Source organism: Pseudomonas sp. ICMP 10191, from assembly GCF_001467335.1.
Classification (GTDB): Bacteria; Pseudomonadota; Gammaproteobacteria; order Pseudomonadales; family Pseudomonadaceae; genus Aquipseudomonas; species Aquipseudomonas cerasi.
The window spans coordinates 1-57,671 of record NZ_LKGW01000113.1 but is presented as its reverse complement, the minus strand read 5'-3'; the positions used below and the strand labels follow the sequence as shown (position 1 = coordinate 57,671).

Genomic DNA, 57,671 nt, shown 5'->3' with positions numbered 1-57,671 from the left:
ATAGCAAGCAAGAGACGCTATCCGCTGATCGTGAGGATGATCCTCGTACGCCCAAATATCCGCGTCGCAAGCGATACGGATGGCGGGTGTTCTGGGTCGTGGTGGTGTTGGCCGGGGTTGCATTGGGCGTTGCGGTGGCCGTGGAGAGCAGAACCTCCAGGCTTCAGGCGCGCGAATTCAGCCGCTTTGCCGCGAGCCTGGGTTACTCGATGCAGCCCGGACCTAGTCATGACGTGGTGTATCCCGGTGACGGGCCGTTCGACCGGCGCCTGGGCTATTCATCCATGGATGAATTCCTGTCGCGCCTGCTCAAACGCGACTACGTGATCACGCGCCAGACCCGCTTTTCCCCGGAACTGTTGCGTTACGTCCGGCATGGATTTTTCGTGCCTTACGAGGAAAAGACCCAGGCCGGGCTGTCGATCACCGATTGCCGAAACGAGCCGCTGTACGAATTCAGATACCCACAGCAGTTTTACCCGACCTTTGCCGCCATTCCGTCATTGCTGGTGAACAGCCTGCTGTTCATCGAAAACCGCGACCTGCTCGATCCGCAGCAGCCCATGGCCAACCCTGCGGTGGACTGGCCACGTTTTGTCAAAGCCGCCTGGTCGCAACTGGCGAAGATGTTTGCCCTCCCCGGCCAGTCGGCTGGGGGCAGCACGCTGGCCACTCAGCTGGAAAAATACCGTCACTCCCCAGACGGGCTGACGCTGTCGGGTTCTGAAAAGCTGCGGCAGATGATTTCCGCCAGCGTTCGCGCCTATCAGCCGGGGACCGAGACACTCGCCGTGCGCCAGCGGGTGGTGCGTGACTACCTGAACAGCGTGCCGCTGTCTGCGGTGCCAGGGCATGGCGAAGTGCATGGTCTGGCTGAAGGACTGCGGGTGTGGTTCGGCGCAGACTTCGGCAAAACCAACGAGATACTGGCTTCTAATCCCGGCGATAAACAGGCACTGGCCGACAAGGCGCTGGCGCTGCGTGAAGTGCTCTCACTGGTAATCGCCCAGCGTCGTCCGTCGCACTATCTGGCCAAGGGCCGCCAGGAATTGGCAGAGCTGACCGACAGCCACATTCGGTTGCTGGCCCAGGCTAACGTCATCGACCGACCGCTGGCCGATGCCGCGCTGGCAGCCCAGGTCATCTACCGCGACTGGGCGCAGCAACCGACCCTGCAGCCCATCGAAACCAACAAGGGCATCAGTGTCGCGCGCACTCGCCTGTCGAATCTGCTCAATCGCCCGCTCTACGATCTGGACCGTCTTGACCTGTCCGCCACCAGCACCCTGCATGGCGAATTGCAGCGCAGCGTCAGCCAGTACCTGCGCGACCTGGCCAACCCTGAATTTGCCGCAAGGATCGGGTTGATGGGCGAGCGCCTGTTGACTCCGGCCAGCACAACACAGGTGCGCTACAGCTTCACGCTGTTTGAACGCGGCGTGGACGGCTCGCGGGTCAGGGTCCAGACCGACAGCACTGATCAGCCGTTCGATATCAACGAAGGCAGCAAGCTGGAGCTGGGCTCGACGGCGAAGATGCGCGTGCTGACGACGTATCTGGAGATCATCGCCGAACTGCATGGGCGCTATGCGGGCCTGAACCCTGCGCAATTGCGCAAAGTCCCTGTCGAGGAACCGGATCGGCTGACCCGCTGGGCGGTGGATTATCTGCTGCTGAACAAGGACCATGACCTGGCGAAGATGCTCTCGGCCGCACTCGACCGCACCTATTCGGCAAGCCCCGCAGAAGCGTTCTTCACCGGTGGCGGCATGCACCGTTTCAATAATTTCCGGCGCGAAGACAACGAGCGGATTCCAACCCTGCGCGAATCGCTGCGTGAGTCGATCAACCTGCCGTTCATCCGCCTGATGCGCGATGTCGTTCGCTACAGCACCTATCAGGCGCCCAACAACAGCGCCGAGCTGCTCAAGGATGATGACAACCCGCGCCGCCAGGAATACCTGGCGCAGTTTGCCGACCGCGAAGGCACGGTATTCCTGCTGCGCTTCTGGAAACGCTACAAGGAAAAGACCACGCAGGAGCGACTCGACACCTTCCTCGACGGCATTCACCCGACGGCGATCCGTCTGGCTGCGGTGCACCGTTATCTGCTGCCGGGCGCTGATCAGGGCACATTCAACGCGTTCATCCGCGCCCACCTGGACGAGCCCAGGGCGAGCTCGAAACTCACCGACAAACGTCTTGCCGAGCTGTACAAGAGTTACGGACCGGGCACTTATGATCTGCCCGATCAAGGCTACATCGCCCGCGTCCATCCGCTGGAACTGTGGCTGGTAGGCTACCTGCTCAAACACCCGGACGCGCAGTTCAAGGACGCAGTGGCCGCCAGTCGTTTCGAGCGTCAGGAAGTCTATGGCTGGCTGTTCAAGAGTCGCCACAAAGGCGCTCGCGACAGCCGTGTGCGGACCATGATGGAGGTCGAAGCGTTTCTGGACATCGAGCAACGCTGGCAGCGCGTGGGTTATCCGTTCGACCATCTGGTGCCTTCGCTGGCGACGGCTATCGGCAGTTCGGGAGACCGTCCGGCGGCGCTTGCCGAGCTGATCGGCATCATCCAGAACGATGGTATCCGCCTGCCTGCGGTGCGCATCGACAGTCTGCACTTTGCTGCCGATACGCCTTACGACACCCAACTGAGCATCAACCCGGAACTGGGCAAGCGTGTGTTGCCATCGGAGGTCGCAGCGGCAATGCGCGAGGCCTTGTCGCAAGTGGTGGATGGCGGCACGGCCAAACGCGTGCAAGGCACGTTCAAGATGCAGGACGGCAGTGTGCTGGCGATGGGTGGCAAGACCGGCACCGGCGACAACAGGATCGAAAGCGTCGGTGCGGGCGGGCGTATTCTCAGCTCAAGGGCAATCAACCGCACGGCGACTTTTGTGTTTTATATCGGCGACAACCACTTTGGCGCGCTGACGGCGTTTGTGCCGGGACGTGCTGCCGAGGGCTTTCGCTTCACCTCGGCGTTGCCGGTGCAGGTGCTCAAAGGCATGGCACCGATCCTGACGCCGTACCTGGAGAACCACGGACAGGCGATGTGCAACGCCCCGCTTGCCGATCCGCCCAAGGGTGTCTGACCGGCAATGACCGCTCGTCTGCCAGCTCTGTGATTACAATAAGATATATCTTAAGGTATATCTAACTTGTAACCAGAGAGCAAAAACATGCGTGAAGATAAACACCCTCCCCACCACCGTCCGCCGCATCTTCGTGAACCAGGTGAAGATCGCGACGGCTTTGAAAAACGCCCGGGCCGTGAACGCGGTGGACGTGGCCCTCGGGTTTTCGCCCCTGGCGATCTGAAATTACTGCTGTTGGCGTTGATCGCCGAACAGCCCGCCCACGGCTATGACCTGATCCGCAAGATCGAAGGTCTGTTCGAAGGTGCGTACTGCCCCAGCCCCGGCGTTATCTACCCCACCCTGACGTTTCTTGAAGAAAGCGAAATGGTGGTCGGCGATGCCCAGGCCGGCAAGAAGCTCTACACCATCACCGATGCGGGTCGCCAATCCCTGGAAGATCAGGCCGTGGCGCTGGAAGGTGTGCGCATGCGCATCGATGTCAGCAAGCGCTCACTGCGCGGCCACGATCGTCCGCCGGAAATCCACGAAGCGGTGCACAACCTGCGCCACGCGCTGCAGATGCACCATGGCCGCTGGAGCCCGGAAGAGATTTTGCGCGTCAGCGAACTGCTCAACAGCACGGCCAAGGCTGTCGTCGATGGGCCTCAACCTGCCTCGGAGGAGTCGGCATGAATTCGCCCCAGTCAATCCATCGCGTCATGCATGAAATCAAGCGTCGCAAGCTGCAGGTGGTGCGGGTCACGGAACTGACACCCCTGATGCGCCGCATTACCTTGCAGGGGCCGGAGTTGGCGGGTTTCATCAGCCTGGGCACCGACGACCACGTCAAACTGTTCTTCCCGCAAACGGCTGAAGAGCAGGCCGCGCTGGAAAACCTGAACCCTGCCGGCGACAAGGACACGCCGCGCCCGCCGATGCGCGATTACACACCGCGTCGCTACGACGAAGAAACCGGGGAACTGGATATCGATTTCGTTCTGCATGGCGAAGGCCCGGCGGCCACCTGGGCCGCGCAGGCAGCGCCCGGGCAATTCCTGCACATCGCCGGGCCAAAGGGGTCGATGGTGGTGCCGGACATGTTCGACAGCTACCTGCTGATCGGCGACGAAACAGCCATTCCGGCCATCGCCCGACGCCTTGAATCGCTGCCCGCCAACCGCGCGGCGCTGGTGGTGGTCGAAGTCGCCAACCCGCAGGAACAGCAGGTGTTCGACAGTGCCGCACAGGTCGACGTGATCTGGATCGTACGCGGCGAACAGAGTCTGCTGGACGTCACGCGTCGTCTGGAGATGCCCGAGGGCAAGCTGTACGCCTGGGTCGCGACCGAATCCGCGCTGTCACGCAAGTTACGTCGTGTGCTGCTCGACGAGTTCGGCCTGGAAGAGGACTTCGTCAAGGCCGCCGGTTACTGGAAGCTGGACAGCACTGAAGAATGAGCAGGACCGGGCGACTCACCGGGTACGACGAGACGCCCGTTTATCAACTGCCAGCAGCACCAATGCGATCAGCACGAAACCGAGCAGCACGCCCAGCGCGTTGATGAATGCCGCCGGGAAACCGAGCGTGCCGACATCGATGAACGGGTACAGGTAATCACCGAACATGTGGCCACGCAGCAGGACATAGGCGAAGTAGACGATCGGATAGATCGCCCAGAGCACTACATGGCTCAGACGCAGCGTGCCCTTGGGCACGTACAGCCACCAATAGAGCACGAACGCCAGCGGCATTATGTCGTGCAGCAGTTCGTCGGCCACCCACTGCCAGCCTTCCGGGTGCCACAAGTGGCGCAGCAGAATGTTGTAGGCGATGCCCACCAGCGCAATACTCACCGCAATGCCACCACACACCACCGGATGCCGGAAAAACCGGTGGCCTGCCGACTGCCGTGTCGTCAGCGCGCAACTCAGGGCGACCGCTACCAGCGTATTGGTCAGTACGGTGAAAAAACTTGAAAAGCGCACCAGCCCACCCAGCAGACTGGCGTGATCGGCATAACGGCCAATCAGGATCAGGTAAAGCTGAATCACCAATCCCGACCAGCCGAGACAAGCGGCCACAATGGCGTAATAGCGCTGTCCCTGCGCAGGTTGTGGATGTTCACTGAGCATCAATCGGTATCCTTGCGTGCCGGCGTCCCTGCCGGACTGTCTGGCGGGCCTGTTACCAGCCCTTGCTGCGATGCAATTTCACATACAGCGCTTCGACCTTTTCCCGCGCCCAGGGTGTCTTGCGCAGGAAGGTCAGGCTGGACTTGATGCTCGGATCGCTCTTGAAGCAGCGAATATCGATGCGTTCGGCGAGGCCGGACCATTCGTAATGTTCGACCAGCGCCCTGAGGATCTGCTCCAGCGTGACGCCGTGCAACGGGTCGGAATTGGGTGTTGTCATGATGAGCCTTGCAACGAAATAAGAAGAGACGAACCTGAACGGATCTCTGGAGTACGCAGGTGCTTCCCGAAAGTCTGCCATTGTAAGCGCCGCGCTTTCATAAAACACCGTCGACCTGCAGCACTGTTGCCGGCGTTGCAATGATCCATGTCAGGTTTTTCGCTTTTAGAAAAATCGTTAGCGCCCTATCATTGCCGGGTTAAGGATTGAAGATTCCCCCTTCTGCAGATGTTCCTTCGGACAAAAAGCCTATGCACGAATTCGGGCGGTAATGGTCTACGACTCAACGACCGCGCCAGCCGAACGTGCAGCCGCGCTCTGCCTGACGGTTTAATTCCACCGTCGGCGATTCGTCTCAACAAGCAGCTTCAAGGAATGGCGCCAGGGCAGGCGATGCTTAAAAACAAGATTTCAATTACTTACTTCTCGCGGAGATTCGCATTATGAGCACTGACGGTGCTTCAAATAGAAATCGCCTGTTGCCGACCCTGCTCGGGCTGGTGATCCTGTTGATGGGGCTGGCCTTGCTGGTCGGTGGTGCCCGACTGCTGCAACTGGATGGCTCGTTGTATTACCTGTTGGCCGGTATCGGCTTCGCCGTGACCGGCGTGTTGCTGATCACCGGACGTGCGGCTGCGCTGGGCCTTTATGCACTGCTGCTGTTCGCGAGCACTGTATGGTCGTTGTGGGAAGTCGGCCTCGATTGGTGGCAACTGGTGCCACGCCTGGCGCTGTGGTTCGCACTGGGTATCGTATTGCTGCTGCCATGGTTCCGCAGACCGTTGCTGCGCAACGGTCCGTCACGCATGGGCACCGGTGCATTGAGCATCGCTGTGGTGCTGGCCGGCCTGACCGCGCTGGCGAGCCAGTTCACCAACCCGGGCCGTATCGAAGGCCAGCTGGACCGCGAGACGGCTGGCACGACCAACACCGCCCCAGCCATGCCTGACGGCGACTGGCAGTCCTACGGCCGCACCGCCTTCGGTGACCGTTACTCGCCGCTGGCGCAGATCACGCCGGAAAACGTCAACAAGCTGGAGCCGGCCTGGACCTATCGCACGGGTGACATTCCGGGGCCGAACGATCCGGGGGAAACGACTGCCGAGAACACCCCACTCAAGGTCAACGGCATGCTTTATGTGTGCACGCCGCACAGCCAGGTGATCGCGCTTGACCCGGATTCGGGCAAGGAAATCTGGCGCTTCGATCCGAAGCTCAGCACTCAGAACGCTGCCAACTTCAAGGGCTGGGCGCACATGACCTGCCGTGGCGTCACCTATCATGACGACGCTGCCTACGCCGCCAGCGCCCCGGCGCAAAGCCCGACGGTCCCGGCTGCTGACGGCACGGCCACTGCCAGTGCTGCCTGCCCGCGCAGAATCTTCCTGCCGACTGCCGACACCCGTCTGATCGCGCTGAACGCCGATACTGGCAAGATGTGTGAAGACTTCGGCAACAAGGGTTCGGTTGACCTGACCGCCAACATGGGCACCTTCGCTCCGGGCGGCTACTACTCCACGTCGCCACCCGCGGTCACCAAGGACCTGGTGATTATCGGTGGCCACGTCACTGACAACGTCTCCATGGACGAGCCGTCCGGCGTGATCCGCGCCTATGACGTGCACACCGGCCGTCTGGTGTGGAACTGGGACAGCGGCAATCCGGAAGAAACTGCACCGATTGCCGAAGGCAAGATCTACACCCGCAACTCGCCGAACATGTGGTCCATGTTCAGCGTCGATGAAAAGCTCGGCATGATCTACCTGCCGATGGGTAACCAGACCCCTGACCAGTGGGGCGGCGACCGTACGCCAGAGTCCGAGAAGTACAGCGCGGGCCTGGTTGCACTGGACATCGCGACCGGCCGCGTGCGCTGGGACTACCAGTTCACTCACCATGACCTGTGGGACATGGACGTGGGCGGTCAGCCGACGCTGCTGGACATGAAAACCGCTGACGGCGTCAAACCCGCAGTGCTGGCGTCGACCAAGCAGGGCAGCATCTACGTGCTGGATCGCAGCACCGGCAAACCGATCGTGCCGATCAATGAAGTGCCGGTCCCGCAAGGCGCTGTCGCGGGCGATCACACCTCGCCGACCCAGCCCAAGTCCGACCTGAACTTCATGCCGCCGCCGCTCAAGGAGCGCGACATGTGGGGCGTGACGCCGTTTGACCAGATGATGTGCCGGATCGACTTCAAGTCGCTGCGCTACGATGGTCCGTTCACGCCACCGTCTTTGCAGGGTTCGATCGTTTATCCGGGTAACTTCGGCGTGTTCGACTGGGGCGGTATTTCCGTCGACCCGGTGCGTCAGATCGCCTTCGTCAATCCTAACTACATGGCTTTCCGTTCGAAGCTGGTACCGTCTGCCGAAGTTGAAGGCGGCCCGGGCCGCAAGAGCGAAACCGAAGGCGTACAGCCGAACAAGGGCGCGCCTTATGGTGTGATCCTGGAAGCACTGCTGTCGCCGATGGGCCTGCCTTGCCAGGCACCCGCGTGGGGTTATGTGGCGGCGGTCGACCTGACCAACCACAAGACCATCTGGATGCACAAGAACGGTACCGTGCGCGACAGCTCGCCGATCCCGCTCCCGCTGACCATGGGCGTTCCAAGCCTGGGTGGTACGTTCACCACCGCCAGCGGCCTGGCGTTCATGAGCGCTACGCTTGACCAGTACCTGCGTGCTTATGACGTGCGTAACGGCAAGCAGTTGTGGGAAGCCCGCCTGCCCGCAGGTGCGCAAACCACCCCGATGACCTACACCGGCAAGGACGGTCAGCAATACGTGCTGGTCGTTGCGGGCGGTCACGGCTCACTGGGCACCAAACAGGGTGACTACGTGATGGCGTTCAAACTGCCGAAGTGATGCGTTGCTGAGGTCAATGAACGGCGGCTACCGAGAGGTAGCCGNACTGAAGCCGGATCCCGGTTGATCCAGCTACCGGGCAGGGTTGCGGCAGACGACTATCGCTCCTCACGCTCCAGCGTGGGAATGCCGTTCTGGACGCTCTGCGTCCTCTCTCCAGTGCGACTGACTAGCGTGCCTTGGCGCTGCTTTTGTCACTGGCGCGCAGGATGTCGCTCCAGCGGCGGACCAGGTAGTTGTGCTCGTTCATGACCGAATTCCACACGGCAATATGGCCCATGCGTTCTTCGTAGGAGCCGCCGTCGCGGACTTCTCCGGCGTCGATGAGCGGCAAGCCGTCGCTGCCGAGCAGTTGTTCGCGCGCAGGCAGGCCGGCGTACCAGTAATCCCATTCGGCAGCGCTGAGGTGATCGCGGCTGCGTGCCGGATTGCCGATGTAGTAGCCCTGCCGCGCCATCACTGCGCCGGGCCAGCCCGACAACCACCAGTTGAGATACGCGTAGGCCGCATCCAGCACCGGCCCCTTGGCGTGGCGTGACAGGGAAAGCCCGCCAAACCAGCCGCGATAACCTTCTTTGGGCACCGCCACACGGTATTTGACCCCCGCACGGTGCAGCCTGACCAGGGTCGGTGACCAGAGGCTCTGAATGTCGATGTTCGGGCTGAGCATCAGTTCGGCGGCTTCTTCGTCGCCTGACCAGAACGCACCAAAATGCCCTTGCTGCTGTTTGCGCACCAGCACATCAGCGAGCCGATCGATTTCTTCGATGCTCATGTTGCCGATGTCCTTGAAGCTCGCCAGCCCCGCCCCCTGCACCGCCAGCGCGGCATCCAATGCGCCGATGGCCGCGTCACTCTGCAAGGCGATGCGCCCGCCCCACACCGGGTCGAGCAGCCAGCCCCAGCTTTCGTCCGCAGAGCTCAAGCCCTCCGGCAAGCGCTCGGGGCGATAGGCGAAGCTGTCGGCGTTGTGGGTCAGCGGCAACATGCTGATGCGCTCGGTCACCGCGCTGCCAAGACTGCCGTCGTGCTGCACGAACAAACGCTCGCTGGGCACACTGCCGCTGCCTGGCTGGTCGGTAGGCCGCAGACGGCCCTGCTTGGGCAAGTCGTTGATTTCGTGCCACAGCGCGATGCGCCGCGTGTCGATGGGTTGAATCGCCCGGGCTGGCCAGACGAAATCAACGTTATGAAACCACTGATCGTAGAGGTCGTAGCTGTCTGGCTGCATGACCGCGATACGTTGCGCGGTTTGCACGTCATGAATCTGGTAGATCAGTTTGATCCCCAGTTCCTGCTCGGCCCGCTCACGCAAAGACTCCAGCAGGGTCACGGAGGTGCCCAGCACGCGCAAGGTGATGGTCATGCTGCCGACTCGTTGAGCGGTGGCGCGAAACTGCCAGAGAAGACGTCGAACGAACGACGCAGCAGATCGGGATCGAGACCGCGCAGGATGAACACCAGCCGCGAGGTGCGATCCTCGCCCGGCCAGGCGGCAAGATGCACCGGCGCATGCAGGCAATGCTGCACACCATGAATCACGATGGGAGCCTGATTGTCGTTCACGTTGAGCAGCCCTTTGACGCGGAGGATTCGTTCACCGTGGCATCTTAACAGCATCGACAGCCACACCCCGAAGCCGACCCAGTCCAGAGGGCGCTCGAACGTCAGGCAACAGACCTGCGCATCACCATGCCGCGCGGAAGTCGACAGCACCCGATGCAGTTGCCAGCGGGTCACTTCAGCGGCCGGTTCGTCGCTGCGCATGCCCTCGCCCAGCAGCAACTGATCGCCGCTGTGGACCTCCGCCGTATCAAGCAATGGCGCAGAAAAATTCAGCGCTTGCAGATGCTCGCGCAGGCTATCCAGTACCGACTCATCGACCAGATCGGTTTTGCTCAACAGCAGACGATCCGCCGCCGCGACCTGCGCCAGCCATTCCGGATGCAGACGCTCTTGCAGCGTCGCGTGACAAGCGTCCACCAGCGTGACAATCAGACCGATGTGAAAACGCCCGCGCAATTGCGGGTCGTTGCTCAGCGTGGTGAGAATCGGGGCCGGATCGGCCAGGCCGGTGGTCTCCAGAATCACCCGGCGAAATGCAGGAATTTCACCTCGATTACGCCGCTCCAGCAGACCGAGCAGCGCGTCTTTCAATTCACCGCGGACGGTGCAGCAGACACAGCCGCTGGGCAACAGCACGGTATCCGGTGCGACCTCTTCAACCAGCAGATGATCGATACCCACATCGCCGAATTCGTTGATCAGCAGCGCGGTGTCACCCATGTTTTCATCGGCCAGCAGGCGTTTGAGCAACGTGGTCTTGCCGCTGCCGAGGAAGCCGGTAATCACGTTCAGGGCAATACTCATGATGACCTCTGCAGATGATCGAGCAGACGTGAATCAAGCGGGTCCAGCGGCCGGCCGATCAGCAACTCGGCTTTCTGCCAGAGCTGTTCCAGCCCGGTCGCCAGTTCCTGCTTGCCTGTGGCCCCGAGCAGGAGATAGGAAACGCCTTGAAAATCTTCGACCTTCAGGCGAAACGGCGCGACCACCTTGTTGATTGCAGCAATACGCCGCAAGCGCTCACGCCGCCGGGGCAGTTCTGCAGCCAGCGGATCGCTCCAGTGCACGTCTTCACCCAATAGCCCGCACAATCCACACATCAGGTGTTCTCCAGCTGTTTGCTCATGGCATGACGTCGCCGGAATTGGGGCCCAGGGTCTGACCGACGAACAGATTGCCACCTGGCTCGCTGGCCAGCAGCACCGCCACCGGGGCGACCTCCTCGGCCAGACCGAAGCGGCCCAATGGCAACTCGGCGGCCTTGGCGGTTTTCCAGGCGCTGCTGATCCCGGCGACCAGTGGGGTTTCGATAGGGCCGGGTGCAATGGCGTTGACCAGCACGTTGTCCTTGGCGACTTCCAGCGCCAGGGATTTGCTGAAACCGATCACCCCGGCCTTGGCGGCGGCGTAATGGGTCAGTTCGGCACCGCCCTTGATGCCCAGTTGCGAAGCAACATTGATGATGCGCCCCCAGCGCTGGGCAATCATGTGCGGCAATGCACGCTGACTGGCCACAAAGACGCTGGTCAGGTCGATGCGCAGCATGTCGTTCCACATATCGAGGGTCAGGTCGACGCAACGCGCCTGGGTCAGCATGCCCGCGTTGTTGACCAGAATGTCGATACCTCCGAACTGCTCGACACAGGCATCGACGCTGGCTTGCGCGCCGTCGGTGCTGCCGACATCGGCCACGCACTCCTGAACCTGAGCGCCCAGCTGACGGCACTCTGCAGCGATCTTCGCCAGGCTGTGGGCGTCTCGATCGCCCAGCACCAGACGCGCGCCTTCAGCCGCATAGGCGCGAGCGATGGCTGCGCCGATGCCACTGCCTGCTCCGGTGATCACTGCCCGCTTTTGTTTGAGTTGCTGCATGGGTCGGGTTCCTCGGTTGGTTTGGGGATCACTGCGTATTGCTCGCGAACGCTCAGTCACTGACACGCCATTCCCAGCGTCTGTACTGAACGCTTCGCGAGCAGGCTCGCTGCCGATCCGAATCGCTCTACTCGGGCCAGCGCACGGTCAGGCCACCGTCGATCACGATGCTTTGCCCGGTCAGGTAACTGGCTTCATCGCTGCACAGAAAACGCACCAGCGCAGCGACTTCATCCGCTCTACCGACACGGCCCAGCGGGATGGCTTTGGCCGCCTGCGCCAGACCTTCCGGCCCCAGCGAGTTCTTGCTGTCCAGCGATTGCGGCGTCTCGATCAAGCCGGGAATCACCGCGTTGCAACGGATGCCCTTCGGGGCGAGCTCCACCGCCAGTGACCGGCACAGCCCTGGCACGCCGGCCTTGGCCGCTGCGTAATGGGCATGGTCCTGCCAGCCATACACACCACCGGCAATCGAGGAAATCGCCACCAGCGCCCCGCCCTCACCCATGTGCCGGACGGCGGCGCGGAAGGTACGCATCACGCCGGTCAGGTCCACGTCGAGCATCTCGTTCCAGCGCTCGTCGGTCATTTCCAGCAACGGCGCGCGGCGCAACAGCCCGGCATTGGCGACCGCGTAGTCGATGCGGCCAAACGCCTTGACTGCCTGCGCGGCCAGATCATCGACCGATTCGGTGAAGGTCACATCCAGCGGCAGCATCAGGCATTCGCCGCCCGCCTCCGCCACCAGCCTGCGGGTTTCGTCCGGATCATGCGCGTCAGCCGGATAGAACCCGCCTGCCACCGCCACACCCTGGCGGGCAAACGCCACTGCCAGCGCCTGACCGATGCCGCTGGCGGCACCGGTTATCACAGCAACTTTACGCGTCATGTGCTGCTCCTCATTTCACCGTTTCAGGTCGCACGTGTTTAGCGGCGAACATCAGCGCACCCGACAGGAAGCAAGGCACTGCGCCGAAGTACAACGCCGAGGTCTGCCAGTCGCCGCCTGCGCTCAATACCGATGTGGCGCCGAAGCCTGCGACCACAGCACCGAGCGGGCCCATGGCATGGATGATTGCGCCACCCGTGGCACGAATGCTGGTCGGGAAGCTTTCGCTGATGAAGAACAAGGCCGCCGAGTACGGGCCGATCAGGAAGAACAGCCCCAGGCTGTACAAGCCGACCACCGTCACCATGTTGCTTGGCCCGTAAAGCATGCCGGCAAACGCCAGGCCGCCGAGCATCCAGCCAAGGCCGATGACATTGCGGCGACCGATCCGGTCACCCATCCAGCCGTGACACAGGTAGCCGCAATAGCCCACCAGGTTGGACAGCACCAGAATGATCAGCGAGTTCTCGAACGAGATGTGGTGGACGCTGACGATCACCGTCGTACCCAGCACACTGAATACCTGAATGGCCGCCCAGTTGAGCAGGATCGCAGCACCGATCACCAGGGTCGCGCGGCGCGAAGAACCGCGAAAGGCCGCGCCGATACCGGCCTTGCTGTGCTCTTCGTAATCCACCCCGTAGGTCTGCGCCACGGCCTGCGCCTGACTGAGGTCGCCCTTCTTGCGCAATTGGGTGATGCGTTGATGGATCTGAAACTGCGGGCTTTCCTTGAGCTTGCGCGCCAGGATAGCGATGACGATGGCCGGAATAGCCGCAAACACGAAGCAACCCTGCCAGCCGATGACCGGCAGCAGCACCGCCGTCAGACCAGCCGCGATCAGCGCACCGACCGGCCAGCCGCCCTGCACCAGGCTGTAGATGAAGCCACGGCGCTTGGTGAGTCGCGGGTCGTCGGATGCGGCGTAGATCTCACTCAGATAGGTCGCGTTGACCGTTTCCTCTGCATAACCCAGACCGCCCAGCGAACGAATGAGGATCAGGGGCGACTTGCCCCATGCTCCGCCGATGGCCGTGAGCGCCGAGCAGATCGCCGAGCCACTCACGGTGAAAATGATACCCACGCGCCGTCCCAGGCGATCTACCAGCGGGCCGATGGCCAGAGCCACCACCGCGGTGCCGACCGCGACCCAGGTCGCGATTTCGGCCTGTTCGACCTCACTCCAGCTGAAATGCCGACCGATTTCCGGTAACAGCGTGCCAAACAAAATGAAGTCATATACCGCAAACACCCACGCGAAAAACGCAATCCATGTGGCGAACCGTACTTGCTCCGGAGTCAGTTGCTCAGGTTTCCAGCCGGTCAGGTCGAGCTTATTGTAAATGGACATGAGTGACGCCTCGGACAGGGCAATGAATCAGCGGGTACGGGGATTGCGACGCACGAAATCGTCGGCAATCTCGTCGAAAGTGACGAACTTGACGCCAGCATGGCTCTGAATGTGCTCGATCAAGCGCTCCAGCATCAGCAGCACTTGCGGGCGACCAGACACGTCCGGGTGAATGGTCATGGTGAATACAGCGTGTTCGTGTTCGCGATAGACCCAGTCGAACTGGTCGCGCCACATTTCTTCCAGGTGCCGAGGGTTGACGAAACCGTGGCTGTTCGGTGCCTTCTTGATGAACATCATTGGCGGCAGATCGTCGAGGTACCAGTTGGCCGGAATTTCCACCAGATCGGTTTCTTCGCCACGTACCAGCGGCTTCATCCAGGTATCCGGATGCTGGCTGTAATCGATTTTGGTCCACTTGTCGCCCACCCGAACGTAGTAAGGGTGGAAGTCGTTGTGCATCAGGCTGTGGTCGTACTTGATGCCTTTCTTGAGCAGCAGCTCGTTGGTGACGTTGCTGAACTCCCACCATGGCGCGACATAGCCGGTCGGGCGTTTGCCGGTCATTTGCGTGATCAGGTCGATGGACTTGTCGAGGACGATCTCCTCTTGCTCCGGGGTCATCGCAATCGGGTTTTCATGGCTGTAACCATGCACACCGATTTCATGCCCGGCATCCGCCACGGCTTTCATCTCCTCGGGGAAGGTCTCCATGGAGTGCCCCGGAATGAACCAGGTGGTGCGCAGACCGTAACGCTCGAACAGCTTGAGCAGACGCGGAGCGCCGACTTCACCGGCGAACAGGCCGCGGGAAATGTCGTCCGGCGAATCCTCGCCGCCATAGGAGCCCAGCCAGCCAGCAACGGCATCCACATCCACACCAAACGCACACAGAATTTCTTTGGCCATCGTTGTTCTCCCACGGGTTAATCAGATCGGCTTCGCGCTGTACGGCACGCGGGCCGGTTTGCACTGCAAAACGTATTCAAGGGGCTGCGATCAATGACTCCACCGTCAGCGCCGCACGCAGCAGCCGTGCGTCTTCGCCTGCCGGTGCGCTGAGCAACAGCCCGGTGGGCAAGCCCGAGGCATCGCGGCCGCTGGGCAGTGACACGCCGGGCATGTTCAGCAGGCTGCCGGGCATGGTCAGGCGCAGCGTGGCGAGGTTGGTTTGAACGAACAGGTCGTCGTCCTTCAGCAGCGGTGCGAGCGGCGGCGCCACATGGGCCACGGTCGGAGTAATCAGCAGCGCGCCGTCCAGTTCGAGGGTCAACTGCTCCTGCAGCCGCTCGCGCGCAGCGTACAGATTGACCAGCAGGCTGGCCGGCATGGAACGGGCTGCCTCCAGGCGCTTGCGAACCCTGGGATCAAGCTGGCTGGCGGCGTCGCTGTCGAGCAACGCCTGATGCAGCGCGAACGCCTCGGCTGCACCAAGCCAGCCGTGTTGCTGGGTTAACAGCAACGTGGCCTGAAATGCCTGGCAAGGCTTGACCTCGATCAGCGCACCGCTTGCACGCAAGGCTTCAACAGCACGCAACAGGTTGTCGCGAACGGCCGGCGTGACGCGTTCGTCTTCCAGCACCGCCTGATCGAGCAGGAAACGTTGACCGGCCAGGCTGCGTGGTATCAACGATGAAGGTTTGCTGCGCGCACAGAGCAGATCGTCGATCACCAGAGCGTCGCGCACACTGCGGGTCAGTGGCCCGACGCTGTCCAGCGTCAGCGCCAGCGGGAAAACACCGTCGCGGCTATAGCGGCGGCTGGTGCTGCGAAACCCCACCAGACCGTTGAGCGCTGCCGGCACACGAATAGAACCGGCGGTATCGGTGCCCATGGCGATCGGTACGGTTCCGTTGGCGACGGCGACTGCCGAACCCGAAGACGAACCGCCAGGAATGCGTGGCGAGCCGTCGCTGTTGGGGTTGATCGGCGTACCGAAATGCGGGTTCAGGCCCAGCCCTGAATAAGCGAATTCACTGAGATTGGTCTTGCCCAGGCTGACCATCCCGGACCGTGCCAGCAGCCCGACACTCGGCGCATCCAGCAGCGCGGGGGACAGGTTGTTGCGCACCGCGGCGCCGGCGGTTGTGACGCTGCCTGCCACGTCGAAAAGATCCTTCCAGGCGATGGGCACGCCGTCGAAGGGGCTCAATGGCTGCCCTTGCTGCCAGCGGGCCGCAGACGCTTCGGCTTCCCTGCGTGCCCGTTCGATACTCATGGAAATGAACACATGATCGGCGCGTGCCGCCTGTTGCAGGGCCTTGTCCAGAGCCTGCACAGGGTCACTGCGCCCCTGGGCAAAATCCTCGGCCAGTGCGCAGGCATCACCGGTAACGCTGTGACTCCCGGTATCGGTCATGGACATCACACCTTTAAAAATGTACTTATTAATAAAATGTACATTTAACAAAGGCAGGTTCCATGCCAATCTGCATGTCGCGACGTCCTGACCCGATCGAGCTGACGACCCTTTCACGCTGGAAACGCCGTACTAGAAACCTTTTTGCAAAGGCATCAATCAGTTGCGATAAGGCGTCGTAGGCGAACAGGATCGTCATAAAGAAATAATGTATCTTTTACAAAAGATACATTTCAGTGCAAAAAAGTAACGGTGGCCCCATGAGCGAGCATAAGGACGTGTGCCAAGGTGACAACAGCGCTTCTGTGCGAGAATCGTCCGTCAACCGCCAGAAGTGTATGAAACCGATGTCAGAAGAGGACCCGCGCACCGCGTCGCGCTACGCCATGATCCGCGAGGTGTTGCGTAACGCCATCGTCTCGGGCGCGGCCGCCAATGGACTGGTGCTGCTTGAAGCACCGCTGGCAGAACTGTTCGGCACCAGCCGGGTGCCGGTGCGCAAGGCGCTCAACCTGCTGCATGAAGAAGGCTTGATCAGCCGCTTCGACGGCCGGGGTTATCTGGTCAATCCTGACGCGCAGGAAGTCGAGCCGCTGCGTCTGAGCCTGAGCCACAAGCAGTTCGGGCTGGACAGCAGCGAAGAACTGGTCGATACCCGCCCGCTCGGCGAACGTATTCACGATGAGATCGGTGCGGCACTGTCGGCCTGTATCGCCTTTGGTCACTACCGGCTGGATGAACAAAGCGCCGCGCAGCATTACGGAGTGAGCCGCGCAGTGGTTCGTGAGGCGCTGATGCGCCTGCGGGATCGCGGCCTGGTGGAAAAAGAGCCTTACTCGCAATGGCTGGCGGGGCCGTTGACGGCCCGGGAAATCACCGAAGACTACGAATTGCGCGCCTGCCTCGAGCCCGAAGCCTTGCGCCAGACGGCGCCGCAGCTGAGCCGCGAAACCCTGGAGGCAATGCTGGCCAGGGTCATCGAGGCGCAAAACGCCGAACAGTGCAGCCTTGAGGAGATCGAGCGCCTTGAGGACGACCTGCATCAGCAATGCCTGGGCGGTCTGCAAAACCGCAAGATCGCCATGCTGATCAGCCAGGCGCAGAGCCCGATGATCATCAACCGGATTTTCTACCGCCTGCTGAGCATTGGCGCCGATGAAGCGATGCTCGCCGAACACCGGCTGATCATTGAATTGCTGCTGCACGGCGCCTTCGACGCCGCCGCACTGAACCTCAAGGAACACCTGTTACGCGCCCGCCAGCGCATGCTGCAACGTCTGAAAGTGTTGTCGGTATTGCCGGAGCAGGAAGTGCCGGGGTATCTGACGCGGTTGAGTTGAGATGGGGCAAAGTTGGAGTTAACGCGACAGAGACTATCGTCACCACGCTCCAGCGTGGCAACGCAGTTCTGGACGCTCTGTGTCCGATCCTGAACACGCGGCGCGGCGTCGATTTGTGACGCGGAGCGTCACGAACGGCATGCCAACGCGGAGCATTGGCACGATAGTGTTCTCGCGCAAGTGCCCTCCCTGAAGATTATCGTTCCGCACGCTCCAGCGTGGCAACGCTGTTCTGGACGCTCTGCGTCCGATCTTGGACGGGGAGCATTGGCACGATAGTCAGTGTGTGTTTCAGGGCTACCCATCACTTGCCGATCACTTCGCCGCGCATCGGTGCCAGGCGGGCGATGAGGCGGTTTTGTACGGGGACCGGGACCTTTTCGGTGTCCATCGCGGCGATCAGGTCTTCGACCAGCGCGTTGAAATCGCTGGGCGTCAGGTGCTGGCCCTTGTGCGCCTCGGCCATGCTGTCGCCGGTATAGCGACACGGGCCGCCGGACTCGACGCAGAGTTGCTCGACCAGTTTGTCGCGCAGACGCACGATGTCGACTTTCTTGAAATGCTCGACGATCCGCTCATCCCTGGCCACGTTTATCAGCATACCTTCGACGATGCGCTGGATACCGGCACGTTGGCCAAGGTCCTGGTAGAGGCTGTCATCCTTGGGTGGCTGTTGCTGCTGCGCGCAACCGGCCAGTAGCGTCAGCATCATGGCTATCAGCAAACGCCTCATCAGAAACTCCCCTGCACAGACAGATAGGTGCCGTTCTGGTTGTCCAGCGTGGCGATTTCGCCCAAACGGGCGTAAGCCAGGACCACGGACACGTGCTTGTTGGGGAAATAGCCGAGAAACACATCGGCCCAGTCACTTTCGCCCGCAAACGACAGGTTGTCTGGCTTCTCGCGATATTCGACACCGAGTGCCCAGCGCGGATTGAACAGCACGGCTACCGAGCTCTCCTTGAGCAGGCTGCGGCTGTCGCGCCGATCGCCGCCGAATCCCAACAGTCCGGTTTCGTTGGCGCGGCTGTAACGCACGCCGCCGTTGACCACAACGTTGTAGCCGAACGCCGCGCCCATGAACAAGCGGCTGGCCGTCAGGTAGCCTTCGACATCCGAGTCACGTCGGGCGCCGACCAGGCTGGGAATCAGGAAATCGTTCTGATGCTTGTACTGCACCCCCAGAGAAACCTGCGGCAGGCTTTCGTAGATCAGGTCGCCGAAGAGCCGCACCTTGACGCCGAACACGTCCTGACTGAGGTTATCGTCCGGCAGGCTGAGCCTGTGCTGCAGGTTGCTGATATCGAAACGCTGATGCGCGTAGGAAAACTCCACGCGGTTGCCATAGGCGACCGCCAGGCCTGCCACATCAAGGTTGTAGTCCGGCAGATCCACATGCGTGGCGAAGGCGGTAGCGCCCCACTCGCCTTGCTCGCTGTAGCCGGTAATCACCGCCCACGGGGTTATGCCGCCGCCGGCGCTGCCTTCAATGCTGGTAGCGCCACCCGTGGCGATCAACCGGCCGTTGTCGCCCAGGGCGGGCGTCGAAGCAACCCCCGCCATACCCACCAGCAAAGACCCCAACAGCAGCGATGTTTTGTGCAACATGGATTAATTCACCATAAGACCGGGTGAGGCCTGATACGTGGCAATCCATGCCTCGAACGCCGACGCGGTCAGCGGTCGACTGATCAGGTAACCCTGGGCCGTATCGCAGTGCCAACGCCGGAGCAGGTCTAGGCTGTGTTGATACTCGACACCTTCTGCCACCACCTTCAGTCCGAGGTTGTGGCTCATTTCAATGGTCGACCGCACGATTACTGCGTCTTCACTGGTTTCATCCAGATTGCGCACGAAAGACTGGTCGATTTTCAGCTCCTGCACGGGCAGACGTTTCAAGTGAGCCAATGACGAGTAGCCAGTACCGAAATCGTCGACTGACAGACTGATGCCGCAATCACGCAGGCGATGCAGGACGATCAGTGCTTTTTCCGGTTCGCTCATGACTGCGCTTTCGGTGATCTCGAATACCAGTTGTTCGGCAGGCAGAGCGTATTGCTTGAGCAATTTCATGACATAACCGACCAGATCATCACCCAGCAGGTCATCAGCGGAAATGTTCACCGACACCTGCAGGACCAGACCGCGCTGACGCCATTCGGCCAGTTGGCGAATCGCCTCTTCGATCACCCAGTTGGTCAGCAGGTAAATGCTCCCGGTACGCTCGGCGAGGACGATGAATTCGGCGGGCGAGACATTGCCGAACTGCGGATGAGCCCAGCGCAACAGCGCTTCGGCCTGACGCACATAGCCCTGACGGATATCCAGCTTGGGCTGGTAATGCAGCGTGAATTCGCCATTTTGCGCGGCCTTGCGCAGGTCACGAATCAGCGTGATCTGCCGCTGGTGGGCCAGATCACGTCCATCCTGATAAATCTGCAAGCGACCGGGAATGAACGCGGCGTCCTTGCGTGCAATTGCCGCACGGTTGAGCAATTCCTGGGCGGAATCACCGTGTTCCGGATACACCGTGATGCCAATGCAGCACTCAAGCTCCAGCTCGTGATTGTCGATACGCTGCGGCTCACTGAGCAGACGCTGTAGGGCGTCTGCCATGCCCACTGCACCCGCGCTGGACGTGTTGTCCAGCAACAGCAGAAACTCGTTGGTCCCCAGACGTGCCACGGTATCGCCGGCACGCAGATTACCTTGCAGGCGCTGGCCCACATGGCGCAACAACTGCTCCACGCCTTCAACGCTCACGCTTTCGCCGATCGTGGCGAGGTTTTCGATACTCAGAGACAACAGAGCCAACGCACGTTCTGCAGCAATCGAGCTACCCAGACGCTCCATCACCAGCGCCCGGTTGGGCAGCCCGGTCAGATTGTCGTGCAGCGCGTTGTGCGCCAATTGCCCCTCGCGCACCGCGATGCCCTGCTGCATGGTGTTGATCGCTTCGGCGAGCATGCCCAGCTCATCGCTGCGAACCAGGGTGACCGGCGTTTTATAGTCGCCATCACCAATACGTTTGGCCGCCGTGGCCAGGGCCTGTACCGGTAGCGACACGCTTCGCGCCAGTGCCAGTGTGCCGATCAGCGACGCCACCAAAGCGGCCATGGAAATCCAGAAGATCTTCTCATTCAGCGGCGCGAATGCCTGATAGGCCTTGTCCAGAGGGCTCTGTAATAGCGCGATAACCTGCCCGTCGCCGCCAATACTGGTGTTGGCGAGCATCAGGGTCTGGCTGAGAAAGTTAAGGTTCGATTGCTCGGTAAGCAGCATCTGGCCTTCCGAGGAGCTGCGCATCAGCTCAATCAGGCCCGCGTGCAGGGCCTCTGGCTGGGTACTGATCAGTTCGCCGTTCTTACCGTCTTCTACGGTGAGAAAAGACACTTCCAGACCGCTGAGCGAACGCAGTTCTTCGGCAATGCCGCTGTCGATGGTAAAGCCCATGACCACGCGGCCGATCGGCAATGGCGCGAGAACGGTGCTCTCCACCAGCAAATGAGGGTCTCCGCCGCCGGGCACAATGAGCACTGACTGACCGGCACGTTTGGCATTGCGCAGGGCTTGGTCATAGACAAACCTGGAACCTTCGGGGACTTTCGGCACGGTACTGGCAATCACTACGCCATCCATGCCCAGCAGAAACATGTCACTGGCATTGATGCGTTTGCCATGGTTGAGCAACACCGAGCGAATGGTCGAGGCGTCGGAACTGGCCACCGCGTCACGAAAGCCGAAATCGGCTGCCACCAGTTGCACGGTGTCACGCAGACGTTTGCCGCGCAGATCGATCAGACGCTCGAAGACGCGGCTACCCACCTCCAGCTGCGCCTGGGCCTGAGTGCGCACCGCCTCGCCTGTTGCAACCTTGACGGCGAGATAGACCGCACTCACGACAATCAGCAACAGGACAATCAGAACCCCGGCAATGCGCGCCTGAAAGCTGGCTCTAAATTTCATTCATGTGCGGCCTTGTGAAAGGCGTCACCGAAACCGCCGGGTGCGGGCTTGCCGGGTTTGTCATCGGCTTCCGCTTCGACCGCGAGGTTGAAACGCTGAGTGAGGCCTGCTGCCGGCAACTCAAGCTCGCCGCCCGACACAGGCTGCATGTCCGCGATACGCGGATGCCAGAGGGTCGCGGCATAATGCCCGGCCGGAAGCTGATCCAGCTTGAGCTGGCCGTTGCTGTCGGTCACGCCGAACCATGAATCGTCGGTGACGTAGATGTAACCGACCATCCAGTCATGGATGTTACAGCCCAGTACGACCACGCCAGGCTTGTCGAACAACAGCGGATCCGAGGGTGTGCCCTCGTAAAGCCGCAACTCGAAGCGCTTGGCCGGAGAAAAGGAGTAGACCTGATGGCGGATGTTGTCGCTGTTGGGGAACTTGACCTGAGTGCCGGCGTGGATGGCCAGTACATGTGGCGCAAACTCCTGATCACGCTGGTCCATTGACGCCTTCAACACAACAGGTGAAGGATCGGGCGGCCCTTTGAGCGTTACCACCGCATCTGCAAGGGGCTTGCCTTCCTTGTCCGTTACCTGGGCGGTAAAGCTGGAAGCCGATGCGTTTGCAGCCGATGCTATCCACAGTCCTGCCACTAATGCAGAAATAAATACGTTGGTCATGCCTGATTCAACCCATACCGGCAGTGCCGTAAATGAAGTAAGCCCGTCCTTGTCAGCCCTGACAGGCCCGCTAATAAATAACGGTTTTCCAACCGCTTTACAGACTATCGACCAAGACTATTGAAACCTGAGAGCCGCTGCCCCATCTAAGAACCATGTTCAACTTCTCAGGTGCCCCATGAGCGACCAGCAGACAGACTCGCCAGACTTGCCCAATGACGCAGACGAGCACGACGTGTCTCTGAGTTCCGACAGCACCTCGCTGGCCTTGCCCGGCCAGAACCTGCCCGACAAGGTTTACATCATCCCGATCCACAACCGTCCGTTCTTCCCGGCGCAGGTCCTGCCTGTCATCGTCAATGAAGAGCCGTGGGCCGAAACGCTGGAGCTGGTCAGCAAGTCCGAGCATCATTCGCTGGCGCTGTTCTTCATGGACACCCCGCAGGAAGATCCGCGCCACTTCAAGACCGACGCACTCCCCGAGTATGGCACTCTGGTCAAGGTTCACCACGCCAGTCGCGAAAATGGTCGTTTACAGTTCGTCGCGCAGGGGTTGAGCCGTGTGCGTATCCGTACCTGGCTCAAACACCACCGCCCACCGTACCTGGTAGAAGTCGAATACCCGCAGCAGCCCAATGAGCCGACCGATGAAGTGAAGGCCTACGGCATGGCCCTGATCAATGCGATCAAGGAACTGCTGCCGCTCAACCCGCTGTACAGCGAAGAGCTGAAGAATTACCTCAACCGTTTCAGCCCCAACGATCCCTCGCCGCTCACTGACTTCGCCGCCGCGCTGACCTCGGCCACCGGCGTCGAACTGCAGGAGGTGCTCGACTGCGTGCCGATGCTCAGGCGCATGGAGAAAGTCCTGCCGATGCTGCGCAAGGAAGTCGAGGTTGCACGCCTGCAGAAGGAAATCTCTGCCGAAGTGAACCGCAAGATCGGCGAGCATCAGCGGCAGTTCTTCCTCAAGGAACAGCTCAAGGTCATTCAGCAGGAGCTGGGCCTGAGCAAGGATGATCGCAGCGCCGACATTGAACAGTTTGAGCAGCGCCTCGAAGGCAAGACCTTGCCGCCACAGGCGCGCAAGAAGTTCGACGAAGAAATCGGCAAGCTCAAGGTGCTGGAAACCGGCTCGCCCGAATACGCCGTGACGCGCAATTACCTGGATTGGACCAGCTCGCTGCCATGGGGCATCTATGGTGCCGACAAGCTGGACCTCAAACACGCGCGCAAGGTGCTCGATCAGCACCACGCCGGGCTTGACGACATCAAGGCGCGGATTCTGGAATTCCTCGCCGTCGGTGCCTACAAGGGTGAAATCAGCGGCTCGATCGTGCTGCTGGTCGGCCCGCCAGGGGTGGGCAAGACCAGCGTCGGGCGCTCGATTGCCGAGTCGCTGGGGCGGCCGTTCTATCGCCTGAGCGTGGGCGGCATGCGCGACGAGGCCGAAATCAAGGGTCACCGCCGTACCTATATCGGTGCGCAACCGGGCAAGCTGGTGCAGGCGCTGAAAGACGTTGAAGTCATGAACCCGGTCATCATGCTCGATGAAATCGACAAGATGGGCCAGAGCTATCAGGGCGACCCTGCATCCGCGCTGCTGGAAACCCTGGACCCGGAACAGAACGTCGAGTTTCTCGATCACTACCTGGACCTGCGTCTGGACCTCTCCAAGGTTCTATTCGTGTGCACGGCCAACACGCTGGACTCGATCCCCGGCCCGCTGCTCGACCGGATGGAAGTGATTCGCCTGTCCGGCTATATCACTGAAGAGAAGCTGGCGATTGCCAAACGCCACTTGTGGCCCAAACAACTGGAGAAAGCAGGCGTTGCCAAAAGCAAGCTGAGCATCAGCGACAGCGCCCTGCGCGCCGTCATCGAGGGCTACGCCCGCGAAGCCGGTGTGCGGCATCTGGAGAAGCAACTTGGCAAGCTGGTGCGCAAGGCAGTGGTCAAACTGCTCGACGAGCCCGATTCAGTGATCAAGATCGGACCAAAAGACCTCGAAGCGTCGCTGGGCATGCCCGTATTCCGCAGCGAACAAGTACTGTCCGGCACCGGCGTGATCACCGGCCTGGCGTGGACCAGCATGGGCGGCGCTACCCTGCCCATCGAGGCGACGCGCATTCATACGCTCAACCGTGGCTTCAAGCTGACCGGGCAATTGGGCGACGTGATGAAAGAGTCGGCTGAAATTGCCTACAGCTACGTCAGCGCCAATCTGTCGAAGTTTGGTGGTGATGCGAAGTTCTTCGATGAGGCGTTCGTGCACGTACATGTTCCCGAAGGTGCCACCCCGAAAGACGGTCCGAGTGCGGGTGTGACCATGGCCAGCGCCTTGCTGTCCCTGGCCCGCAACCAGCCGCCGAAAAAAGGTGTCGCCATGACCGGCGAACTGACCCTGACCGGGCATGTGCTGCCGATCGGCGGCGTGCGGGAAAAAGTCATTGCCGCGCGACGCCAGAAAATCCACGAACTGATCCTGCCGGAGCCTAACCGTGGCAACTTCGAGGAACTGCCGGACTACCTCAAGGAAGGCATTACCGTGCACTTCGCCAAACGCTTTGCGGATGTGGTGAAGGTGTTGTTCTAAAGATTGATACTGCGCAGGTCCTACGCTGAACGGGCACGAGAGGTGTTCTATCGGGCACCTCTCGTTCCGGCACGCTTCAGCATGGGAATTCAGTTCTGGACGCTCTGCGTCCGATCCAGAGCGCGACACCGGTCGTACTCCCTCACAAAACTCCGATCAGTTATCCTTGCGCCTCGTATCGCGATACCGGAACTTGCCATGACCCCTGCCCGTTTCATTGCCCCGCTGAGCCTTGCGCTGCTGACGGCGTGCGCTCAGACGCCGAAAAACATTGTTTCCATCGACACGCAAAGCGACTGCCCGCTGACACTCACGTCCGGGCAGACGCTGATCCTGACCCTGCCCAGCAACCCCACCACCGGCTTTCGCTGGCTGACCCAGAACCCGGCCCAGAATATTCTGCGCAGCCTGGGGCCTGAGGTGTATGCCAGCGCCGAGAGCAAGGAGATGGTCGGCGACGGCGGGCAATCGGTCTGGCGCTTCAAGGCCACCGATGCCGGGACCGGCCGGCTGATGATGGTCTATCAGCAACCCTGGGCACCCGAAGTCGTCCCGGAGCAGACCTTCGAGTGCGCCATCAGCGTGAAGTGAGGCTTTGCGCACGGCTTGTCCGACAGCACGTACTGCACCATGCATCCCGGCAGCAACTTGGCTAGAATGCCGGCTTTTCAAAGCCTTCGCCGGAACCGCCGTGAGCAAAGAAACCGACCGCATTTTCGCCCAGCCGCTGGCCCAGGTGCCTGACTTCGCCTTCAACGAGGACGTGGTGCGGGTATTCCCGGACATGATCAAACGCTCGGTGCCCGGTTATCCGACGATTGTCGAAAACCTCGGTGTGCTGGCCGCGCAATTTGCGCAGCCAAATACTGTGCTCTATGACCTGGGCAGTTCTCTGGGCGCTGTCACCCAGGCCCTGCGCCGCCATGTGCGCGGTGAGGGCTGCGAAGTCATTGCGATAGACAACTCCAGTGCCATGGTCGAGCGTTGCCGTGAATACCTCAACGCGCAGAACTCCATGTTTCAGGAGTTGCTGCCGGTGCAGGTCCTCGAAGGCGACATCCTCGCGCTGGCGTTCAAACCCGCCTCGGTGGTGGCGCTGAACTTCACCCTGCAATTCATTGCCCCCGAACAGCGTCTGGCATTGCTCGGCCGCATTCGTGATGCGCTGGTGCCCGGCGGTGCGCTGATCCTCTCGGAAAAACTGCGCTTCGACGACCAGCAGGAACAGGCTCTGCTGACCGACCTGCACATCGCCTTCAAACGCGCCAACGGCTACAGCGACCTGGAAATTGCCCAGAAGCGCAGCGCCATCGAAAACGTCATGAAACCCGACAGCCTCGAAGAACACCGCCAACGCCTGCTTGCCGCAGGTTTTTCCAAGGTAGTGCCCTGGTTTCAATGCCTTAACTTCACCTCGTTGATTGCCCTGCCATGATTGATCTCGCTCCCCTCGTCCGTCGTCTGGCGGGAACCCCTCTGGCCGATTGGGCCAATGGCCTGCAGGCCCAGCTCGACACCAAGATGGCCAAGGGTCACGGTGACCTGCAGCGCTGGCAAAGTGCGCTGGATGCCTTGCCCGACCTGCAGCCCGAGCGAATCGATCTGCTCGACAGTTTTACCCTGGAAGCCGAGTGCAACGGCGAGACCCGCACCGTCCTGCGCAAGGCATTGCTGGGCCTGTCACCGTGGCGCAAGGGGCCGTTCAATGTGTTCGGCGTGCACATCGACACTGAATGGCGCTCGGACTGGAAGTGGTCGAGGGTTTCGCCACACCTGGACCTGAAGGGCAAACGCGTTCTGGATGTCGGCTGCGGCAACGGTTATTACCAATGGCGCATGCTTGGCGCCGGGGCCGACAGCGTGATCGGGGTCGACCCCAACTGGCTGTTTTTCTGTCAGTTTCAGGCCATGCAGCGCTATCTGCCTGACCTGCCCGCCTGGCACCTGCCGTTCGCGCTGGAAGATTTGCCCGCCAATCTTGAAGGCTTCGACACAGTGTTCTCGATGGGCGTGCTGTATCACCGCAAATCCCCCATCGACCACCTGCTGGCCTTGAAAGACTGCCTGGTAAAAGGCGGCGAGCTGGTGATGGAAACCCTGGTAGTGCCGGGCGATGTCCATCAAGTGCTGGTCCCGGAAGATCGTTATGCGCAGATGCGCAACGTCTGGTTCCTGCCTTCAGTCCCCGCGCTGGAGTTGTGGATGCGCCGTGCCGGCTTCACCGATGTGCGTTGCGTCGACGTCAGCCACACAACGGTCGACGAACAGCGCAGCACCGAGTGGATGCGCTTCCAGTCCCTGAGCGACTATCTGGACCCCACCGATCACAGCAAGACTATCGAGGGCCTGCCTGCCCCCATGCGTGCGGTGATCGTGGGGCGCAAACCCTGAGGGATTAGTTATCTGGCCGCCGCCACGATCAACGCTTTCATCTCGGCCACTGCCGCCTTGAAGCCGACGAACAGAGCATGAGCCACCAGCGCGTGGCCGATGTTCAGTTCGTTGATGCCCTTGATCGCGGCGACGGCTTCGACGTTGTGATAATGCAGGCCGTGACCGGCATTGACGATCAGCCCTTGGGCGAGACCAAACGCGACGCCGTCGGCGACCCGCTGCAGTTCTTCGGCAACTTCAGTCGGGGTCTGAGCATCGGCATAGCGACCGGTATGCAGTTCGATGGCGGGGGCGCCGACGCGTTTTGAAGCGGCGATCTGACGCTCGTCGGCGTCGATGAACAGTGAAACCTCGCAGCCAATCTTCGCCAGTCGCTCGACCGCTGCCTTGATCCGCGCTTCCTGCCCTGCCACGTCCAGACCGCCTTCGGTGGTCAGCTCCTGCCGTGTCTCAGGCACCAGACAGATGTGCGCCGGGCGAAGGCGTTCGGCGAAGGCGAGCATTTCTTCGGTCACGCCCATTTCGAAATTCATGCGGGTCTGCAAGACATCCTTGAGCAGCAGGACATCGCGCTCCTGAATATGGCGGCGGTCTTCGCGCAAGTGAACGGTGATGCCGTCGGCGCCTGCCTCTTCGGCGTCCAGGGCAGCCTTGACCGGGTCCGGGTAGCGCGTGCCACGAGCCTGACGCAAGGTGGCTACGTGGTCGATGTTTACGCCGAGAAGGATGCGAGTGCTTTGGGTCACGGTGGTCTCCAGAAAAATGGGCGAGCTGGTCGAAGCAGGCTGTAGAGAATAAAGCCTGATCAAGGCTTGCGAAACAGTTCACGACTGACTAACGGGCGACCGCCCAAGTGTACCGCCAGCGCCTGACGCATCAGACGCTTGGCAGCGGACAACGCACCGGGGACGCTCCAGTCCGCTTCGGACATGGCCAGTAATTCCGCGCCCTGAAACAGACCGGGCTGAAGCAGGTAGACACGCTCGAGCCCGGCATCGACCTGCAAGCGATACATGCCATCAATGGCCAGCGGTTCGCCATTGATGTCGGCGTCCATCGCGAAGCCATAGCCCAGGTCATCCAGCAACCGCCATTCGAACGAACGCAGCAACGGCTCCAGCGGACGCCCCAGAGAAAGGGCCAGCAGCGTGGCAGCGTAATGTTCGAACACGGCAGGATGAGGATCTTCGGCAGGCAACAGGCGAATCAGCAGCTCGTTGAGGTACATGCCGCTGAATAACGCCTCGCCGGTCATCCAGGTAGCGACGCCCGCGCTTTCCATGCGGCCGACATTCTTCAGCTCGCCCCGCCCTCGAAACTCGACCTCGAGGGGCACGAATGGGCGTGCCAGCGAACCCGCCTTGCCCTTGGCACTGCGCAGCACGGCACGCAGACGGCCCTGAGGCGTGAGGAAGTCGACCAGCGCGCTGTTTTCCCGATACGCACGGCTGTGGAGCACATAAGCAGGTTGGCCGGTAGACGTGCTCATCAGGCTGGCTCGAAAGGGAAGTGTTCGCCCGACCATAGCAAGGTCGGGCGAAAGGACAGCTTAGAGGTCGCCGTAGCCAAGGGAACGCAGTGCGCGCTCGTCATCGGACCAGCCACCTTTGACCTTGACCCACAGGTTGAGCATCACCTTGGAGTCGAACAGCAGTTCCATGTCACGACGCGCATCACTGCCGATGCGCTTGATGCGATCGCCCTTGTCGCCAATGATGATCTTCTTCTGTCCATCGCGCTCGACAAGAATCAGCGCATGGATATGCAGGGTGCGGCCCTGCTGCTTGAATTCTTCGATCTCGACGGTGATCTGGTACGGAAGCTCGGCACCCAACTGGCGCATGATTTTCTCGCGGACCAGTTCGGCAGCCAGAAAGCGGCTGCTGCGATCGGTGATCTGGTCTTCCGGGAAGAAGTGGTCATTCTCGGGCAGGTGCGAGGCAATCAGGCTTTCCAGCGCTTCGAGGTTGTGACCATGCTGCGCGGAGATCGGCACGATGGACGCATTCGGCAACTGACCCTGCAGCCACTCGAGATGCGGCATCAGATCGCTTTTGTCTTCGATACGATCGGTCTTGTTGATCGCCAGGATGACCGGCCCCTGGACATACTGAACGCGCTCCAGAACCATCTGGTCTTCGTCCGTCCAGCGGGTGCGATCGACGACGAAGATGACCACGTCGACGTCCTTCAGCGCCGCCGAAGCGGTCTTGTTCATGTAACGGTTGAGCGCTTTCTCGCCATTCTTGTGCATGCCGGGAGTATCGACATAGATTGCCTGCACGGCGCCTTCAGTCTTGATGCCCAGCATGTTGTGGCGCGTGGTCTGCGGCTTGCGCGAGGTGATCGCGAGCTTCTGACCGAGAATGTGGTTGAGCAGCGTGGACTTGCCTACGTTGGGACGGCCGACAATGGCAACATAGCCACAGCGTGTTGCGGTTGTATCATTCATGACCGTTCTCCACGCCCAGGGCGATGAGTGCTGCTGCGGCGGCTACCTGTTCGGCGATCCGGCGGCTGACACCCTGTCCTCGGCTTTTTTCATTCAATAGGTTGATCTCGCATTCGACGAAAAACGTCCGGCAATGCGGCTCGCCCTGGATATCCACCACCTCGTAACGCGGCAGTTCGCAGGCCCGCGACTGGAGAAATTCCTGCAGTCGGGTCTTGGGGTCCTTGTTGGTGTCCACCAGCGTCAGGCTGTCAAACTCGGTTGTCAGCCAGGCCAGGACGCGCTCGCGCGCCGCCTCCATGCCTGCATCCAGATAGATCGCCCCGATCAGCGCCTCGAGCGCGTCGGCGAGAATCGACTCACGACGGAAACCACCGCTTTTCAACTCGCCCGAGCCAAGGCGCAGGTACTCGCCCAGATCGAAACCACGGGCCAGCAACGCCAGGGTCTCGCCCTTCACCAGTCGCGCCCGCAAGCGGGACAACTGGCCTTCGCGAGCCTGGGGGAAACGCTCGAACAGCGCCTCGCCCGCCACGAAGTTGAGAATGGCATCACCGAGAAACTCCAGACGCTCATTGTTGCGACCGGCAAAACTGCGATGGGTCAGGGCCAGGACCATCAGTTCCTGATCCTTGAAGGTGTAGCCGAGCTGACGCTCAAGGCGGCTCAAGGATACGCTCACGGTTTACCCACACTGAATTGCTTGTCGAACTTCAACACCAGATCGATGTTCTGGAACCACGGTTCACGCTGCTCATAGTTCAAATGAGCCTGGAACGCATTGTTCTCCACCGTCACTTTCAACGCCTTGTTCAAATCTATATCCCGAATGCTGTTGACCTGCATGTTCTTACCGACATAACCGTAAAAATCGTCGACCGTGGTGATGTCCAGGGTCTTGTTGGTGTCGACCGCTTCGATGATTTTCTTCATCGTCATGTAGTCGAGGTAGTGCGGAACCAGCTTGAAGGCCGTGCTCGTCGCAAACGCGACCAGCGCCAGTACCAACAGCCAGCCCACGAAAGAAAAGCCTTTTTGAGAAGTAGAGAACGTCATGTTCGACTTCGACCTCAAGAGTGCAACGCCTCCTGACCGGGTCGACTCATGCTTCAGAGGCGTTTCCAGTCAGCCCAAATGACATGCGGCGCTGCTCAGGCAGCGCCGCATCGATTACTTGATCAGCCCTACGCGCGCAAAATTGGGGAAGTGGCTCAGTTTCGGCTCGGGCCAGCTCATCCACACCGCGAACGCCTTGCCTACGATGTTCTTGTCCGGGACCATGCCCAGCTCGTCCTTGGGAATGTTGGGATCATCCCAGTAACGGCTGTCGTTGGAGTTGTCACGGTTGTCGCCCATCATGAAGTAGTGCGCGGCAGGCACTGTCCACTCACTGTCAGGCGGCGCGCGGTAGCGGCTCATTTCCTGACGGATCTGATGTTCGACTTCGCCCAGCTGCTCTTCATAGAGTTCCGCGCTGCCCAGTGTACCGGGCTCGGTGCCGATCAGCTTCTTGGCGACCAGCTCGCCATTGATGAACAGCCGCTTGTCGCTGGTGTAGCGGATACGATCACCCGGCAGACCGACGACACGCTTGATGTAATTGACGCTTGGGTCGCTCGGATAACGGAACACCATCACGTCGCCACGCTGCGGATCACCGATCTGAATCACCTTCTGGTCCAGTACCGGCAGGCGAATGCCGTACGCGAACTTGTTGACCAGAATGAAATCACCCACATCCAGTGTCGGCTTCATGGAGCCCGAAGGAATCTGGAACGGCTCGACCAGAAACGAACGAAGCACCAGCACGATGAACAACACCGGGAAGAACGATTTGCCGTACTCGACCAGCAAAGGCTCCTTGTTCAAGCGCTCCACGACAGCAATGTCAGGTTCGCCCACGCTGCCCTGATAGTTGGAAATGGCAGCACGGCGGCGAGGCGCCAGGATGACCAGATCAATCAGTGCAAGCACGCCACAGACGAAGACAGCGATGACCAACAACAGCGGGAAATTTAGTGACATAGGACCTGACTATTCCAACCTGAGCACTGCAAGGAAGGCTTCCTGTGGAATTTCCACGTTGCCGACCTGCTTCATGCGTTTCTTACCGGCCTTTTGCTTCTCCAGCAATTTACGCTTGCGGCTGACGTCACCGCCGTAGCATTTGGCCAATACGTTCTTTCTAAGCGCCTTGACGGTTGTCCGGGCCACAATCTGACCGCCGATAGCCGCCTGAATTGCCACGTCGAACATCTGTCGAGGGATCAGCTCTTTCATCTTCTCGGTCAACGCACGCCCTTTGTAGTGTGCGTTGTCGCGGTGAACGATCAGGGCCAGGGCGTCGACCTTCTCGGCGTTGATCAGAACGTCGAGCTTGACCAGGTTGGCCGACTGGTAACGATCAAAATGATAATCCAGCGAAGCATAACCGCGGCTGACAGACTTGAGACGATCAAAGAAATCCAGAACCACTTCGTTCATCGGCAAATCGTAGCTCACCTGGACCTGCGTGCCGAGGAACAGCATGTCGTGCTGTACGCCACGTTTTTCGATGCACAACGTAATGACGTTGCCCAGGTGCTCCTGCGGCACAAGAATATTTGCGCGAACGATGGGCTCGCGCATGTCTTCGATGGCCGAGAGGTCAGGCAGCTTGGATGGGTTATCGACGTAAATCGTTTCGCCGGTCTTCAACAACAGCTCGAAGATTACGGTTGGCGCGGTGGTGATCAGGTCGAGATTGTATTCACGCTCCAGGCGTTCCTGGATGATCTCCATGTGCAGCATGCCGAGGAAGCCACAGCGGAAGCCGAAGCCCAGCGCATCGGAGCTCTCGGGCAGGTATTGCAGTGAAGAGTCGTTCAGGGTCAGCTTCTGCAGCGCTTCACGGAAGTCTTCGAAGTCGTCCGAGCTGACCGGGAACAGGCCTGCATAGACTTGTGGCTGAATACGCTTGAAGCCGGGCAGCACGTCGACGTCGGGCGTGGTGCTCAGGGTCAGGGTGTCACCGACCGGCGCACCGTGAATGTCCTTGATGCCGGCAATGATGAAGCCTACCTCGCCCGCTTTCAGATCGACGGTTGCCGTGTGCTTGGGGTTGAACACGCCCACGCTGTCGACCAGATGCAGCTTGCCGGTCGACTTGACGAGAATCTTGTCGCCCTTCTTGACGCGGCCGTGGCGCACACGCACCAGGGACACGACGCCCAGGTAGTTGTCGAACCAGGAGTCGATGATCAACGCCTGCAGCGGATCTTCGATATTGCCGGTCGGTGCCGGAATGGTTGCGACCAGACGCTCGAGGACCTCATCCACGCCCATGCCGCTCTTGGCGCTGCACGCCACGGCATCGGTGGCGTCGATGCCGATGATCTTCTCGATCTCTTCCTTGACGCGGTCCGGATCGGCCTGCGGCAAGTCCATCTTGTTCAGTACCGGCATGACCTCAAGGCCCTGCTCGATGGCGGTATAGCAGTTGGCGACCGATTGCGCCTCGACGCCCTGCCCTGCATCGACCACCAGCAACGCACCTTCGCACGCGGCCAGAGAACGGCTGACTTCGTAGGTGAAGTCGACGTGCCCGGGGGTGTCGATGAAGTTCAGCTGGTAGGTAATACCGTCTTTGGCCTTGTAATACAGGGTAACGCTATGGGCCTTGATGGTGATCCCGCGCTCGCGCTCAAGATCCATGGAATCGAGCACCTGCGCTTCCATTTCGCGCTCGGTCAGGCCGCCGCACATTTGAATGAAGCGGTCGGCCAGCGTCGACTTGCCATGGTCAATGTGGGCGATGATGGAGAAATTGCGGATATGACTCAAATCACTCACGGATCAACACTCAAAAAGGTTGCAGGCAGATTGCCCGCCGAAAAATAGCCGGGAATTGTACCTGAACTAAGCAAGAGGCGTCACGCTTACAGGCACCTGGATCGGCGCACGGTAAACAAACGGGTACAAAAAAGGGTGGCCATGGCCACCCTTTCCTCTTAAACCGACCGGTTACTCGGACAGCTTGAAGGTAATGAAGGTCGCACGGCCCTGACGCAGAACACGCATCGAGACAGAGCGATCCTTGGGCAGGCTTTTCGCCACCTCGGTGAACTGCTTGCTGGACGTGATCGCCTGATTGTTCAGGTGAGTGATCACATCACCCGCCTGCAGACCGATCAGCGAAGCCGGGCCGCCTGTGACTTCCTTGATCGCCACACCACCTTTGAGATCCAGGGATTTCTTCTGCTCGGCGGTCAGCTCGATCACCGATACGCCCAGACGATTACTGCTGCGCTCGGCACCCGTACCGCCAACATCGCCCATTTCCTGACCTTCATCAGGCAGTGCACCGACGGTGACCGTCAGCTTCTGACGCTTGCCGTCGCGAATCACTTCAAGTTCGGCCTTGCTGCCGTCCTTGAGGTTGCCGATCAGGTGCGGCAGGTCAGCCGACATGACGATTGGCTGACCGTTGGCGCTCAGAATCACGTCACCCACCTGCACACCACCCTTGGCAGCCGGGCCGTCTTCAAGCACTTGCGCAACCAGCGCGCCGGCAGGCTTGTCCAGACCAAACGACTCGGCGAGGTCCTTGTTCACTTCCTGGATGACCACACCCAGCCAGCCGCGGCTGACTTTGCCATTGGCCTTGAGCTGATTGGCCACATCCATGGCGACGTCGATCGGAATCGCGAACGACAGCCCCATGAAACCACCGGAGCGCGTGAAGATCTGCGAGTTGATCCCGACGACCTCGCCCGCCATGTTGAACAGCGGGCCACCCGAGTTACCCGGATTGATGGCCACGTCGGTCTGAATGAACGGCACATAGGTATCGTTAGGCAAGCTGCGCCCCTTGGCACTGACGATGCCCTTGGTCACGGAATGGTCGAAACCGAACGGCGAGCCGATCGCCAGGACCCATTCGCCGACCTTGAGCGTATTGGAATTACCCAGCTTGGCAGTTGGCAGGTCCTTGCCTTCAATTTTCAGGACGGCAACGTCGGTACGCGGATCGGTACCCACCAGCTTGGCCTTCAACTCGCTGCGGTCGGACAGGCGTACGAGAATTTCGTCAGCGCCGTCGATTACGTGATTATTGGTCAGCACGTAGCCGTCAGGAGAGATGATGAAACCCGAGCCGAGGGACTGGGCCTCACGCTGGCGATCACCCTTGCCAGCACCCGAACCTGGCGGACGCGAACCCGGCGGCATGCTGCGCTCGAGAAACTCGCGAAGCATCGGCGGCAAGCCTTCCAGATCAGGCATTTGCTGATTGGCGACGGCACGGTCCGGCAACTTCTGGCGCGTACTGATATTCACCACTGCGGGCGACGCCTGCTCGACCAGCCCGGTGAAGTCCGGCAGGTTTTCGGCTTGAGCCGTAGCAACCTGACCGAGCATCAGCACAGCGGCAATCAATGAAAAGTAGGATTTCATGCGTGGTATCGACATATGGCTCCCGTTCGTAACGAGGAAAAAATTAAGCAGTCCGAAGCAACCGACTCAAAGACCTCAAGCAGCGATGCTCATCTCTGGATCAGCGACATGGCCTCTGGAAACGACAAAAGGCCAGAGCTGCGAGGCTGTGACCTATAGAAAAAAAACAGAGCTTTTGCAATCTGCAAACCTCACCAAACATTTCAGCGCCTGTGCCCGAGCCAGGTTGAGTGCGGCCTGGCGGCTTCTGTAACCCAGGATGAAAATTTTTACATCCTGGGATCCGTGACTTCAAATGTTTATTTATTGGCTGGAGGTTCGTCGTTACGCATCGACAATGCTATGCGCTCCGCAGTGCCCATCGGAACTTCTCCGACGACCGTCACCATCATGTCGCCCTGCGGCGTGGTGAGACGGCGCGAAACAGCCACTGTAGGGCCTAGCTGGGTGCGAATATCCGAGGAAGATCCACCTTTCACCGACTCGATGAACACCGAAAAACGCGCCAGACCGTCACCATACATCAGATGGGTAACGGAGGATTGCGTGGAGGCGTCCTTGCGCACACCACTGCTGCTGACTTCGAAACCCGGCGGCAGCCAGTCCGAATGCCAGGCCACAGGACCTATGGACGCTTCGGACTTGGTTTTCACCACAGACACGGGTTTGCAATCGGCACTGGTCTTGAGCGCTTGCTCGGACAGAACACCGGCGGTATCGAGATCGGTAAACTGGAAACGTTCGAGCAACTGCCCCTTCTCGCTCAATAGAAGCGACTTGAGCACAAGACCGGTTTCGTTATCCAGGTGAAGTTCGAGGCCGTATCGATGCTGGTCCTTGGGGGACAGCGCAACGATGGTTGCCTGGCGACCGGCCACTCTGGATTTGCCGACAACTTTTATGTCGTACCAGGCGGAGAGTCTTTTGACATCGAAGGCGCGGGCAGATGAGTCGGCCGGATTGGCCACACCCGCTTCGAGTGTGCCGCTGACGCACTGGGTAAGCCCGTCAACACGCAACACTTCCTGAGCAGAACCATCAAGTTGCAGCAAGCGCTCCTGAACATGACCGTCCGCTATGCGGTGCCAGATTCGGTGGGTAGAAAAACTCCCGTTGCGCTCGTATACAAAAGTACCCTGATAGCTCTGCTGCTGATCAACCTTGGCAAGACGATTGATTGCGTCTTGCGCATCATCAGCCTGTACCGGGAGGGCAAGCCATCCACCAAGCAGTAGCGGCAGTAGAGGGACGGCTCGCATGATCCTCCTTAACGGTTTTCCAGACTCGCAGCACGAGCGTATGGCAACGCGCTTTCAGTGCCTTTCAACGCTGCTTCCTGGGCATGCTGACGCAGATAGCCCGGCAGACGCTGGTCACCTTGACCACCGCCCTGCAATACACCATTGGCCATAGGACCAGGCGCTTGCTCGGCGCTTTCAGTGTAGCCAGCCAGTACGGCCGGGCCTTTCACTTGCGGAACAGTCAGGTTTGCAGGCTGTTGGGTCTGCTGTGCCAGTTGCGCACCGGCAATGTCGTCCTGATTGTACAGGCGGACACTAGCCAGAACGGCTACGGTAACCGACGCTGCAACGGCTAGGCGACCCAGCGTACGCCAAGGACCGCGAGCTGCCTTGAGCGGGCTGACTTCATCGGCGATCGCGGCAGATACAGCAGCCGAGATATCCAGATGAGGGATCAGCAGCTCTTTGTGCATCGCTGCACGAGCAACTTGGTAACGCGACCAGGTGGCGCGAGTATCGGCATCGTCAATGGCATTCAATACCCGACGTAATTCCAGTTCGTCCGCTTCATTATCAAGTACCGCGGACAGCGATTCCTGCAGGGCTTCACGACTCATGGCGGGTTCCTCTCTTGGGCTATCGCCGCTGTCTCAGGATTCCTGCAACAACGGCTGCAGGGCTTTATCGATGGCTTCCCGAGCGCGGAAGATCCGAGAGCGCACGGTACCAACAGGACACTGCATGACGCTCGCAATGTCTTCATAACTCAGACCATCGAATTCACGTAAAGTTAGTGCCGTACGTAAATCTTCCGGGAGAAGCTGGATGGTCCGATGGACGGTGCCCTCGATCTCATCCCTCAACAATGCACGCTCCGGCGACTCGATGTCCTTGAGGCCGTGGTCGCCGTCGTAGAACTCCGCGTCTTCAGACCTTACATCGCTATCCGGTGGCCGCCGACCTCGCGAAACCAGATAGTTCTTCGCCGTGTTAATGGCGATGCGGTACAGCCAAGTGTAGAAAGCACTGTCGCCGCGAAAATTTCCGAGAGCACGATAAGCCTTGATAAAGGCTTCCTGTGCAACGTCTTGAGCCTCATGGGTGTCGTGCACGAATCGCACGATCAACCCTAGAATTTTGTGCTGATACTTCAGCACCAACAGATCAAATGCTCGCGTATCGCCACGCTGTACGCGTTCGACAAGCTGCTGATCCTCTTCCTGGGTTAGCATGAACACTCCTCGTTAAGCATGAAGGAGTGTTGCAACTGATATTGTTCAGGCTCGCAAACATAGACTCGGGCTTTTCGCAAAAGTTCTCCCCCTTCAAGCAAGTTTCCTGCAAGCCATCGTAAAGCCTGCACGAAAAACGCAGCTCGACACGGTCGGCTGCGCGAATAGTCTTGTCGCCGGTTTCGCAGTTGATGATCACTTATCTAACCCTGCGAAATCGACGCTGTTCCTGTGTAGGCAACCTGCTATTGAGCATGGTTCTTTAAGAAAAGTTCCATTGGCACAACCGCTGGCGTGAGCCGCAAACTGCATAAAACTCCCTTAAATCAATACACTGGAGCATTTCCAGCAACTCAACAAAAGGAAATCAATAGGCATGACGTCAGGGACTGGAGCACAATCCAGACCCGCTGTGGTCTCACATTGCCATGTAGGCGAGGCTATTGTGCCGTTACCCCAATACTTATACTAGTGGTCGCCAAGGGCAGAATTCGCAGATGAGTCAACATTTTCAGCATGACGTACTGGTAATCGGCAGCGGCGCGGCCGGGTTGAGCCTGGCACTGACCCTTCCCGACCACCTGCGGATTGCAGTCCTGAGCAAGGGCGATCTCGCCAATGGCTCGACCTTCTGGGCACAGGGCGGCGTTGCGGCAGTACTGGATGACACCGACACCGTGCAATCTCATGTTGAGGACACGCTGAACGCAGGCGGCGGCCTTTGCGACGAAGACGCTGTGCGCTTCACCGTCGAGCACAGCCGCGAGGCGATTCAATGGCTGATCGATCAAGGCGTGCCTTTTACCCGCGGCGATGACACAGACACCGACGAAAGCGGATTTGAATTTCACCTGACGCGTGAAGGCGGCCATAGCCATCGGCGGATCATTCATGCTGCAGATGCCACGGGCGCAGCGATTTTTCGCACCCTGCTGGAACAGGCGATCAAGCGACCCAACATTGAACTGCTCGATCAGCGCGCTGCCATCGACCTGATCACCGAACGCCGCCTCGGCCTGGACGGCCAGCGCTGCCTCGGCGCCTATGTGCTCAACCGCCACAGTGGCGAAGTGGATACTTACAGCGCGCGCTTCACAATCCTGGCGTCGGGTGGCGCCGCCAAGGTCTATCTGTACACCAGCAACCCTGACGGCGCCTGTGGCGACGGCATCGCCATGGCCTGGCGTTCCGGCTGCCGAGTGGCGAACCTCGAGTTCAACCAGTTTCACCCCACTTGCCTGTATCACCCGCAGGCCAAGAGTTTTCTGATTACCGAAGCACTTCGTGGCGAAGGGGCCTACCTCAAACTACCCAACGGCGAGCGCTTCATGCAGCGCTTCGACGAGCGGGCAGAACTGGCCCCGCGCGATATCGTGGCCCGCGCGATAGACCATGAAATGAAGCGACTGGGCATCGACTGTGTGTATCTGGACATCAGCCACAAGCCGGAAGCCTTCATCAAGACGCACTTTCCAACCGTCTACGAGCGCTGCCTGGAGTTTTCCATCGACATCACACGCGAGCCGATACCGGTGGTTCCGGCCGCGCATTACACCTGTGGCGGCGTGATGGTGGACAGCAAGGGGCATACCGATGTGCCGGGCCTGTACGCCATCGGCGAGACCAGCTTCACGGGCCTGCACGGCGCCAACCGCATGGCCAGCAATTCGCTGCTGGAGTGCTTCGTCTACGCCCGATCGGCCGCCGCAGACATCGAAAAGCAATTGGCTGACGTGCAGATGCCCGCCGACCTGCCTGCCTGGGACGCCAGCCAGGTCACCGACTCGGACGAGGACGTGATCATCGCGCACAACTGGGACGAGCTGAGGCGGTTCATGTGGGACTACGTCGGCATTGTGCGCACCAACAAACGCCTGCAGCGCGCTCAACACCGCGTACGCCTGCTGCTGGATGAGATCGACGAGTTCTACAGCAACTACAAGGTCAGCCGTGACCTGATCGAGTTGCGCAATCTGGCGCAGGTCGCGGAACTGATGATCCGCTCTGCCATGCAGCGCAAGGAAAGCCGCGGCCTGCATTACACGCTGGACTATCCCGATATGTTGCCGGAGGCGCTGGACACTATTCTGGTGCCGCCCACCTATGCCGGCTGAATTTCAAACGTACACGCAGACGTCGGTGAATGTCCGGCGTCAATGCGTCATGCGGGATACAACAACTGTTTATTGATCGTCCTGGCCGACCGGCGATAATCGGGCGAAAACGCAGAATGACCACCCACGGCAAGGCAAGGCTGTCGGGGCATAACTGCACAGGCTGCCAGCCGTCACATGCATTCCACAGCTGCCAGCCTTGATGATCGCGCTTGAGTGCAGTGAATGCCGCCGGATGCGTCAGCAGGATGGAGCGTGGTATCACGCGGACAGCGTGCACCAGGCACATCAGCGCACACAGCGCCGCAGCCCACGCGGCGATGTCCAGCCAGTACAACGCGACCAGTGCCAGCGACTGAACCGCAAGATACGCCGTCACCAGCAGACGCGAAGCCTGCCAGTGACATTCAAAGCGATCACTGGGGCTGGACACGATCCAGAATCATGCGAACCATACGCTGCAATTCAGCGTCTTCGGATTCGGCGCGCTGCATGAACCAGCCGAACATATCCTGATCCTCACAGGTCAGCAGACGGCGGTACAAATCGCGGTCTACGTCATTCAGATGTGGATAGACCTCACGGACAAACGGCACCAGCAGCACGTCCAGTTCAAGCATGCCGCGGCGGCTGTGCCAGTAAAGGCGGTTGAGTTCAACGTCTTCGACCATGGAGCGCTCCTCAAAGTAGGCGGCAAGTATACAGCCGTGAGCCGGGCGCGCGAATCTCGCAATGGTCGCAGCAGTTTTCATGTACCCGTATGCATAACCTCGACTCGGCACTATGATGTGCCCCCGGACTTTTTTCCCAATCTGCGATGACCATGGCCCACACAGCTTTTTTCTGCACGCTAACCCATGAGGGCGTTCTCGCCGTTCGCGGCGTGGATGCCAGCAAGTTTCTTCAGGGTCAGCTGACGTGCAACCTCAATTATCTGAATGAAGACAAATCCAGCCTGGGTGCCCGTTGCACGCAGAAAGGCCGGATGCAGTCGAGTTTTCGCATCGTGTTCGAGGGCGACGGTTGCCTGTTGGCGATGGCTGGCGAACTGATCGAGGCGCAATTGCTCGACCTGCGCAAATACGCAGTGTTCTCCAAATCGAAGCTCACGGATGAAAGCGCAGACTGGGTGCGCTTCGGTCTGCAGGACGGGGACGCTGCGCTGGTCAGCCTGGGGCTGGATCTGCCACAGGAAACCGATAGCGTGGTGCGCGCCGATGATCTGATCGCGATCCGCGTCTCGCCAGGTCGGGCCGAGCTCTGGGTGCGCAGCGCACAGGCAGACAGCATCAAAGCGCGTCTGGCATCGCAGTTGAGCGAAGCCCCGCTGAACGACTGGCTGCTGGGCCAGATCCGTGTCGGTATCGGCCAGGTGTTCGGCAACACCCGCGAAGAATTCATTCCGCAGATGATCAATCTGCAAGCGGTTGGCGGCGTCAGCTTCAAGAAAGGCTGCTACACCGGCCAGGAAATCGTTGCCAGAATGCAATATCTTGGCAAACTAAAGCGCAGGCTTTACCGCCTGACCCTGAGCGGCGAAGAGATCCCGCAGCCCGGTACGGCACTGTTCTCACCGGTGCATGCCAGCGCAGTGGGCAACGTCGTCATTGCGGCACAGGATGGGCAGAACATCGAGCTGCTCGCGGTATTGCAGGGTGATGCGGCAGAAGACGGTCGTATCAATCTTGGTTCGCCAGAAGGCGCGGCGCTGCAAATGAGTGAACTGCCCTACACACTGGACAGCAAACTCGAAACTCAGCGCTAGCAGACGAACACATTCAGCTTCCTAGTGTCTTTAGAGCGATCCAGTACAGCCTGGCGCTCTGAAGAGCGCGCGGATAACTCTGGACACCCCCAACAGCTGCGAGATGCAACATGAGCAAGATGGCTGACGAGGTGCAGAGAAACTTGATCAAGGCCATCGACAGAGATGCCTTGTTTCTCCCCACCCTGCCGGAAGTGGCACTGAGGATTCGCCTGGCTGCAGAGGACACCGAGATCAGTATTTCGGCCCTGAGCAAGGTCATCGGTAGCGATACAGCCCTTTCCGCGCGCCTTATCAAGGTTGCGAACAGCCCCCTGCTGCGCCCGAATTTTGAAGTCAGCGACGTCAATACCGCGATTCGACGCCTGGGCGTCAACTACACCTGCAACCTGGCCATCGGCCTGGTGGTCGAGCAGATGTTCCACGCCAAGTCGCCGGTCATCGAGCAGAAGATGCGCGATATCTGGAAGCAAAGCCTGCAGGTGGCCGGTATCAGCTACACCCTGTGTCAGCACTACACCAGTCTGAAACCCGATCAGGCCACGCTCGCCGGGCTGATCCACCTGATCGGGATCCTGCCGATCCTGACCTATGCCGAAGACCATTACGAGCTGCTGTCCGACCCGATCAGCCTCAACCACGTAATCGACAGCATCCACCCGGTCATCGGCGAGCGCCTGCTGCGCTCATGGGATTTCCCCGAGCCGCTGGCCTGTGTGCCGGGCCAGTTCCAGAACTTCGCGCGCGTCTCGAAAAGCCCTGACTACACCGACCTGGTACAGATCGCCACGGTGCATATCCATAGGAATACCGACCATCCCTTCAGCCTCATCGAAATGGTCGACCTGCCTGCCTACAGCCAGCTGAGGCTCGCCAGAGGCGAAGGCGTGCTCAGCGCCCAGATGGACGAAGCCAAGAGCATGCTCTACTAGTTTCGCCCCATCAGGTGGCGCTGAAACTGACCCTTACCTTCAAGCCACGCTCAGCCCCCTCGTGCAAGGTGATCCTGGCCAGATGTGCCCGGCAGATTTCGCCCACAATCGCCAGCCCGAGCCCGGCACCACTGCCCTGCTGGCTGCGGCGATAAAAACGCTCGAAGACCCGCTCACGCTCATCGGGCGGAATGCCGGGACCATCATCCTCGACCTCCAGGACGCCCGGCGCATAGACGCGCAACACGACGTTGCCGCCCGGCGAGGTATGGGCCAGCGCGTTGTCGATCAGATTGCTCAGCAACTCGTTCAGCAAGGTCGGCTCGCCGCGCAGCCAGACCGGCTCGTCAGCCTCCAGCGCCAGCGCAACGCCCCGGGAATGAGCCAACGGTGCCATGGCCATGCCCAGCTCTCTGGCCAATTGACTGAGGTCCAGCTGTTGCGCCCCGCCCTCGGCGATGGCCCTGGCGCCGTTTTCGATGCGTGCCAGGGACAGCAGCTGGTTGGCCAGATGCGTGAGTCGATCGGTGCCGAGCGCCGCCGACTCCAGCGTGCTGCGCCAATGCTCCGGGTCGTGTTCGCGCAGCCCCAGCTCGACCCGCGCCTTCAAGGCGGCCAGCGGCGTGCGCAGTTCGTGGGCGGCATCGGCGATGAATTGCGCCTGGCGCTCGAACTGCACGCGCAATCGTTCGGTGAAGTGGTTCAGCGCCCCCACCAACGGACGCAGCTCGTGCTGCACTTCAACCATCGGCAAGGCGCGCAGATCATCCGGCTGACGCTCCTCGACGGCGGTGCGCAGGCGCTCCAGCGGTCGCAATGCCGCGCTGACCGTGAACCAGACCAGCAGCAGCGCGCCCCCTCCGAGCATGCCCAGGCGCAGCAATGTGTCGGCCATCAGGCTGCGCGCCATGCCCTTGCGCGCCTCCTGGGTTTCGGCGACGCGGATTTCAGCGGTGCCGTTCATGCCCGGGTCGGTCACCGGTTTGAGCAGACTGACAACCCGCACATCCTGGCCCTGATAGATCCCGTTATAAAATTTCGCCAGGGCCGGGTAATCGTCGGTACGCAAGGTACCGGGCGGCGGCGAAGGCAGGTTTTCATAACCGGAAATCAGCTTCTGATGAATGTCATTGACCTGATAGTAGATGCGCCCTTCGCTGTCGTAGGCGAAGGTATCCAGCGCCACGTAGGGAATGTCGGCGCTCAGCGTGCCATCACGCTGGGTCAGGCCGGCAGCGATGGTTCGCGCGGAAGCCAGCAACGTACGGTCATAGGCGGTGTCGGCCACTTCGCGGCCATTCCAGTAAGCGCTCATGCCGCTGGCCAGCATCAACACCACCAGCAGCAGGGCCAGGTTCCACAACAACCGCCAGCGCAGGCTGTCGTTAATCATCGCGGCTTTCCAGCAGATACCCCAGACCGCGAAAGGTCACGATCGCCACGGAATGCCCGTCGAGCTTTTTGCGCAGACGATGGACATAGATCTCGATGGCGTCGGGGCTGGCTTCTTCATCGAGCCCGAACACCTGCGCCGCCAGTTGCTCCTTGCTCATCACCCGACCCGGCCGGGCGATAAGCGCTTCCAGCACTGCCTGTTCGCGAGAGGTCAGGGTCAGCAGCTCTTCGCCGAGTGTGAAACGCCGCGTGTCCAGATCGTAGGCCAGCACGCCGCAGCGCTGTTGCCGCTCGCCACCCAGCACGCTGCGCCGCAGCAAAGCCTTGACCCTGGCCTCCAGCTCGGAGAGTTCGAAAGGCTTGGCCAGGTAGTCGTCGGCACCCAGATTCAGGCCGTGGACCCGGTCCTTGACGTCACTGCGCGCCGTCAGCATCAGCACCGGCAGGTTTTTGCTGCGCGCTCGCAGACGCGCCAGCACTTCAAAGCCGTCCATGCGCGGCAACCCGACATCGAGAATGGCGACCGCGTACTCCTCGCTGTTCAATGCCAGGTCGGCAGCCACGCCATCATGCAGCACATCAACGGTCAAACCCGCGCTTTTGAGCGCCTGCGCGACACTTTCAGCCAATTGCAGATGATCTTCCACAAGAAGAACACGCATCGCCGTCTCCTGATTGTCACTGTTGTTATCGATCTGGGTATCGAGGCTCGTGGCGGTGGAGTTTACAGGCCGGCCGCCGTCTGTGAAGGGCAGAAACGATTCGCGGCTCGCTAGTCAAGACGTGAAAGGCAACTGAAAGGTTTACGAAAGGTTTGTCGTTTAGCATCGCGAGACGACCCGATAAAAGGGTACGTAAAAAACAGGCGCCCGGATGCGTCTGAACAATAAAAACAATAAATTGCTAAACGGAGTCACGTCATGTCTACGCCCGTCCAGGCTTGCCAGCCCATGGAGCACCTCCCGTCGAGGACTGCTCTGCGCGCTCCTCACGCCACCTGCTTCAAAACACCACTTCAGCGCAAACGCCCACCCCTGTGACACAGCACACAGGTTTTCCCGTGCGCGTGACAAAAGCGCATGGTGAACAGCTTCTCTCTGCCAAAAACAACAATATCCCTGGAGACTGAACATGAAATTTTCCCTGCGCCACATAGCCGCTACCGCTGGGTGCATGCTGATTGCCAGCCAGTTGCTTGCCGAACCCAAACGTCCGGAATGCATTGCCCCTGCCTCGCCAGGTGGCGGATTCGACCTGACCTGCAAACTGGTGCAGAGCGCGCTGATCAACGAGAAGATTCTGACCTCGCCGATGCGCGTCACCTACATGCCAGGCGGTGTCGGCGCGGTGGCCTACAACGCCGTCGTTGCGCAGCGCCCCGCCGATGCCGGCACACTGGTCGCGTGGTCCAGCGGTTCGCTGCTCAATCTGGCGCAGGGCAAATTCGGTCGTTTCGATGAGAACGCAGTGCGCTGGCTCGCCGCCGTGGGCACCAGCTATGGCGCCATCGCAGTGAAGAGCGACTCGCCCTACAAGAATCTCGACGATCTGGTCCAGGCGCTGAAAGCCGACCCGAGCAAAGTCGTGATCGGCTCAGGCGGCACCGTGGGCAGCCAGGACTGGATGCAGACAGCATTGATCGCCAAGGCCGCCGGCATCAACCCGCGCGCACTGCGCTACGTGGCACTCGAAGGCGGCGGTGAAATCGCCACCGCGCTGCTCGGCGGCCACATCCAGGTGGGCAGTACCGATATTTCCGACTCCATGCCGCACATTCTGAGCGGCGATATGCGCCTGCTAGCGGTGTTCGCCGAAAAGCGTATCGACGAACCTGAAATGAAAGACATCCCCACCGCCAAGGAACAGGGCTACGACATCGTCTGGCCGGTGGTACGTGGCTTCTACCTCGGGCCGAAGGTCAGCGACGAAGACTACAACTGGTGGAAAGCCTCGTTCGACAAGATCCTGGCTTCCGAGGACTTCGCCAAACTGCGCGACCAGCGCGAGCTGTTCCCGTTCGCCATGACCGGCGCGGAACTGGACACCTACGTCAAAAAGCAGGTCGCCGACTACAAGCTGATGGCCAAGGAATTCGGCCTGATTCAGTAATTGAACTCAATTGACTGACATTCAGTTGCACCCGCTGCAGGGGCGCGACTCAGGAGCTTCTCATGGTCATACAACGCATCTTCGCTGGCCTGCTGTTACTGGCATGCGCAGGCCTGGCCCTCATGGCCTGGCCTTATCAGGCACCTTTTTCCTATGAACCGGTCGGACCACGCGCCTTCCCGCTGCTGATGCTCGGGCTGATGAGCGTCGCCCTGCTGTACCTGCTGATCAGACCCACGCCCATCGTGCACACCGAGGAAGACCCGGAGCTGGATCGCGAGACCCTGATCAAGATCGGCGTGTGCATCATCCTGCTACTGATATTCGCAGGGCTGTTCGAACCGCTGGGCTTCATCCTCAGCAGCATTCTGATTGGCATTCCCATGGCGCGCCTGTATGGCGGTCGCTGGCTGCCGAGCGTGGTGGTGGTGATTCTGATGAGCGTCGGCCTGTACCTGCTGTTCGACAAGGCCATGGACGTCCCCCTGCCTTTGGGCCTGCTCAGCGTTCTGGAGAATTAAAATGGATACTTTCGGTTATCTGGGCCAAGGCTTCGGTGTCGCCCTGACGCCTTACAACCTGATCACGGCGCTGTGCGGAACATTGATCGGTACTGTCGTCGGCCTGCTGCCGGGGCTTGGACCGATCAACGGTGTGGCGCTGCTGATCCCTATCGCTTTCGCACTGGGCCTGCCGCCCGAATCGGCGCTGATTCTGCTGGCAGCCGTCTACCTGGGCTGCGAATACGGCGGGCGTATCAGCTCGATCCTGCTGAATATCCCGGGTGAAGCGTCCACCGTGATGACCACCCTGGACGGCTACCCGATGGCCCGCCAGGGCCTGGCTGGCGTTGCACTGTCGCTGTCGGCATGGAGCTCGTTCATCGGCGCGTTCATCGCCACCTGCGGCATGGTGCTGTTCGCGCCCCTGCTCGCCAAATGGGCGATTGCCTTCGGCCCGGCGGAATACTTCGTGCTGATGGTCTTCGCGATCGTCTGTCTGGGCGGGATGGCCGGTGACCGGCCGTTGAAGACGTTCATTGCCGCGCTGATCGGGCTGTTCCTGTCTGCAGTAGGTATCGATGCCAACAGCGGGGTATACCGTTTCACGGGCGACAATATTCACCTCACCGATGGCATTCAGTTCGTGGTGCTGGTGCTGGGCCTGTTTTCGATCAGCGAAATCCTTTTGCTGCTGGAGAAGACCCATCGCGGTCAGGAGGCCGTCAAGGCCACCGGGCGCATGATGTTCAACGTCAAGGAAGCCGCTGCCGTGTTCGTGGTGAACATTCGCTGCGGTCTGCTGGGGTTCATCCTTGGCGTATTGCCTGGCGCCGGTGCGACGCTGGCCAGCGCGGTCGCTTACATGACGGAAAAACGCATCGCCGGCGCCAGCGGCAAGTTCGGCCAGGGCGACATGCGTGGCCTGGCCGCACCCGAGACAGCCATCGGCGCAACGGCCTGCGGCGCCCTGGTGCCGATGCTGACGCTGGGCGTGCCGGGTTCAGGCACCACGGCGGTAATGATCGGCGCCTTGTCGCTGTACAACATCACGCCCGGCCCGATGCTGTTTCAACAGCAGCCGGACATCGTCTGGGGCCTGATCGCGTCGTTGTTCATCGCCAACATCATGCTGGTGATCCTCAACATCCCGATGATTCGCCTTTTTACGCGCATCCTTGCCGTACCTAACTGGGCACTGGTCCCGGTGATTGCGATCATCACCGGCATCGGTGTGTATGCGGTGCACGCCACCACGTTCGACCTGTTCCTGATGGTCGGTATCGGTATCTTCGGCTACATCCTGCGCAAGCTGGACTTCCCGCTGTCGCCGATCCTGCTCGGGTTCATCCTTGGCGGTCTGATGGAGCAGAACCTGCGTCGCGCCCTGTCGATCTCCAACGGCGAACTGGGGATCCTCTGGTCCAGCCCGATCACTCTCGGGGTCTGGGTGGTGACCGTGTTCATGCTGCTGTTCCCGCTGCTGCGCATCTGGCGCAAGCGCGCCAGACAGCAGGCCGCTGCGGCGCATGGCTGATTCGTCTCTGCGCCAATGGTGGGCAACGCCGCTGGTCGGCCTGCTGGGCGGCTACCTCGCCAGCCAGGTCGGCTGGCCGTTGCCGTGGATGGTGGGCTCGTTGCTGGCAATCATCCTGGTGCGCTGCCTGACACCCTGGCAACTGGCGCAGATTCCCGGCGGTCGCAAATTCGGTCAGTTGATCATCGGGATTGGCATCGGCCTGCACTTCACGCCGGTGGTCATCGAACAGGTACTGGCGCATTTCGGGCTGATTTTCATTGGAGCCCTGGTCACCAGTCTGTCTTGCCTGGTCGGCGTGTGGCTGATGCTGCGTACCGGAGAGGATCGCCCTACCGCGTTCTTCTCCAGCATGCCGGGCGGTTCCGGGGAGATGGTCAACCTCGGCGCACGTAACGGTGCAACACTGAGCAGTGTCGCTGCCGCGCAAAGTCTGCGGGTACTTGCCGTAGTACTGTGCGTGCCGGCGATCTTCAAATACCTGCTGGGTGATGGCGCACCCGCCCTGCATGCCAGCATCGTGGACTGGCGCTGGCTGGCCGTTCTGCTGCCGCTCGGGGCTGCGCTGGCCTGGCTGTGGCAACGTCTCAAACAGCCCAATCCCTGGCTGTTCGGCCCGCTGTTGCTCAGTGCCGTGGCGAGCGTGGTCTGGGATCTGAAGATCGGCCTGCCCAACGGTGCCAGTCAGCTCGGTCAGTTACTGATCGGCAGCGGGCTGGGTTGTCATTTCAATCGGGAGTTCTTTCGGCGTGCGCCATCGTTCCTCGCGCGCACGCTGCTGGGCACTGCCTTGACCATGCTGATCGCCGCGCTGGCGGCACTGGCGCTGAGCGCCCTCACCCACCTGGACCTGCGTTCGCTGACGCTGGGCATGATGCCCGGCGGCATCGCAGAGATGAGCCTGACCGCCGAAGTGCTGCAACTGTCGGTGCCGCTGGTCACGGCCATGCAGGTCATGCGCCTGCTGTTCGTGCTGTTTCTTGCCGAGCCGTTGTACCGGCGCTGGAGCAAACGGCTCGCTGACTGAACAGGTCGCTGGAATCCTCTCAAATCAAAGCGCAGGCAAGCGCCAGTCAATCGGCGCAATGCCGTTTTGCTCAAGGTACTTGTTGGCCCGTCCGAAGTGTCCATTGCCCAGGAAGCCTTTGTAGGCTGACAACGGCGACGGATGGACGGAGGTCAGCACCAGATGCTTGGTCGCATCGACCAGTTTCTGCTTGCTCTGCGCATGAGCGCCCCACAGCAGGAACACCAGATGCGGCTGATGCTCGCTGACCACTTGAATGATACGGTCGGTGAAGTGCTGCCAGCCTTTTCCTGCATGGGAAGCCGCGTTGGCGCGCTCGACAGTGAGGGTGGTGTTCAGCAACAAAACGCCCTGATCAGCCCAGGATTGCAGGCAACCGTGGTTCGGAATATCGATGTTCAGGTCGCGTTTCAGCTCTTTGTAGATGTTGACCAGCGATGGCGGCGTCGGCACACCCGGTTGCACCGAGAAGCACAGGCCATGCGCCTGATTCGGTCCGTGATACGGGTCCTGGCCAAGGATGACCACTTTCACGTTATCCAGCGGCGTGGAGTTCAACGCATTGAAGATCAGTGGCCCGGGCGGATAGATTTCCTTGCCGGCCGCGTGCTCCTGACGCAGAAACTCGCGCAATTGAGCCATGTAGGGTTGTTCGAATTCGTCACGCAGGGCGTTTTTCCAGCTGGGCTCAAGCTTGATGCGGTCGTCGCTAGTCATGGTTACATCCGGTAAAAACAATGCGCGGACACTAGGAAAGCCGGGCCGCAAAGTCAATGCCGGTTGCGACATGCGCCCTCAAAATCGGACGCAGAGCCTAAAGAAGAGCGTGCCGACGCGGGGCATCGGCACGCTGGTCAGTTCACAGCAGTCAGTTTGCTGCGTTGGCATGACAGTGAGCACGCAGACTTCAGCTATCGATGCCCACCACGACCGTCGCCGCGCCCACCTCTTCCATGATCACGGCCATCCCGTCCGCCACGCCCACCGTGGTCATCCCAGCCACGGTTACCTCGATCGCCGCGGAAGCCGTCGTTGCGGCCGAAGCCACCATTGCCGCGAAAGCCGTCATTGCGGCCAAAGCCATCGTTTCTCCAGCCATAACCCGGTGGACGTCCCGGCTGGTAGTAGCGCGGCGGGGGCGGTGGCGCGTAATAACGGGGTGCCGGGGCGTAGTAGCGAGGCTGGGTGTAATAGCGCGGTTGAGGCGCCACGTAGATGCGTCGCTCCTGGTAGTAGGTAGAGCGGTAGCCATTGTCATACGCGTAGGCGCCGCCAACGACAGTCGGCTGCGTGTACACATCGGATTCGTAGTAACCGGGACCTGCGTAGCAACCGGAAAGGAAAAGGGTCAGCAACGTGATAAGCAAGGGTCTTCGATACATGGCGGCCTCCTGGACCGCGATTGGGCCAATCCAGCGACGCTGGTCGGCGTCCGCCAAAGCGGTTGGCGGACGAATTATCTGACATCGAAAAGGCACTCTAGTGCCTTGGGGCAGCGTCGAGGCCTGGCCATGAATGGCCCGTCACTGTCTCGCAAAGGCTCTGCAACCAAGGCCTGCAGGCGTATTTCAACGTTCTACAAAGATGCTACAAAACATTTCACCCACCGTTGCCTCATCACGGTGCGCCCTCGCACCAGCACAAGGCGACTCCTGCGACAGATGACCGAAGACGACTCGCCCGGCCCTTGAAAAACAAGGCGCGGCACAAGTTGGCACAACTCTCGCTTGATGATGGGCGTGCAGGAGTCAACACAGGTTCGCGGCACCACAATTTGCAATAGCCGACTAGGGTTCCGGCTTGCCGCCAGGCAAGTGGCTGGTCCGAGAGTTGGCGACCTCCAGTAGAGGTTACACGGCGGGACAAAAGCCCGGGAGACAGGGACACCAGTGGTGTCACGTTGCTCCTGGCCGCCTTTTTTCACTACTGGAGATTTCTCAACATGCAAAAGTCTCGTCTCTTCGGCCTGCTGACGGCAGGCCTGCTTGCTGCGTTGAGCCTCTCGGCGAATGCCGCCCAGAAAGATCACTTCAACGTCTGCTGGACCATCTACGCAGGCTGGATGCCGTGGGAATACGCGGGTAGCCAGGGCATCGTCGACAAGTGGGCGAAAAAGTACGGCATCAAGATCGATGTCACCCAGCTCAACGACTACGTCGAATCCATCAATCAGTACACCGCCGGCCAGTTCGATGGCTGCACCATGACCAACATGGACGCCCTGACCATCCCGGCCGCAGGTGGCGTGGAAAGCACGGCACTGATCGTCAGCGACTTCTCCAATGGCAATGACGGCATCGTGCTCAAGGGCGAAGGCAAGAAAGTCGCCGATCTGAAAGGCATGGACGTCAATCTGGTCGAACTGTCGGTCTCCCACTACCTGCTGGCCCGAGCGCTGGACAGCGTCAAGCTCAGTGAAAAAGACCTCAAGGTGGTCAATACCTCGGATGCCGATATCTCGGCAGCCTTCAATACTGACGATGTACAGGCGGTCACCACCTGGAACCCGATGCTTTCGGACATCAAGGCCAGGCCCGGCGTCACCGAAGTGTTCAACTCCAGCCAGATTCCTGGCGAGATCATGGACATGATGGTCGTCAACACTCAGACCTTGAAAGACAACCCGGCCCTGGGCAAGGCCCTGACTGGCGCCTGGTTTGAAGTGGTCGCGCTGATGAACGCCAAAAACGCTCAGAGCAAGGCTGCGCTGGAACACATGGCCAAGGCATCGGGGACCGATCTGGCCGGCTTCCAGGCGCAACTGGACACCACCAAGCTGTTTGCCACGCCCAAGGAAGCCCTTGAGTTCGCGACCAGCAAACAGCTGCCGGACACCCAGCGCAAGGTGGCTGACTTCTCGTTCGCCCACGGTTTGCTCGGCGAAGGCGCACGCGATGCCGATGCGGTCGGCATGTCGTTCGCCAATGGCGTGATGCTCGGCGACAAGGGCAATCTCAAGCTGCACTTTGACCCCAGCTACGTGCAGATGGCCGTCGACGGCAAGCTGTAAATCACGTTCAGTAGAAAGGTCATTGCCATGCGTTTGATAAACCGCCATCCGGATCGTGCCGGTCGCCTGATACTGGTGATCCTGCCGTTCGCCCTGTTGCTGTTCGCCTATTTCATGGGCTCGGCCACCCGGCTTGCGGAAAACCCCAGCGACAAACTGCTGCCCAGCGCGGTACAGATGGCCGATGCGGTCAAGCGCATGGCGTTCGTTGCCGACCCGCGCAGCGGTGACTACCTGCTGTGGCAGGACAGCGCATCGAGCCTGCAACGCCTGGCCATCGGCTTGGGGATCAGCGCGCTGTTGGGTCTGTGTCTGGGCATCGCAGCGGGCATCCTGCCGTTGTGCGGCGCAACGCTGTCGCCCTTGCTGACGGTACTGTCGATGGTGCCGCCGCTGGCCATTCTGCCGATTCTGTTCATCGTGTTCGGTCTGGGCGAGTTGTCGAAGGTGGTGCTGATCGTGATCGGTATCACACCGATTCTGGCCCGTGATCTGGAACAGCGAGCCCGTGAAATCCCGATCGAACTGCTGATCAAGGCGCAAACCCTCGGCGCCTCGACCTGGACACTGATCCTGCGGGTGATCCTGCCGCAATTGCTGCCACGCCTGTTGATCGCTTTGCGCCTGGTGCTGGGTTCGGCGTGGCTGTTCCTGATCGCCGCCGAGGCGATTGCCTCGACTGACGGTCTGGGCTACCGGATCTTCCTGGTGCGGCGCTATCTGGCGATGGACGTGATTCTGCCCTATGTGGTGTGGATCACCCTGCTCGCCTGGCTGATGGACTGGGGTCTGAAGGCCCTGACCCGACGTGCCTTTCCCTGGTACGAAGGAGCGCGGGCATGAGCTTTATCAGTGTGCGCAATGTCTGGCAGCAATACGCCGACCAAGTGGTGCTCGAGGGCCTCAACCTGGACGTGGCCGAAGGCGAGTTCTGCACGCTGGTCGGTGCGTCGGGCTGCGGCAAATCGACCTTTCTGCGCCTGTTGCTGGGTCAGGAAACCCCCAGTCGCGGTCTGATCACGCTGGACGGGACGGCGCTGCGCAATGAGCCGGATGCCAGCCGAGGCGTGGTGTTTCAGCGCTATTCGGTATTCCCTCACCTGTCGGTGCTCGACAACGTGGCACTGGGTCTGGAGCTGCCCCGCTCGCCCTGGCTCGGCCGTCTGTTCGGCCAGGCAAAAAACGAGGCGCGCGAGCACGCCGCACAGTTGCTCGGCAAGGTCGGCCTGGGGCATGCGCTGGACAAGTACCCGACGCAATTGTCCGGCGGCATGCAACAGCGACTGGCGATTGCCCAGGCGCTGATCATGAAACCCCGCGTCCTGCTGCTGGACGAGCCGTTCGGCGCGCTCGACCCCGGTATCCGCAAGGACATGCATCACCTGCTGCTGGACCTGTGGCGCGAAACGAAACTGACCGTGTTCATGGTCACCCACGACCTGTCCGAAGGCTTCAACCTCGGCACCCGCCTGCTGGTATTCGACAAGGTGCGCCACGACCCGCACGCGCCCGGAGCCTATGGCGCGCGCATCACTTACGACATCCCCCTCAACAGCGAACGCCGCGCCGAGCGCGCCGCCATCGATTCGCTGCTCAACGTTTCAGAGGAGCCCGTTCAATGACTGACTCAACCACGCTTTATCCGGTTTTCGCCGAAGAACTGCTGCCCGGTGGCGGCCATCGTTCGTTCGTCCTCAAGCGCGGTGAATTGCTGCGCCTGACCGACCTGCACGGCAACGCCAACGTCAGCCTGACCCTGCTCAACGCCCACGAAAAAACCGAGCGGCTGAACCTGCCCGACAGCCTCAAATGCCAGCACACCGCTCGCCTGAGCAACGGTCATTGCCTGTATTCGGACATGGGCCGAGTGCTGGCGGCCATCGTCACTGACACCTGCGGCTGGAGCGACAGCATCGGCGGCGTGCTCAATGCGCAGGAAGTCGCTGAAAAATATGGCCAGGGCCGTTATCAGGAATTGCGCAACGGCTTCTTCCGAAACGGCGTCGACAACCTGCTGGTCGAGCTGGGCAAATGGGGGCTGGGGCTGTCCGACCTGTTGATGACCCTCAACCTGTTCAGCCGTGTCGATGTCGACGAGACAGGAACCCTGCACTTCGCGCCGAACAACTCCAAGGCCGGTGACTACATCGAACTCTACGCACCAATGGACACGCTGGTGGTACTGACCGCGCTGCAACACCCGATGGACCCCAACCCGGAATATGCCCCGCAACCGCTCAAGCTCAGCTGGATGAAGGCCGACGCCAGCGTTGCCGAGCACTGCCGTACATCGCGCCCGGAAAACGAGCGCGGCTTCATCAACACCGACCGCCTGTTCGCCTGAGGAGCCCTGTCATGAATTCACACACTCACCTTTGCTGCGACGCAACCATACCGGCAGGCGAGCCGTTCCTGGCCGAAGTCAAGGCCGGGCAGACCGTGCGCATCCTCGATCTGCAAGGCAACCAGGCCGTCGACACGCTGTTTTTCAGCCTGAGCAACCCGCGTGAGCGCTACGATGTGCAGCGCACCCTGCGCCGCCAGAACAGCGTGTACCTGACCACCGGCAGCGTGCTGTTTTCCAACCTCGGCCAGCCGATGCTGACCATTGTCGATGACACCTGCGGTCGCCACGACACACTCGGTGGCGCGTGCGCGCAAGAAAGCAACACCGTGCGCTACGCCCTGGAAAAGCGCTACATGCACAGCTGCCGCGACAACTACCTGCGCGCCTGCGTGCATGACGGCCGCCTGAGCAAGGCCGACATCGGTCCGAACATCAATTTTTTCATGAACGTACCGGTGACAGCCGAAGGCGGCCTGACCTTCGAAGACGGTATTTCCGCGCCCGGCAAATACGTCGAGCTGCGCGCTGAAATGGACGTGATCGTGCTGATTTCCAACTGTCCGCAGCTCAACAACCCCTGCAATGGCTACAACCCGACGCCTGCGCAGCTGTTGATTCGCGACTGACCCGGCACCTGCCCTCAGCAACGGACGACCGTTGCGTAGATTGATCAATAGCGGGACGGCCCGCTTCCCATCACGAAACCGAGCGCGACTGGGTTTCCGGGGTTATGCCATGTTCGACAAACTGCTGATCGCCAACCGTGGCGCCATTGCCTGCCGCATCCTGCGGACCCTGCGTACCTTGCAGGTCAAGGGCGTGGCGGTGTATTCCGAAGCCGACGCTGCCAGCCTGCACCTGATGCAGGCCGACGAAGCCCACAGCCTGGGCGAAGGTGGCGCAGCCGGAACCTATCTGGCGGTGGACAAGATCCTCGCCATTGCCAAAGCCAGCGGCGCCAAAGCCATTCATCCCGGCTACGGGTTCCTCTCCGAAAACGCCGCGTTCGCTCAAGCCTGCGAAGACGCCGGTATCGCCTTCGTCGGGCCAACGCCCGAGCAACTGCGCGTATTCGGCCTCAAGCACACTGCTCGCGCACTGGCCAGACAGCATGGCGTGCCCATGCTGGAAGGCACCGAACTGCTCGACAGCCTTGAATCAGCCATCGCGGCGGCCCGTACCATCGGCTATCCGGTCATGCTCAAGAGCACTGCAGGCGGTGGCGGGATCGGCATGCGAGTGTGCCGCAGCGCTGAAGAACTGGCCGACTCGTTCGAGGCGGTGAAGCGCCTTGGCCAGAACAATTTCAGCGACGCGGGTGTGTTCATCGAGAAATACATCCAGCGCGCGCGCCATCTGGAAGTACAGGTGTTCGGTGACGGCCAGGGCGAGGTGCTGGCGCTCGGCGTACGCGACTGCTCGGTACAGCGGCGCAATCAGAAAGTACTGGAAGAAACCCCGGCCCCGAACCTGCCGCACGGCATGGCCGAAGAACTCTGCGCAGCGGCTGTCAAACTCGCCAGGGCAGTCAATTATCGCAGCGCCGGGACGGTCGAGTTCGTCTTCGACAGTGACGATCAGCGCTTCTATTTTCTGGAAGTGAACACACGCTTGCAGGTCGAGCACGGCGTCACAGAGCAGGTCTGGGGCGTGGATCTGGTCAGCTGGATGGTGCAACTGGCTGCCGGTGATCTACCGCCGCTGGATCAGTTGCAGGCCGGCCTGAAACCGGTTGGCCATGCGATTCAGGCGCGGCTGTACGCGGAAGATCCGGGGCGTGACTTTCAGCCCTGCCCTGGCTTGCTGACTGCGGCTGATTTCCCGCCTGCCGATGGCCGAACGCTACGTATCGACACTTGGGTCGAGGCCGGCTGCGAGATACCGCCGTACTTCGACCCGATGATCGCCAAGCTGATCCGTTGGGCACCGACCCGTGAGGACGCCAGCGCCGGACTGATCGATGCGCTGAACGAAACGCGTCTGTACGGTGTGGAAACCAATCGCGACTATCTGCGCCAGATCATTGCCGACGCGCCGTTCGCCAGTGGCCAGCCGTGGACCCGCTGCCTGGAAGATCTGGTGTATCACGCTGACACCTTCGAGGTGTTGAGCGGCGGCACGCAGACCAGCGTTCAGGATTATCCGGGACGACTGGGCTACTGGGCGGTCGGCGTACCGCCATCCGGTCCGATGGACAGCCGCGCGTTGCGCCAGGGCAATGGCCTGCTGGGTAACCCCGAAGGATGCGCTGCGCTGGAAATCACCATGAGCGGGCCGTTATTGCGTTTCAACACCGATGCGGTGGTCGCAGTGACCGGTGCGCATATCCCGATCACCGTCGATGGGCAATCCTGTGCCATGAACACCGCGCTTCTGGTGCACGCCGGGTCGACGTTGTCGCTGGGCACCATCGCAGGTGCCGGTGTACGCAGCTACCTGTGCGTGCGCGGTGGGCTCGACGTGCCGGATTATCTGGGCAGCAAAAGTACCTTTACCCTCGGCCAGTTCGGCGGTCACGGAGGTCGCGCGCTGAGGGCCGGCGATGTGCTGCACATCGCGCCTCTGGTGGAACGCAGTGCGGGACAACGGATTGCCGATGAAGCCCTTGAAGCGCTGACAGATATCCGCCGGATGAGGGTCATTTACGGCCCGCATGCGGCCCCGGAATACTTCACCGAAGCGTACATCGAGAGGTTTTTTGCGACCGACTGGGAAGTGCATTTCAACTCCAGCCGCACCGGCGTACGTCTGATCGGCCCCAAACCCGAATGGGTGCGTGCAGATGGTGGCGAGGCGGGGTTGCACCCGTCCAACATTCACGACAACCCCTATGCGATAGGCGCGGTGGATTTCACCGGCGACATGCCGGTAATCCTGGGCCCGGATGGACCCAGCCTGGGCGGATTCGTGTGCCCGGTGACCATCATCGAAGCGGACCTGTGGCAGCTAGGGCAATTGAAGGCCGGAGACAAGGTCCGGTTTCATCCGGTGAGTGTCGAGGCGTGTCATGCAGCGATGAACTCAACATCTCACTGGAAAAACACCCGTGGGAGCGAGCTTGCTCGCGAAAGCTATATTCCATACACAGAAAACCCATCGACTGTACCGACCTCTTCGCGAGCAAGCTCGCTCCCNTGCTCGCGAAGGCTATATTCCAGACGCAGTAAATCCATCGACTGCAACGCCCTCTTCGCGAGCAAGCTCGCTCCCA

Annotated in this window: 52 protein-coding genes, 1 pseudogene and 1 riboswitch (1 of these 54 running past the window's edge); of the genes and pseudogenes, 22 read left to right on the top strand and 31 right to left on the bottom strand. The window is 60.6% G+C overall.

Annotated features, from left to right (window positions below):
- The 3 genes from AO388_RS15055 to AO388_RS15045 form a co-directional block, all read left to right on the top strand.
- A protein-coding gene (locus AO388_RS15055; protein WP_042930189.1) for a biosynthetic peptidoglycan transglycosylase crosses the window boundary here: on the top strand, positions 1-3,098 show its 3' portion. The gene continues 22 nt to the left of window position 1, outside the view; the window shows 3,098 of its 3,120 coding nt (coding positions 23-3,120); the start codon falls outside the window, past its left edge; it ends in the stop codon at positions 3,096-3,098.
- A gap of 87 nt (positions 3,099-3,185) precedes the next feature.
- Positions 3,186-3,776, top strand: a complete 591-nt coding sequence (locus tag AO388_RS15050) for a PadR family transcriptional regulator (protein WP_003431287.1) — start codon at positions 3,186-3,188, stop codon at positions 3,774-3,776.
- Positions 3,773-4,540: a siderophore-interacting protein gene (locus AO388_RS15045; RefSeq protein WP_046719059.1), complete on the top strand. Its 768-nt coding sequence runs from the start codon at positions 3,773-3,775 to the stop codon at positions 4,538-4,540. The genes AO388_RS15050 and AO388_RS15045 overlap by 4 nt, the downstream gene beginning before the upstream one ends.
- A gap of 15 nt (positions 4,541-4,555) precedes the next feature.
- Here the strand turns inward: AO388_RS15045 and AO388_RS15040 are convergent, their stop codons facing one another.
- Positions 4,556-5,215, bottom strand: coding sequence for a Pr6Pr family membrane protein (locus AO388_RS15040; RefSeq protein ID WP_058416672.1), 660 nt, complete (start codon positions 5,213-5,215; stop codon positions 4,556-4,558).
- 52 nt (positions 5,216-5,267) lie between these two features.
- The gene (locus AO388_RS15035) at positions 5,268-5,495 is read right to left on the bottom strand and encodes a VF530 family DNA-binding protein (RefSeq protein ID WP_003363662.1); all 228 of its coding nucleotides are present in this window, start codon (positions 5,493-5,495) and stop codon (positions 5,268-5,270) included.
- Between the two features lie 443 nt (positions 5,496-5,938).
- On the opposite strand from AO388_RS15035, the gene AO388_RS15030 reads away from it, so the two are divergent.
- A complete protein-coding gene (locus tag AO388_RS15030; RefSeq protein WP_058396675.1) occupies positions 5,939-8,362 on the top strand; it encodes a glucose/quinate/shikimate family membrane-bound PQQ-dependent dehydrogenase in 2,424 nt (807 codons plus the stop codon).
- Between the two features lie 169 nt (positions 8,363-8,531).
- Here AO388_RS15030 and AO388_RS15025 read toward each other — a convergent pair whose 3' ends face one another.
- The 8 genes from AO388_RS15025 to AO388_RS14990 all read right to left on the bottom strand — a co-directional run bounded on the left by AO388_RS15025 (position 8,532) and on the right by AO388_RS14990 (position 16,399).
- Positions 8,532-9,728, bottom strand: a complete 1,197-nt coding sequence (locus AO388_RS15025; RefSeq protein ID WP_046719058.1) for an ABC transporter substrate-binding protein — start codon at positions 9,726-9,728, stop codon at positions 8,532-8,534.
- On the bottom strand, positions 9,725-10,732 hold the full coding sequence (locus AO388_RS15020) for a CobW family GTP-binding protein (protein ID WP_058416671.1): 1,008 nt from the start codon (positions 10,730-10,732) through the stop codon (positions 9,725-9,727). The genes AO388_RS15025 and AO388_RS15020 overlap by 4 nt, the downstream gene beginning before the upstream one ends.
- Entirely contained in the window at positions 10,729-11,028 is a 300-nt protein-coding gene (locus AO388_RS15015) for a hypothetical protein (protein ID WP_003431302.1), read from the bottom strand. Before AO388_RS15015 ends, AO388_RS15020 begins: the two co-directional genes overlap by 4 nt.
- A 22-nt stretch (positions 11,029-11,050) precedes the next feature.
- A complete protein-coding gene (locus AO388_RS15010; protein ID WP_003363672.1) occupies positions 11,051-11,800 on the bottom strand; it encodes an SDR family NAD(P)-dependent oxidoreductase in 750 nt (249 codons plus the stop codon).
- A 127-nt stretch (positions 11,801-11,927) separates the two neighbouring features.
- A complete protein-coding gene (locus tag AO388_RS15005; RefSeq protein WP_003431303.1) occupies positions 11,928-12,689 on the bottom strand; it encodes an SDR family NAD(P)-dependent oxidoreductase in 762 nt (253 codons plus the stop codon).
- A 10-nt stretch (positions 12,690-12,699) separates the two neighbouring features.
- Positions 12,700-14,040 (bottom strand): MFS transporter, encoded by a 1,341-nt coding sequence (locus tag AO388_RS15000; RefSeq protein WP_003363677.1) that lies wholly within the window; start codon positions 14,038-14,040, stop codon positions 12,700-12,702.
- 27 nt (positions 14,041-14,067) lie between these two features.
- On the bottom strand, positions 14,068-14,949 hold the full coding sequence (locus AO388_RS14995; protein ID WP_058416670.1) for a polysaccharide deacetylase family protein: 882 nt from the start codon (positions 14,947-14,949) through the stop codon (positions 14,068-14,070).
- A gap of 76 nt (positions 14,950-15,025) precedes the next feature.
- Positions 15,026-16,399: an amidase gene (locus AO388_RS14990; RefSeq protein WP_058416669.1), complete on the bottom strand. Its 1,374-nt coding sequence runs from the start codon at positions 16,397-16,399 to the stop codon at positions 15,026-15,028.
- 347 nt (positions 16,400-16,746) lie between these two features.
- Here AO388_RS14990 and AO388_RS14985 point away from each other — a divergent pair, with 347 nt between their 5' ends.
- A complete protein-coding gene (locus AO388_RS14985) occupies positions 16,747-17,739 on the top strand; it encodes a GntR family transcriptional regulator (RefSeq protein WP_371123815.1) in 993 nt (330 codons plus the stop codon).
- 304 nt (positions 17,740-18,043) lie between these two features.
- On the opposite strand, the gene AO388_RS14980 is transcribed toward AO388_RS14985, so the two are convergent.
- From AO388_RS14980 to AO388_RS14965, 4 genes are read right to left on the bottom strand one after another with little or no spacing between them, the layout of a single operon-like run.
- Entirely contained in the window at positions 18,044-18,472 is a 429-nt protein-coding gene (locus AO388_RS14980; protein ID WP_044308862.1) for a group I truncated hemoglobin, read from the bottom strand.
- On the bottom strand, positions 18,472-19,347 hold the full coding sequence (locus AO388_RS14975) for a DUF3034 family protein (RefSeq protein WP_003363690.1): 876 nt from the start codon (positions 19,345-19,347) through the stop codon (positions 18,472-18,474). The genes AO388_RS14980 and AO388_RS14975 overlap by 1 nt, the downstream gene beginning before the upstream one ends.
- A 3-nt stretch (positions 19,348-19,350) precedes the next feature.
- The gene (locus AO388_RS14970; protein ID WP_044308863.1) at positions 19,351-21,705 is read right to left on the bottom strand and encodes a bifunctional diguanylate cyclase/phosphodiesterase; all 2,355 of its coding nucleotides are present in this window, start codon (positions 21,703-21,705) and stop codon (positions 19,351-19,353) included.
- Positions 21,702-22,376: a methylamine utilization protein gene (locus AO388_RS14965; RefSeq protein ID WP_044308864.1), complete on the bottom strand. Its 675-nt coding sequence runs from the start codon at positions 22,374-22,376 to the stop codon at positions 21,702-21,704. Before AO388_RS14965 ends, AO388_RS14970 begins: the two co-directional genes overlap by 4 nt.
- Positions 22,377-22,554: 178 nt before the next feature.
- Between AO388_RS14965 and lon the strand changes: the two genes are divergently transcribed.
- The 4 genes from lon to cmoB all read left to right on the top strand — a co-directional run bounded on the left by lon (position 22,555) and on the right by cmoB (position 27,363).
- The gene (lon, locus tag AO388_RS14960) at positions 22,555-24,972 is read left to right on the top strand and encodes an endopeptidase La (RefSeq protein ID WP_003363694.1); all 2,418 of its coding nucleotides are present in this window, start codon (positions 22,555-22,557) and stop codon (positions 24,970-24,972) included.
- A gap of 198 nt (positions 24,973-25,170) precedes the next feature.
- Positions 25,171-25,563, top strand: coding sequence for a protease inhibitor I42 family protein (locus tag AO388_RS14955; RefSeq protein ID WP_003363696.1), 393 nt, complete (start codon positions 25,171-25,173; stop codon positions 25,561-25,563).
- A gap of 100 nt (positions 25,564-25,663) precedes the next feature.
- Positions 25,664-26,407: a carboxy-S-adenosyl-L-methionine synthase CmoA gene (gene cmoA / locus AO388_RS14950; RefSeq protein ID WP_003363698.1), complete on the top strand. Its 744-nt coding sequence runs from the start codon at positions 25,664-25,666 to the stop codon at positions 26,405-26,407.
- Positions 26,404-27,363 carry a tRNA 5-methoxyuridine(34)/uridine 5-oxyacetic acid(34) synthase CmoB gene (gene cmoB, locus AO388_RS14945; protein ID WP_054082104.1) on the top strand — a complete coding sequence of 320 codons (960 nt, stop codon included), beginning with the start codon at positions 26,404-26,406 and terminating at the stop codon, positions 27,361-27,363. The genes cmoA and cmoB overlap by 4 nt, the downstream gene beginning before the upstream one ends.
- Positions 27,364-27,371: 8 nt before the next feature.
- Here the strand turns inward: cmoB and pdxJ are convergent, their stop codons facing one another.
- From pdxJ to rpoE, 11 genes are all read right to left on the bottom strand, one after another.
- Positions 27,372-28,112, bottom strand: a complete 741-nt coding sequence (gene pdxJ / locus AO388_RS14940) for a pyridoxine 5'-phosphate synthase (protein WP_003431309.1) — start codon at positions 28,110-28,112, stop codon at positions 27,372-27,374.
- Positions 28,113-28,171: 59 nt separating this feature from the next.
- Complete coding sequence (gene recO / locus AO388_RS14935; protein WP_058396679.1) at positions 28,172-28,855, bottom strand: DNA repair protein RecO; 684 nt, start codon at positions 28,853-28,855, stop codon at positions 28,172-28,174.
- A gap of 60 nt (positions 28,856-28,915) precedes the next feature.
- Entirely contained in the window at positions 28,916-29,818 is a 903-nt protein-coding gene (gene era / locus AO388_RS14930; RefSeq protein ID WP_003363707.1) for a GTPase Era, read from the bottom strand.
- The gene (gene rnc / locus AO388_RS14925; protein ID WP_002554906.1) at positions 29,811-30,500 is read right to left on the bottom strand and encodes a ribonuclease III; all 690 of its coding nucleotides are present in this window, start codon (positions 30,498-30,500) and stop codon (positions 29,811-29,813) included. Before rnc ends, era begins: the two co-directional genes overlap by 8 nt.
- Positions 30,497-30,874: a DUF4845 domain-containing protein gene (locus AO388_RS14920; RefSeq protein ID WP_003384196.1), complete on the bottom strand. Its 378-nt coding sequence runs from the start codon at positions 30,872-30,874 to the stop codon at positions 30,497-30,499. The genes rnc and AO388_RS14920 overlap by 4 nt, the downstream gene beginning before the upstream one ends.
- Before the next feature lie 114 nt (positions 30,875-30,988).
- The gene (gene lepB, locus AO388_RS14915; protein ID WP_003363711.1) at positions 30,989-31,843 is read right to left on the bottom strand and encodes a signal peptidase I; all 855 of its coding nucleotides are present in this window, start codon (positions 31,841-31,843) and stop codon (positions 30,989-30,991) included.
- A gap of 9 nt (positions 31,844-31,852) precedes the next feature.
- Positions 31,853-33,649 (bottom strand): translation elongation factor 4, encoded by a 1,797-nt coding sequence (lepA, locus tag AO388_RS14910; protein ID WP_024660706.1) that lies wholly within the window; start codon positions 33,647-33,649, stop codon positions 31,853-31,855.
- A gap of 171 nt (positions 33,650-33,820) precedes the next feature.
- Positions 33,821-35,251 (bottom strand): DegQ family serine endoprotease, encoded by a 1,431-nt coding sequence (locus AO388_RS14905; protein WP_223272533.1) that lies wholly within the window; start codon positions 35,249-35,251, stop codon positions 33,821-33,823.
- A 299-nt stretch (positions 35,252-35,550) separates the two neighbouring features.
- The gene (locus AO388_RS14900; protein WP_032609146.1) at positions 35,551-36,510 is read right to left on the bottom strand and encodes a MucB/RseB C-terminal domain-containing protein; all 960 of its coding nucleotides are present in this window, start codon (positions 36,508-36,510) and stop codon (positions 35,551-35,553) included.
- Positions 36,511-36,518: 8 nt separating this feature from the next.
- Positions 36,519-37,109 (bottom strand): anti sigma-E factor RseA C-terminal domain-containing protein, encoded by a 591-nt coding sequence (locus AO388_RS14895; protein ID WP_003363721.1) that lies wholly within the window; start codon positions 37,107-37,109, stop codon positions 36,519-36,521.
- A gap of 33 nt (positions 37,110-37,142) precedes the next feature.
- Positions 37,143-37,724, bottom strand: coding sequence for an RNA polymerase sigma factor RpoE (gene rpoE / locus AO388_RS14890; RefSeq protein WP_002554912.1), 582 nt, complete (start codon positions 37,722-37,724; stop codon positions 37,143-37,145).
- A gap of 497 nt (positions 37,725-38,221) precedes the next feature.
- On the opposite strand from rpoE, the gene nadB reads away from it, so the two are divergent.
- Entirely contained in the window at positions 38,222-39,838 is a 1,617-nt protein-coding gene (gene nadB / locus AO388_RS14885) for an L-aspartate oxidase (RefSeq protein ID WP_003431320.1), read from the top strand.
- Here the strand turns inward: nadB and AO388_RS14880 are convergent.
- Entirely contained in the window at positions 39,807-40,271 is a 465-nt protein-coding gene (locus tag AO388_RS14880; RefSeq protein ID WP_058416668.1) for a protein YgfX, read from the bottom strand. The genes nadB and AO388_RS14880 overlap by 32 nt on opposite strands.
- Complete coding sequence (locus AO388_RS14875) at positions 40,255-40,509, bottom strand: FAD assembly factor SdhE (protein ID WP_003363729.1); 255 nt, start codon at positions 40,507-40,509, stop codon at positions 40,255-40,257. Before AO388_RS14875 ends, AO388_RS14880 begins: the two co-directional genes overlap by 17 nt.
- 152 nt (positions 40,510-40,661) lie before the next feature.
- Between AO388_RS14875 and ygfZ the strand changes: the two genes are divergently transcribed.
- Positions 40,662-41,603, top strand: coding sequence for a CAF17-like 4Fe-4S cluster assembly/insertion protein YgfZ (ygfZ, locus tag AO388_RS14870; RefSeq protein WP_058416734.1), 942 nt, complete (start codon positions 40,662-40,664; stop codon positions 41,601-41,603).
- A 110-nt stretch (positions 41,604-41,713) separates the two neighbouring features.
- Complete coding sequence (locus AO388_RS14865) at positions 41,714-42,535, top strand: HDOD domain-containing protein (RefSeq protein ID WP_003431326.1); 822 nt, start codon at positions 41,714-41,716, stop codon at positions 42,533-42,535.
- A gap of 10 nt (positions 42,536-42,545) precedes the next feature.
- Here AO388_RS14865 and AO388_RS14860 read toward each other — a convergent pair whose 3' ends face one another.
- On the bottom strand, positions 42,546-43,928 hold the full coding sequence (locus tag AO388_RS14860) for a sensor histidine kinase (RefSeq protein WP_003431327.1): 1,383 nt from the start codon (positions 43,926-43,928) through the stop codon (positions 42,546-42,548).
- Entirely contained in the window at positions 43,921-44,592 is a 672-nt protein-coding gene (locus AO388_RS14855; RefSeq protein WP_003363740.1) for a response regulator, read from the bottom strand. The genes AO388_RS14860 and AO388_RS14855 overlap by 8 nt, the downstream gene beginning before the upstream one ends.
- A 463-nt stretch (positions 44,593-45,055) precedes the next feature.
- Between AO388_RS14855 and AO388_RS14850 the strand changes: the two genes are divergently transcribed.
- The 4 genes from AO388_RS14850 (at position 45,056) to AO388_RS14835 (ending at position 49,103) form a co-directional block, all read left to right on the top strand.
- Positions 45,056-46,039, top strand: coding sequence for a Bug family tripartite tricarboxylate transporter substrate binding protein (locus tag AO388_RS14850; RefSeq protein WP_170846027.1), 984 nt, complete (start codon positions 45,056-45,058; stop codon positions 46,037-46,039).
- Between the two features lie 62 nt (positions 46,040-46,101).
- A complete protein-coding gene (locus tag AO388_RS14845) occupies positions 46,102-46,560 on the top strand; it encodes a tripartite tricarboxylate transporter TctB family protein (RefSeq protein ID WP_003431329.1) in 459 nt (152 codons plus the stop codon).
- Position 46,561: 1 nt separating this feature from the next.
- Positions 46,562-48,076, top strand: coding sequence for a tripartite tricarboxylate transporter permease (locus AO388_RS14840; RefSeq protein ID WP_003363746.1), 1,515 nt, complete (start codon positions 46,562-46,564; stop codon positions 48,074-48,076).
- Entirely contained in the window at positions 48,069-49,103 is a 1,035-nt protein-coding gene (locus tag AO388_RS14835) for an AbrB family transcriptional regulator (RefSeq protein ID WP_003431330.1), read from the top strand. Before AO388_RS14840 ends, AO388_RS14835 begins: the two co-directional genes overlap by 8 nt.
- Before the next feature lie 24 nt (positions 49,104-49,127).
- Here the strand turns inward: AO388_RS14835 and ung are convergent, their stop codons facing one another.
- Both ung and AO388_RS27530 read right to left on the bottom strand, forming a co-directional pair.
- Positions 49,128-49,820, bottom strand: coding sequence for a uracil-DNA glycosylase (gene ung, locus AO388_RS14830; protein ID WP_003405314.1), 693 nt, complete (start codon positions 49,818-49,820; stop codon positions 49,128-49,130).
- Positions 49,821-50,014: 194 nt separating this feature from the next.
- Positions 50,015-50,401 carry a hypothetical protein gene (locus AO388_RS27530; protein WP_161632673.1) on the bottom strand — a complete coding sequence of 129 codons (387 nt, stop codon included), beginning with the start codon at positions 50,399-50,401 and terminating at the stop codon, positions 50,015-50,017.
- A 478-nt stretch (positions 50,402-50,879) separates the two neighbouring features.
- A riboswitch (guanidine-I (ykkC/yxkD leader) is annotated at positions 50,880-50,982 on the top strand.
- Between the two features lie 63 nt (positions 50,983-51,045).
- Here AO388_RS27530 and AO388_RS14825 point away from each other — a divergent pair.
- The 6 genes and pseudogenes from AO388_RS14825 to AO388_RS14800 all read left to right on the top strand — a co-directional run.
- Entirely contained in the window at positions 51,046-52,113 is a 1,068-nt protein-coding gene (locus tag AO388_RS14825; RefSeq protein ID WP_003363752.1) for a putative urea ABC transporter substrate-binding protein, read from the top strand.
- A 27-nt stretch (positions 52,114-52,140) separates the two neighbouring features.
- Positions 52,141-52,956, top strand: a complete 816-nt coding sequence (locus AO388_RS14820) for an ABC transporter permease (RefSeq protein WP_058416667.1) — start codon at positions 52,141-52,143, stop codon at positions 52,954-52,956.
- Complete coding sequence (locus AO388_RS14815; RefSeq protein ID WP_003431337.1) at positions 52,953-53,735, top strand: ABC transporter ATP-binding protein; 783 nt, start codon at positions 52,953-52,955, stop codon at positions 53,733-53,735. Before AO388_RS14820 ends, AO388_RS14815 begins: the two co-directional genes overlap by 4 nt.
- Positions 53,732-54,457, top strand: coding sequence for an urea amidolyase associated protein UAAP1 (locus AO388_RS14810; protein WP_003363757.1), 726 nt, complete (start codon positions 53,732-53,734; stop codon positions 54,455-54,457). The genes AO388_RS14815 and AO388_RS14810 overlap by 4 nt, the downstream gene beginning before the upstream one ends.
- 11 nt (positions 54,458-54,468) lie before the next feature.
- Complete coding sequence (locus AO388_RS14805) at positions 54,469-55,086, top strand: urea amidolyase associated protein UAAP2 (protein ID WP_002554928.1); 618 nt, start codon at positions 54,469-54,471, stop codon at positions 55,084-55,086.
- Positions 55,087-55,195: 109 nt separating this feature from the next.
- Positions 55,196-57,671 (top strand): annotated as a pseudogene (locus tag AO388_RS14800) (5-oxoprolinase/urea amidolyase family protein); the annotation flags it as partial.

Coding starts and splice junctions, on each gene's coding strand:
- AO388_RS15050 (WP_003431287.1), top strand. CDS start 3,186: ATGCGTGAAGATAAACACCCTCCCCACCACCGTCCGCCGCATCTTCGT.
- AO388_RS15045 (WP_046719059.1), top strand. CDS start 3,773: ATGAATTCGCCCCAGTCAATCCATCGCGTCATGCATGAAATCAAGCGT.
- AO388_RS15040 (WP_058416672.1), bottom strand. CDS start 5,215: ATGCTCAGTGAACATCCACAACCTGCGCAGGGACAGCGCTATTACGCC.
- AO388_RS15035 (WP_003363662.1), bottom strand. CDS start 5,495: ATGACAACACCCAATTCCGACCCGTTGCACGGCGTCACGCTGGAGCAG.
- AO388_RS15030 (WP_058396675.1), top strand. CDS start 5,939: ATGAGCACTGACGGTGCTTCAAATAGAAATCGCCTGTTGCCGACCCTG.
- AO388_RS15025 (WP_046719058.1), bottom strand. CDS start 9,728: ATGACCATCACCTTGCGCGTGCTGGGCACCTCCGTGACCCTGCTGGAG.
- AO388_RS15020 (WP_058416671.1), bottom strand. CDS start 10,732: ATGAGTATTGCCCTGAACGTGATTACCGGCTTCCTCGGCAGCGGCAAG.
- AO388_RS15015 (WP_003431302.1), bottom strand. CDS start 11,028: ATGTGTGGATTGTGCGGGCTATTGGGTGAAGACGTGCACTGGAGCGAT.
- AO388_RS15010 (WP_003363672.1), bottom strand. CDS start 11,800: ATGCAGCAACTCAAACAAAAGCGGGCAGTGATCACCGGAGCAGGCAGT.
- AO388_RS15005 (WP_003431303.1), bottom strand. CDS start 12,689: ATGACGCGTAAAGTTGCTGTGATAACCGGTGCCGCCAGCGGCATCGGT.
- AO388_RS15000 (WP_003363677.1), bottom strand. CDS start 14,040: ATGTCCATTTACAATAAGCTCGACCTGACCGGCTGGAAACCTGAGCAA.
- AO388_RS14995 (WP_058416670.1), bottom strand. CDS start 14,949: ATGGCCAAAGAAATTCTGTGTGCGTTTGGTGTGGATGTGGATGCCGTT.
- AO388_RS14990 (WP_058416669.1), bottom strand. CDS start 16,399: ATGACCGATACCGGGAGTCACAGCGTTACCGGTGATGCCTGCGCACTG.
- AO388_RS14985 (WP_371123815.1), top strand. CDS start 16,747: ATGTCAGAAGAGGACCCGCGCACCGCGTCGCGCTACGCCATGATCCGC.
- AO388_RS14980 (WP_044308862.1), bottom strand. CDS start 18,472: ATGAGGCGTTTGCTGATAGCCATGATGCTGACGCTACTGGCCGGTTGC.
- AO388_RS14975 (WP_003363690.1), bottom strand. CDS start 19,347: ATGTTGCACAAAACATCGCTGCTGTTGGGGTCTTTGCTGGTGGGTATG.
- AO388_RS14970 (WP_044308863.1), bottom strand. CDS start 21,705: ATGAAATTTAGAGCCAGCTTTCAGGCGCGCATTGCCGGGGTTCTGATT.
- AO388_RS14965 (WP_044308864.1), bottom strand. CDS start 22,376: ATGACCAACGTATTTATTTCTGCATTAGTGGCAGGACTGTGGATAGCA.
- lon (WP_003363694.1), top strand. CDS start 22,555: ATGAGCGACCAGCAGACAGACTCGCCAGACTTGCCCAATGACGCAGAC.
- AO388_RS14955 (WP_003363696.1), top strand. CDS start 25,171: ATGACCCCTGCCCGTTTCATTGCCCCGCTGAGCCTTGCGCTGCTGACG.
- cmoB (WP_054082104.1), top strand. CDS start 26,404: ATGATTGATCTCGCTCCCCTCGTCCGTCGTCTGGCGGGAACCCCTCTG.
- recO (WP_058396679.1), bottom strand. CDS start 28,855: ATGAGCACGTCTACCGGCCAACCTGCTTATGTGCTCCACAGCCGTGCG.
- era (WP_003363707.1), bottom strand. CDS start 29,818: ATGAATGATACAACCGCAACACGCTGTGGCTATGTTGCCATTGTCGGC.
- AO388_RS14920 (WP_003384196.1), bottom strand. CDS start 30,874: ATGACGTTCTCTACTTCTCAAAAAGGCTTTTCTTTCGTGGGCTGGCTG.
- lepB (WP_003363711.1), bottom strand. CDS start 31,843: ATGTCACTAAATTTCCCGCTGTTGTTGGTCATCGCTGTCTTCGTCTGT.
- AO388_RS14905 (WP_223272533.1), bottom strand. CDS start 35,251: ATGAAATCCTACTTTTCATTGATTGCCGCTGTGCTGATGCTCGGTCAG.
- AO388_RS14900 (WP_032609146.1), bottom strand. CDS start 36,510: ATGCGAGCCGTCCCTCTACTGCCGCTACTGCTTGGTGGATGGCTTGCC.
- AO388_RS14895 (WP_003363721.1), bottom strand. CDS start 37,109: ATGAGTCGTGAAGCCCTGCAGGAATCGCTGTCCGCGGTACTTGATAAT.
- rpoE (WP_002554912.1), bottom strand. CDS start 37,724: ATGCTAACCCAGGAAGAGGATCAGCAGCTTGTCGAACGCGTACAGCGT.
- nadB (WP_003431320.1), top strand. CDS start 38,222: ATGAGTCAACATTTTCAGCATGACGTACTGGTAATCGGCAGCGGCGCG.
- AO388_RS14875 (WP_003363729.1), bottom strand. CDS start 40,509: ATGGTCGAAGACGTTGAACTCAACCGCCTTTACTGGCACAGCCGCCGC.
- ygfZ (WP_058416734.1), top strand. CDS start 40,662: ATGGCCCACACAGCTTTTTTCTGCACGCTAACCCATGAGGGCGTTCTC.
- AO388_RS14865 (WP_003431326.1), top strand. CDS start 41,714: ATGAGCAAGATGGCTGACGAGGTGCAGAGAAACTTGATCAAGGCCATC.
- AO388_RS14860 (WP_003431327.1), bottom strand. CDS start 43,928: ATGATTAACGACAGCCTGCGCTGGCGGTTGTTGTGGAACCTGGCCCTG.
- AO388_RS14855 (WP_003363740.1), bottom strand. CDS start 44,592: ATGCGTGTTCTTCTTGTGGAAGATCATCTGCAATTGGCTGAAAGTGTC.
- AO388_RS14845 (WP_003431329.1), top strand. CDS start 46,102: ATGGTCATACAACGCATCTTCGCTGGCCTGCTGTTACTGGCATGCGCA.
- AO388_RS14840 (WP_003363746.1), top strand. CDS start 46,562: ATGGATACTTTCGGTTATCTGGGCCAAGGCTTCGGTGTCGCCCTGACG.
- AO388_RS14835 (WP_003431330.1), top strand. CDS start 48,069: ATGGCTGATTCGTCTCTGCGCCAATGGTGGGCAACGCCGCTGGTCGGC.
- ung (WP_003405314.1), bottom strand. CDS start 49,820: ATGACTAGCGACGACCGCATCAAGCTTGAGCCCAGCTGGAAAAACGCC.
- AO388_RS14825 (WP_003363752.1), top strand. CDS start 51,046: ATGCAAAAGTCTCGTCTCTTCGGCCTGCTGACGGCAGGCCTGCTTGCT.
- AO388_RS14820 (WP_058416667.1), top strand. CDS start 52,141: ATGCGTTTGATAAACCGCCATCCGGATCGTGCCGGTCGCCTGATACTG.
- AO388_RS14815 (WP_003431337.1), top strand. CDS start 52,953: ATGAGCTTTATCAGTGTGCGCAATGTCTGGCAGCAATACGCCGACCAA.
- AO388_RS14810 (WP_003363757.1), top strand. CDS start 53,732: ATGACTGACTCAACCACGCTTTATCCGGTTTTCGCCGAAGAACTGCTG.
- AO388_RS14805 (WP_002554928.1), top strand. CDS start 54,469: ATGAATTCACACACTCACCTTTGCTGCGACGCAACCATACCGGCAGGC.